The sequence below is a fragment of the Cupriavidus sp. 8B genome (assembly GCF_054589115.1).
Window position 1 is genome coordinate 1 of sequence record NZ_BAAILO010000005.1, and the last position, 52,653, is coordinate 52,653.

General features: G+C 63.5%; 54 protein-coding genes, 1 tRNA gene and 2 pseudogenes. 37 read left to right on the top strand and 20 right to left on the bottom strand.

Annotated features, from left to right (window positions below; genetic code table 11):
* Window positions 1-563 precede the first annotated feature (563 nt).
* The 6 genes from ACYP5B_RS00245 to ACYP5B_RS00270 all read left to right on the top strand — a co-directional run bounded on the left by ACYP5B_RS00245 (window position 564) and on the right by ACYP5B_RS00270 (window position 5,206).
* A complete protein-coding gene (locus ACYP5B_RS00245; protein ID WP_459568104.1) occupies window positions 564-1,115 on the top strand; it encodes a methylated-DNA--[protein]-cysteine S-methyltransferase in 552 nt (183 codons plus the stop codon).
* 2 nt (window positions 1,116-1,117) lie between these two features.
* Window positions 1,118-1,765, top strand: coding sequence for a DNA-3-methyladenine glycosylase family protein (locus ACYP5B_RS00250; RefSeq protein WP_400100102.1), 648 nt, complete (start codon window positions 1,118-1,120; stop codon window positions 1,763-1,765).
* An 84-nt stretch (window positions 1,766-1,849) separates the two neighbouring features.
* Complete coding sequence (gene ada, locus ACYP5B_RS00255) at window positions 1,850-2,926, top strand: bifunctional DNA-binding transcriptional regulator/O6-methylguanine-DNA methyltransferase Ada (RefSeq protein WP_459568105.1); 1,077 nt, start codon at window positions 1,850-1,852, stop codon at window positions 2,924-2,926.
* A gap of 14 nt (window positions 2,927-2,940) precedes the next feature.
* Complete coding sequence (locus ACYP5B_RS00260) at window positions 2,941-3,648, top strand: 2OG-Fe(II) oxygenase (RefSeq protein WP_459568106.1); 708 nt, start codon at window positions 2,941-2,943, stop codon at window positions 3,646-3,648.
* Between the two features lie 322 nt (window positions 3,649-3,970).
* Window positions 3,971-4,744 carry a 2OG-Fe(II) oxygenase gene (locus tag ACYP5B_RS00265; protein WP_400100145.1) on the top strand — a complete coding sequence of 258 codons (774 nt, stop codon included), beginning with the start codon at window positions 3,971-3,973 and terminating at the stop codon, window positions 4,742-4,744.
* Window positions 4,745-4,975: 231 nt separating this feature from the next.
* Window positions 4,976-5,206 (top strand): hypothetical protein, encoded by a 231-nt coding sequence (locus ACYP5B_RS00270; protein ID WP_318237753.1) that lies wholly within the window; start codon window positions 4,976-4,978, stop codon window positions 5,204-5,206.
* A 107-nt stretch (window positions 5,207-5,313) separates the two neighbouring features.
* Here ACYP5B_RS00270 and ACYP5B_RS00275 read toward each other — a convergent pair whose 3' ends face one another.
* From ACYP5B_RS00275 to ACYP5B_RS00285, 3 genes are all read right to left on the bottom strand, one after another.
* Window positions 5,314-5,775: a hypothetical protein gene (locus ACYP5B_RS00275; RefSeq protein ID WP_459568107.1), complete on the bottom strand. Its 462-nt coding sequence runs from the start codon at window positions 5,773-5,775 to the stop codon at window positions 5,314-5,316.
* Between the two features lie 211 nt (window positions 5,776-5,986).
* Window positions 5,987-6,673, bottom strand: a complete 687-nt coding sequence (locus tag ACYP5B_RS00280; protein ID WP_459568108.1) for a Vgb family protein — start codon at window positions 6,671-6,673, stop codon at window positions 5,987-5,989.
* Window positions 6,674-6,708: 35 nt separating this feature from the next.
* A complete protein-coding gene (locus tag ACYP5B_RS00285) occupies window positions 6,709-7,929 on the bottom strand; it encodes a helix-turn-helix domain-containing protein (RefSeq protein ID WP_459568109.1) in 1,221 nt (406 codons plus the stop codon).
* Window positions 7,930-8,062: 133 nt separating this feature from the next.
* Between ACYP5B_RS00285 and ACYP5B_RS00290 the strand changes: the two genes are divergently transcribed.
* The 16 genes from ACYP5B_RS00290 to ACYP5B_RS00365 all read left to right on the top strand — a co-directional run bounded on the left by ACYP5B_RS00290 (window position 8,063) and on the right by ACYP5B_RS00365 (window position 23,371).
* Window positions 8,063-8,836: a DUF899 domain-containing protein gene (locus tag ACYP5B_RS00290; RefSeq protein WP_459568110.1), complete on the top strand. Its 774-nt coding sequence runs from the start codon at window positions 8,063-8,065 to the stop codon at window positions 8,834-8,836.
* A 53-nt stretch (window positions 8,837-8,889) separates the two neighbouring features.
* The gene (locus ACYP5B_RS00295) at window positions 8,890-9,681 is read left to right on the top strand and encodes a DUF2182 domain-containing protein (RefSeq protein WP_400100116.1); all 792 of its coding nucleotides are present in this window, start codon (window positions 8,890-8,892) and stop codon (window positions 9,679-9,681) included.
* Between the two features lie 449 nt (window positions 9,682-10,130).
* Window positions 10,131-10,916: a hypothetical protein gene (locus ACYP5B_RS00300; protein WP_400100118.1), complete on the top strand. Its 786-nt coding sequence runs from the start codon at window positions 10,131-10,133 to the stop codon at window positions 10,914-10,916.
* Between the two features lie 115 nt (window positions 10,917-11,031).
* A complete protein-coding gene (locus tag ACYP5B_RS00305) occupies window positions 11,032-11,811 on the top strand; it encodes a COG4705 family protein (RefSeq protein WP_459568111.1) in 780 nt (259 codons plus the stop codon).
* Window positions 11,812-11,923: 112 nt separating this feature from the next.
* The gene (locus ACYP5B_RS00310) at window positions 11,924-12,598 is read left to right on the top strand and encodes a response regulator transcription factor (RefSeq protein WP_318237445.1); all 675 of its coding nucleotides are present in this window, start codon (window positions 11,924-11,926) and stop codon (window positions 12,596-12,598) included.
* Window positions 12,565-13,932 (top strand): ATP-binding protein, encoded by a 1,368-nt coding sequence (locus ACYP5B_RS00315; RefSeq protein WP_459568112.1) that lies wholly within the window; start codon window positions 12,565-12,567, stop codon window positions 13,930-13,932. The genes ACYP5B_RS00310 and ACYP5B_RS00315 overlap by 34 nt, the downstream gene beginning before the upstream one ends.
* A 34-nt stretch (window positions 13,933-13,966) precedes the next feature.
* A complete protein-coding gene (locus tag ACYP5B_RS00320) occupies window positions 13,967-14,641 on the top strand; it encodes a response regulator transcription factor (protein WP_459568113.1) in 675 nt (224 codons plus the stop codon).
* Window positions 14,622-16,073 carry a sensor histidine kinase gene (locus ACYP5B_RS00325; RefSeq protein ID WP_459568114.1) on the top strand — a complete coding sequence of 484 codons (1,452 nt, stop codon included), beginning with the start codon at window positions 14,622-14,624 and terminating at the stop codon, window positions 16,071-16,073. The genes ACYP5B_RS00320 and ACYP5B_RS00325 overlap by 20 nt, the downstream gene beginning before the upstream one ends.
* Before the next feature lie 89 nt (window positions 16,074-16,162).
* Window positions 16,163-16,558 (top strand): PepSY domain-containing protein, encoded by a 396-nt coding sequence (locus ACYP5B_RS00330; RefSeq protein ID WP_459568115.1) that lies wholly within the window; start codon window positions 16,163-16,165, stop codon window positions 16,556-16,558.
* A 19-nt stretch (window positions 16,559-16,577) separates the two neighbouring features.
* Window positions 16,578-17,144 (top strand): DedA family protein, encoded by a 567-nt coding sequence (locus ACYP5B_RS00335; RefSeq protein WP_459568116.1) that lies wholly within the window; start codon window positions 16,578-16,580, stop codon window positions 17,142-17,144.
* Between the two features lie 178 nt (window positions 17,145-17,322).
* Complete coding sequence (locus ACYP5B_RS00340) at window positions 17,323-17,868, top strand: hypothetical protein (protein WP_459568117.1); 546 nt, start codon at window positions 17,323-17,325, stop codon at window positions 17,866-17,868.
* Window positions 17,822-18,532, top strand: coding sequence for an ABC transporter ATP-binding protein (locus ACYP5B_RS00345; protein WP_267604193.1), 711 nt, complete (start codon window positions 17,822-17,824; stop codon window positions 18,530-18,532). Before ACYP5B_RS00340 ends, ACYP5B_RS00345 begins: the two co-directional genes overlap by 47 nt.
* Complete coding sequence (locus ACYP5B_RS00350; protein ID WP_459568118.1) at window positions 18,525-19,211, top strand: ABC transporter ATP-binding protein; 687 nt, start codon at window positions 18,525-18,527, stop codon at window positions 19,209-19,211. The genes ACYP5B_RS00345 and ACYP5B_RS00350 overlap by 8 nt, the downstream gene beginning before the upstream one ends.
* Window positions 19,208-21,859 carry an FtsX-like permease family protein gene (locus ACYP5B_RS00355; protein ID WP_400100134.1) on the top strand — a complete coding sequence of 884 codons (2,652 nt, stop codon included), beginning with the start codon at window positions 19,208-19,210 and terminating at the stop codon, window positions 21,857-21,859. The genes ACYP5B_RS00350 and ACYP5B_RS00355 overlap by 4 nt, the downstream gene beginning before the upstream one ends.
* Before the next feature lie 149 nt (window positions 21,860-22,008).
* On the top strand, window positions 22,009-22,539 hold the full coding sequence (locus tag ACYP5B_RS00360) for a hypothetical protein (RefSeq protein ID WP_459568119.1): 531 nt from the start codon (window positions 22,009-22,011) through the stop codon (window positions 22,537-22,539).
* 187 nt (window positions 22,540-22,726) lie between these two features.
* Window positions 22,727-23,371, top strand: a complete 645-nt coding sequence (locus ACYP5B_RS00365; RefSeq protein WP_459568120.1) for a glycine zipper 2TM domain-containing protein — start codon at window positions 22,727-22,729, stop codon at window positions 23,369-23,371.
* Between the two features lie 125 nt (window positions 23,372-23,496).
* On the opposite strand, the gene ACYP5B_RS00370 is transcribed toward ACYP5B_RS00365, so the two are convergent.
* The 6 genes from ACYP5B_RS00370 to ACYP5B_RS00395 form a co-directional block, all read right to left on the bottom strand.
* On the bottom strand, window positions 23,497-24,678 hold the full coding sequence (locus tag ACYP5B_RS00370) for a glycosyltransferase family 4 protein (protein WP_459568121.1): 1,182 nt from the start codon (window positions 24,676-24,678) through the stop codon (window positions 23,497-23,499).
* Complete coding sequence (locus ACYP5B_RS00375; protein ID WP_459568122.1) at window positions 24,665-25,417, bottom strand: polysaccharide deacetylase family protein; 753 nt, start codon at window positions 25,415-25,417, stop codon at window positions 24,665-24,667. Before ACYP5B_RS00375 ends, ACYP5B_RS00370 begins: the two co-directional genes overlap by 14 nt.
* Window positions 25,418-25,955: 538 nt before the next feature.
* Entirely contained in the window at window positions 25,956-26,333 is a 378-nt protein-coding gene (locus ACYP5B_RS00380; RefSeq protein ID WP_318237432.1) for a hypothetical protein, read from the bottom strand.
* Between the two features lie 118 nt (window positions 26,334-26,451).
* Complete coding sequence (locus ACYP5B_RS00385; protein ID WP_459568123.1) at window positions 26,452-27,384, bottom strand: hypothetical protein; 933 nt, start codon at window positions 27,382-27,384, stop codon at window positions 26,452-26,454.
* A gap of 1,415 nt (window positions 27,385-28,799) precedes the next feature.
* Complete coding sequence (locus ACYP5B_RS00390; RefSeq protein WP_459568124.1) at window positions 28,800-32,621, bottom strand: chemotaxis protein CheB; 3,822 nt, start codon at window positions 32,619-32,621, stop codon at window positions 28,800-28,802.
* 110 nt (window positions 32,622-32,731) lie between these two features.
* Window positions 32,732-33,001, bottom strand: coding sequence for a hypothetical protein (locus tag ACYP5B_RS00395; protein WP_400103899.1), 270 nt, complete (start codon window positions 32,999-33,001; stop codon window positions 32,732-32,734).
* Window positions 33,002-33,256: 255 nt separating this feature from the next.
* Between ACYP5B_RS00395 and ACYP5B_RS00400 the strand changes: the two genes are divergently transcribed.
* The 4 genes from ACYP5B_RS00400 (at window position 33,257) to ACYP5B_RS00415 (ending at window position 37,507) form a co-directional block, all read left to right on the top strand.
* Entirely contained in the window at window positions 33,257-35,020 is a 1,764-nt protein-coding gene (locus ACYP5B_RS00400; protein ID WP_459568125.1) for a hybrid sensor histidine kinase/response regulator, read from the top strand.
* A gap of 279 nt (window positions 35,021-35,299) precedes the next feature.
* Window positions 35,300-35,761 (top strand): hemerythrin domain-containing protein, encoded by a 462-nt coding sequence (locus tag ACYP5B_RS00405; RefSeq protein WP_400102493.1) that lies wholly within the window; start codon window positions 35,300-35,302, stop codon window positions 35,759-35,761.
* A 474-nt stretch (window positions 35,762-36,235) separates the two neighbouring features.
* Window positions 36,236-36,433, top strand: coding sequence for a hypothetical protein (locus tag ACYP5B_RS00410; protein ID WP_267604207.1), 198 nt, complete (start codon window positions 36,236-36,238; stop codon window positions 36,431-36,433).
* Between the two features lie 99 nt (window positions 36,434-36,532).
* Entirely contained in the window at window positions 36,533-37,507 is a 975-nt protein-coding gene (locus ACYP5B_RS00415) for a GlxA family transcriptional regulator (RefSeq protein WP_459568126.1), read from the top strand.
* A 93-nt stretch (window positions 37,508-37,600) separates the two neighbouring features.
* Here ACYP5B_RS00415 and ACYP5B_RS00420 read toward each other — a convergent pair.
* The 5 genes and pseudogenes from ACYP5B_RS00420 to ACYP5B_RS00440 all read right to left on the bottom strand — a co-directional run.
* Window positions 37,601-37,915, bottom strand: a pseudogene (locus tag ACYP5B_RS00420) (MFS transporter); the annotation flags it as partial.
* A gap of 154 nt (window positions 37,916-38,069) precedes the next feature.
* Complete coding sequence (locus tag ACYP5B_RS00425; RefSeq protein ID WP_459568127.1) at window positions 38,070-39,053, bottom strand: aldo/keto reductase; 984 nt, start codon at window positions 39,051-39,053, stop codon at window positions 38,070-38,072.
* Window positions 39,054-39,080: 27 nt separating this feature from the next.
* Complete coding sequence (locus tag ACYP5B_RS00430) at window positions 39,081-40,085, bottom strand: aldo/keto reductase (protein ID WP_459568128.1); 1,005 nt, start codon at window positions 40,083-40,085, stop codon at window positions 39,081-39,083.
* A 49-nt stretch (window positions 40,086-40,134) separates the two neighbouring features.
* On the bottom strand, window positions 40,135-40,896 hold the full coding sequence (locus ACYP5B_RS00435) for a glucose 1-dehydrogenase (RefSeq protein WP_318236867.1): 762 nt from the start codon (window positions 40,894-40,896) through the stop codon (window positions 40,135-40,137).
* A 141-nt stretch (window positions 40,897-41,037) separates the two neighbouring features.
* Window positions 41,038-41,931 carry a LysR family transcriptional regulator gene (locus tag ACYP5B_RS00440; RefSeq protein ID WP_459568129.1) on the bottom strand — a complete coding sequence of 298 codons (894 nt, stop codon included), beginning with the start codon at window positions 41,929-41,931 and terminating at the stop codon, window positions 41,038-41,040.
* A 215-nt stretch (window positions 41,932-42,146) separates the two neighbouring features.
* Here ACYP5B_RS00440 and ACYP5B_RS00445 point away from each other — a divergent pair, with 215 nt between their 5' ends.
* Together ACYP5B_RS00445 and ACYP5B_RS00450 are read left to right on the top strand one after the other, a co-directional pair.
* Window positions 42,147-42,632: a (R)-mandelonitrile lyase gene (locus ACYP5B_RS00445; protein ID WP_400102495.1), complete on the top strand. Its 486-nt coding sequence runs from the start codon at window positions 42,147-42,149 to the stop codon at window positions 42,630-42,632.
* 173 nt (window positions 42,633-42,805) lie between these two features.
* Window positions 42,806-43,474, top strand: coding sequence for a carboxymuconolactone decarboxylase family protein (locus ACYP5B_RS00450; protein ID WP_459568130.1), 669 nt, complete (start codon window positions 42,806-42,808; stop codon window positions 43,472-43,474).
* 110 nt (window positions 43,475-43,584) lie between these two features.
* On the opposite strand, the gene ACYP5B_RS00455 is transcribed toward ACYP5B_RS00450, so the two are convergent.
* Complete coding sequence (locus ACYP5B_RS00455; protein ID WP_459568131.1) at window positions 43,585-44,256, bottom strand: NAD-dependent epimerase/dehydratase family protein; 672 nt, start codon at window positions 44,254-44,256, stop codon at window positions 43,585-43,587.
* A gap of 188 nt (window positions 44,257-44,444) precedes the next feature.
* On the opposite strand from ACYP5B_RS00455, the gene ACYP5B_RS00460 reads away from it, so the two are divergent.
* Entirely contained in the window at window positions 44,445-44,813 is a 369-nt protein-coding gene (locus tag ACYP5B_RS00460) for a c-type cytochrome (RefSeq protein ID WP_459568132.1), read from the top strand.
* A 91-nt stretch (window positions 44,814-44,904) separates the two neighbouring features.
* Complete coding sequence (locus ACYP5B_RS00465; protein WP_459568133.1) at window positions 44,905-45,279, top strand: hypothetical protein; 375 nt, start codon at window positions 44,905-44,907, stop codon at window positions 45,277-45,279.
* A gap of 30 nt (window positions 45,280-45,309) precedes the next feature.
* Here ACYP5B_RS00465 and ACYP5B_RS00470 read toward each other — a convergent pair whose 3' ends face one another.
* A complete protein-coding gene (locus tag ACYP5B_RS00470; RefSeq protein WP_459568134.1) occupies window positions 45,310-45,702 on the bottom strand; it encodes a hypothetical protein in 393 nt (130 codons plus the stop codon).
* A 152-nt stretch (window positions 45,703-45,854) separates the two neighbouring features.
* A tRNA-Leu gene (locus ACYP5B_RS00475) sits at window positions 45,855-45,941 on the bottom strand.
* Window positions 45,942-46,276: 335 nt separating this feature from the next.
* On the opposite strand from ACYP5B_RS00475, the gene ACYP5B_RS00480 reads away from it, so the two are divergent.
* From ACYP5B_RS00480 to ACYP5B_RS00495, 4 genes and pseudogenes are all read left to right on the top strand, one after another.
* On the top strand, window positions 46,277-46,627 hold the full coding sequence (locus tag ACYP5B_RS00480) for a DUF1428 domain-containing protein (protein ID WP_267604217.1): 351 nt from the start codon (window positions 46,277-46,279) through the stop codon (window positions 46,625-46,627).
* Between the two features lie 191 nt (window positions 46,628-46,818).
* Window positions 46,819-47,394: a TetR/AcrR family transcriptional regulator gene (locus ACYP5B_RS00485; RefSeq protein ID WP_459568135.1), complete on the top strand. Its 576-nt coding sequence runs from the start codon at window positions 46,819-46,821 to the stop codon at window positions 47,392-47,394.
* Between the two features lie 76 nt (window positions 47,395-47,470).
* Window positions 47,471-48,166 carry a pentapeptide repeat-containing protein gene (locus ACYP5B_RS00490; protein WP_459568136.1) on the top strand — a complete coding sequence of 232 codons (696 nt, stop codon included), beginning with the start codon at window positions 47,471-47,473 and terminating at the stop codon, window positions 48,164-48,166.
* Window positions 48,167-48,211: 45 nt separating this feature from the next.
* A pseudogene (locus ACYP5B_RS00495) lies at window positions 48,212-48,295 on the top strand (LysR family transcriptional regulator); the annotation flags it as partial.
* A gap of 1 nt (window position 48,296) precedes the next feature.
* Here ACYP5B_RS00495 and ACYP5B_RS00500 read toward each other — a convergent pair.
* A complete protein-coding gene (locus ACYP5B_RS00500; protein ID WP_400102480.1) occupies window positions 48,297-48,638 on the bottom strand; it encodes a hypothetical protein in 342 nt (113 codons plus the stop codon).
* A 100-nt stretch (window positions 48,639-48,738) separates the two neighbouring features.
* Window positions 48,739-49,179, bottom strand: a complete 441-nt coding sequence (locus ACYP5B_RS00505; protein ID WP_459568137.1) for a YciI family protein — start codon at window positions 49,177-49,179, stop codon at window positions 48,739-48,741.
* Window positions 49,180-49,436: 257 nt separating this feature from the next.
* Here ACYP5B_RS00505 and ACYP5B_RS00510 point away from each other — a divergent pair, with 257 nt between their 5' ends.
* The 3 genes from ACYP5B_RS00510 (at window position 49,437) to ACYP5B_RS00520 (ending at window position 51,792) form a co-directional block, all read left to right on the top strand.
* Entirely contained in the window at window positions 49,437-50,135 is a 699-nt protein-coding gene (locus tag ACYP5B_RS00510; protein WP_400103602.1) for a DUF2076 domain-containing protein, read from the top strand.
* Window positions 50,136-50,276: 141 nt separating this feature from the next.
* On the top strand, window positions 50,277-51,233 hold the full coding sequence (pip, locus tag ACYP5B_RS00515) for a prolyl aminopeptidase (RefSeq protein ID WP_459568138.1): 957 nt from the start codon (window positions 50,277-50,279) through the stop codon (window positions 51,231-51,233).
* A 178-nt stretch (window positions 51,234-51,411) separates the two neighbouring features.
* Window positions 51,412-51,792, top strand: coding sequence for a RidA family protein (locus ACYP5B_RS00520; protein WP_318236883.1), 381 nt, complete (start codon window positions 51,412-51,414; stop codon window positions 51,790-51,792).
* Between the two features lie 75 nt (window positions 51,793-51,867).
* Here ACYP5B_RS00520 and ACYP5B_RS00525 read toward each other — a convergent pair whose 3' ends face one another.
* The gene (locus ACYP5B_RS00525) at window positions 51,868-52,236 is read right to left on the bottom strand and encodes a DUF1484 family protein (RefSeq protein ID WP_459568139.1); all 369 of its coding nucleotides are present in this window, start codon (window positions 52,234-52,236) and stop codon (window positions 51,868-51,870) included.
* Window positions 52,237-52,653 lie beyond the last annotated feature (417 nt).

Below are 52,653 nucleotides of genomic sequence, written 5' to 3' on the forward strand. Positions count from 1 at the left end.
TAGTCAAAGGGGTCGACTGAAGTTAACACCGTCAGATTGTGTTTACAAGTAGCACTGCCTTATCGAGGACGCCGATTTGTGGGCAAACCTCAGCCCCTCAGGGGGAGAGGGCTGGGGAGAGGGGTGGCTTAGCGAGGAACCACAGGAAGCGAAGCCAATGGCTTTTCCCAGCACGACGGCATAACGAGCGCCCGCCCTCTCCCCCAGCCCCTCTCCCGCGCGCGGGAGAGGGGAGCACGACAACGCAGATCCGGCTTTGCCAGCGAGCTGAAGGGCCCTCGCAAGCGAGGGCCCATTTGCGCTATGAAGAGACTATCCCGCGAAGCACGATGCCCTGGTCCGGATCACGCCTTAAGCAGTAGCCGCATCGGCTTCGTACTTCTCGGCATAGCTTGCGTTGGGCTTGGCCAGGAGGTCAAGCTGCTGCAGCGCCAGCGTCCCTTGGCAAACGTCCCGGAATTCGATCGCAAGAGTCGGAGTTTTTTCTTCGCCCTCCCCTCGTACATTGGAGGCTTACCTGCTGAGCGAGACCGGCCCGATCCGGCTCGCCTGAGGAGATTTTCATGCAATTGCATTTGAGCCACCTCGATTCCCCGTTGGGTGAAATGCTGCTCGTCACCGACGCGCAGCAGACGATTCGTGCCCTGGACTTCGCCGACCATCGGGCCCATCTCCTGCGCGGCCTGCGTGCACATTACGGCACCTTCGAACTGGGCGAGACCCCCGCACCGGCTACCATTGCCGACGCGCTGGCCCGATATTTTTCGGGCAAACTGGATGCGTTGGACGAGTTGGCGACCCAGACCGCCGGCACGGACCTGCAGCGCCAGGTCTGGGCTGCCCTTCGCCTCATCCCGGCCGGCTCTACCACCAGCTACGGCAAACTGGCCAAGGCAATGGGATTGGCCGACCCACGTGCGGCCATCGATATCGGTGCCGCCAGCGGTGCCAACCCAATTGCTATCGTGGTGCCATGCCACCGCGTGATTGCCGGCAACGGCGAGCTCAAGGGTTACGCCTGGGGCCTGCACCGCAAGCGCTGGTTGCTCGAACACGAGAAGGCGATCGGGCCGTATCCCGTCGCCCCCCAAACCGCCACCCTGCCAGGATTCTGATCTTGCCGACCACAGTGATCGCCACCGACCTGTCGCCCGAGGCGTACAGCCAGGCCGCAGAATTCCTGTCTGGACTGGACACCGACTGGGCGCGCCACGTCGCCGCCACCGGCCCCTGCCGCCACGCCGCGAAACCCGCGCGTGAGCCCTTTGAGGCGCTGGTGCGCGCTATCGCCTACCAGCAACTGCACGCCAAGGCGGGCGACGCCATCCTGGCGCGCCTGCTGGCGCTGTATCCGGATGTGGCCTTCCCCGCTGCGCAACAGTTGCTGGCCACCGATCCCGAACTACAGCGCGCCTGCGGTTTCTCGGCAACCAAGCTCGCCACCCTGCGCGGCATTGCCCAGGCCACCGTGGATGGCATCGTGCCCACCCGGACCGAGGCGTTGCATTTGCCCGATGACGCGCTGATCGAACGCCTGGTCTCGCTGCGCGGCGTGGGCCGCTGGACAGTGGAGATGCTCCTGATCTACACCCTGGAGCGCTCGGACATCCTGCCGGTGGACGATTTCGGCGTGCGGGAGGGCTACCGGCGGCTCAAGGGCCTGGAGAAGGCGCCTACGCCGCGCCACATGCGCGAGATTGGCGAGGCCTGGCGTCCTTATCGGACCGTCGCGGCCTGGTATCTGTGGCGCATCCCCACACGATGACAATTCAATCGCAAGAATCGGAGTTCTTGCGATTGAATTCAGCCTTACCCTGACTTCGTCATCAAGCATGCAAAGGAATTCGCCATGAATTCGACACATCAGACGCGCCGGGCCTACGCAACCGACGACTTGCGATGGCAGGCGGTCCAGGCCCGCGACCCCAACGCCGACGGGCATTTTGTGTATGCCGTGCGCACCACCGGCGTGTATTGCCGGCCCAGTTCGTCAGCCCGTCTGCCCAAGCGCGAGAACGTTGCGTTCTTCGACACCGCCGAAGCCGCCGAGGCGGCGGGCTATCGCGCCAGCCGCCGCGCCAAGGGCGACCAGACCCGTGCGGCCGCCGAGCGCGCCGACCTGGTGGCCCGGGCCTGCCGCCTGATTGAAGCCGCCGAGACGCCGCCCAACCTGGACGAACTGGCCACACAGGCCGGCATGAGCCCGTTCCACTTCCATCGCGTGTTCAAGGCCGAAACCGGACTCACCCCGAAAGCCTATGCCTCGGCCAATCGCGCCAGGAAGCTGCGCGAAGAACTCAACGTGCCCAACGCGTCGGTCACGGATGCGATCTATGGCGCGGGCTTCAACTCCAACAGCCGTTTCTATGAAGCGTCCGAGCACTTGCTCGGCATGCACGCCCGCGACTACCGCGCCGGCGGCGTAGGCGCGGTGATCCGCTTTGCGGTCGGCCAGTGCTCGCTGGGGGCGATTCTGGTCGCACAGAGCCAGCGCGGCATCTGCGCCATCCTGCTCGGTGACGATCCCGACCTGCTGGTGCGCGACCTCCAGAACCAGTTTCCCAAGGCACAATTGGTCGGCTGCGACGCTGGCTTCGAACAGTTGGTGGCACAGGTGGTGGGCTTCATCGAGGCGCCCTCCATTGGCCTGAACCTGCCGCTGGATGTACGCGGCACCGCCTTCCAGGAACGCGTCTGGCAGGCGCTGCGCGAGATCCCGCCAGGGATCACCGTGAGCTATGCCCAGGTCGCCGAGCGCATCGGCGCGCCAAAGGCCGTGCGGGCCGTGGCGCAGGCCTGCGGCGCCAACCACATCGCCGTCGCCATACCCTGCCACCGCGTGGTCCGGCGCGACGGCGACATTTCGGGCTACCGCTGGGGCGTGGAGCGCAAGCGCGAGCTGCTGCAGCGCGAAGCCAAGACCTGAAGGCTGGTTCTCGAATGCACACCGCAACCCACATCATCGACCGCCTGGACTGGTCCGGCATCGCTGCGCAACTGGACATGGAAGGCTACGCCGTGCTGCCCGGGCTGCTTACGCCGGAACAGGCGCGCGCCTTAGGCCCGCGTGCCGGCCATTCCGAAGGTGTCCGCCGAGTGTCCTTGGCCTCTGGCGACCTGGGCCGCGGCGACTTCTTCTATTTCGCGGAGCGCTTGCCTTCGCCGCTTGCGACATGGCGAGAGGCGTTCTATCGCCATCTCACCCCGATCGCCAACAGATGGAACGAGGCACTGGATGCCGCCTATCGCTATCCGGCAGAACTGGATGATTTTCTCGAACGCAACCGCCAGGCGGGGCAGACGCGGACGCAATCCAACCTGAGCCGGCTGCGCGAGGATGACTACCTGGCTTTGCACCAGCGCGACGAAGGCGAGCACGTGTTTCCGCTGCAACTGGTTGCCTTGCTCGGCGAACCCGGCCGCGACTTCACCGGCGGCGAGTTTGTCATGACCGAGCAGCGCCCGCGCATGCAATCGCGGCCCATGGTGCTACCGCTGAAGCTCGGCGATGCGGCGATCATCACCACCGCCCAACGCCCATTCAAAGGCAGCAAGGGCTACTACCGCGTCAACTTGAAGCACGCCATCAGCCGTGTACGCGGCGGTGAGCGCCTCGGCCTGGAACTGTCGCTCCACGATGCGCCATGATGCGGTCTTGAAGCGCTTCGCCATGACCAATACGACCTGGACCTTGATTGGCCGCGATGGCCAGCCATACCAGAGCGCGGTACCCGGCACGCTCGGCGGTCACCGCGGGGGCAAGCTCTACGGCCGCTTTGACTGCAGGGCCGCGCTGCAGGCCATCGCCCGCGGCGGCTACGCCAGGCGCCGTGTGTTCTTCCTCGACGAAGACACCGCCATCGCCGCAGGCTACCGGCCCTGCGCCGTGTGCCTGCCCGAGGCATATGCCGCCTGGAAGGCGAACCGGCCCGCCGGCGCCGCCAGGAAACGATCGACAAAGACCAAGACCATGACCGCTCAAGCCGCGCTCTTGCAGGATCCTGACCAACACGCTGCTAACAAGCAGGCATCACCCGGCGCTCCTGATGCGCGCATCGCCGCACTGGATTGGCGCCGCATCGAGGAGACCCTGACGCGCGACGGCTACGCAATACTGCCCACGCTCCTGACGCCCGATCAATGTCGGGAGGTGGCGGGCTATTTCACACAGGAGGAGCGATTCCGCAGCCGTATCGTGATGGAGCGCTACGCGTTCGGGCGCGGCGAGTACAAGTACTTTTCCTATCCGTTGCCCGACCTGGTGGCGGCGCTTCGCACAGCGCTATACCCGCACCTGGCGCCGGTCGCCAACCGCTGGCACGCGGCCATGCGCATGGATGAGCGATTCCCCGCCACGCACGCCGAGTTTCGCGGCGTCTGCCATCGCGCCGGGCAGCAGCGCCCAACGCCACTGCTGCTGCGTTACCGCGAGACGGACTATTGTTGCCTGCACCAGGACCTGTACGGTGAGCACGTCTTCCCGTTCCAGGCGGTCTTCCTGCTCGACCAGCCAGGCCGCGACTTCGACGGCGGCGAGTTGCTGCTAACGGAAAGCGACCCGAAGAAGCCGGGTCGCGCTGAAGTCGTGCCGCTGCGCCAGGGACAGGCCGTGGTGTTCGCGGTCAACAGCCGGCCGGTGCGGTCGACCCGGGGCTTCTACCGGGTCAACTTGCGCCACGGCGTCAGTCAATTGCAAAGGGGACAGCGCCATACCTTGGGCATCATCTTCCACGATGCCGGGTAGGCGCCAGTTACCACGCACTCAAAGCCTGCACTGAGCCACCTGCGAATATGGTCATTGGACCACATTTGACCAATAGGAACTTCCCGGGCTATGTTCTATTGTTGGCGGAGAAGAGAGCCACGGAAGGAGTCATGGAGGCACTTCGACGAAGACAAGGGTCACGCAGGCGTCACGACGCTTGAACCCTGCTAATTGCAGCTAATTGCAACTACATGGAGGACCGAGGAACCTATGTCAAAGACAACCAAGAAGCAGTACCTGAAGGCACTCAACCGGCACCTGAAGAAGGAATCGGCAGGCAGGTTCGATACGGTGTTTGTGTGCTATCCGGTCGGCTCAAAGCCGAAGAACGCGACTGGCGTGACAGCAAGTGCGCCCGCCGACGCACAGATCCTCGCGGTCATGGATGCTGTCCAGGCTCGGGTATTTGCCAAGTTCGAGGATTCGGCAAAGCACGGATAGGCAGATGGTTCGGCGACGGCAGGCCGCGCAGGCGCACTGCAAGCGCCTGGCGTGGCCCTAGCCGGCGTCCTGGTCGAGACCGGAACCCGCCGCCCCAGGCATGACGCCTAGGCCTTCGCCGGACGCCCGGTCTTGATGGCTTCGACTTTTGAGACCGCGGTCAGAAATTGCTTTGGCGATGTCGCGGCAAGAAGCAGCAATCCCGCTCGCAGGATCTCGCTCTTCTTGATGTGCACACCCGCGTCGAGGCATCGCTGCTTGAGCTCGGCGATTTTCGCGTAGTCGGACTTTGGCATCGTGAAGCTGTCGCGCAGCACCTTTTCCTTCTTGGCGCCCTGCGCTTTTTTCGGCACTGCCTTTTTCGGCACGGCCTTGTTCGGCACGGCGGCCTCGGCATGAGCCTCCAGCTTCGTTGGCTTGCTCTTTGCAGCCTTCGTCACTGCCTTCTTGCTATCCGAGCCCCGCGGCGCTTTCTTCTTAGGGGTGGATGCGTTGCTATCGGCTACATACCCGCTCGTCGGAAAATGAAATGCCTCTTTCGTTGGCGGCTTGATGATCGGTGAATTCACGGCAAATCTCAAATCAAAAAACAGGATAAACAGTATATACCGTTTAGCGCCGTTTTCCTGCTCCGCGTGAGTTCGGGTTCGCAAGTGCGGTGCTGCCAGATCGCGTGGACCCACTTACCGCCCTGGCCACGGCCAGGGCTCGCCAATGCTGCGGCGACGGGTATCAGGTGGCGCTTCAAGCCACCGCCCTCGCGCATGAGGATCGCCTCGATTACTTGCTAGTGGCGTCGACGGGGGTCCCGGATTCGCTGCCGGCCGCGGTGCCCCGCCCGGGTCGGCGCACGGCTCTCAGCCTACCGCTGCTTCCGCCTCCGCAGAAGAACCGATCGCCGCCATCGGCCTCCAGCCCCGACACGCCGACGCCAGGCGGCATCTCGAGGCTCTCCAGGACCTTTCCCGTTCGCGGGTCGACGTGCCTCAACTCGCTCTGGTCACCTTCCCAGGTGCCGTGCCAGAGCTCTCCTTCGATCCAGGTGACCCCGGTGACGAAGCGGTTGGACTCGATGGTGCGAAGAATCGCCCCGGTTTGGGGATCGACCTGATGGATCTTGCGCTTCCGATATTGCCCCACCCAGAGGGTGCCTTCGGCCCACGCGAGTCCCGAGTCGTTGCCGCCGCCGGGCGCCGGAATCGTGGCGACCACGAGGCCGGTCTTCGGATCGATCTTCTGGATGCGATCCTCGGCGATCTGAAACAGGTGCTGGCCGTCGAAGGCCGTTCCTGCGTGCGCGGCGACATCCATCGAGCGCAGCGTCTTCCCGCTCGCCGGATCCAGGGCAATCAGCTTGTCGCCGGCAGCAAACCAGACTTGCTGACCGTCATACGTGACCCCATGCACGCTGTCGACACCCGGAAAGGGTCCATACTCACGGATGATTTCGGCCGCTGATCGTTTCATGTCTCCATCCTCGTCGCTCGGTAGTGAAGTGCATTCTAGTCACTCGGCAATGGCGCGGGGAGTAACAAGGTCGTCGCGAATCCCGGCACGGGCGGGGTCATCCAGCGACGCGCCCGCCCGCGACCGAACGACTGCACCTTGCCTGCTGCCGCAAGCGCGTCGAGTGCCCGCTGCACGGTGCGCTGGCTGGCGCCAAGCGCCACCGCCAGGGCCGAGCTAGACCACGACTCACCGTCGGCGACGAAAGCGAGCACCGCCGCATGCGCTTCTTCGACGGGCCGCGCCAGCACCACGACCTCGCGGGCGCCGTGCGGCACCAGCGCAAACCCTAGCTTCGTCGCGCTGACGCCGGCCAGCGTCCCAAGCACCGTGCGCAGCCGCCCGACTTCGACCCGCAACCGCGCGCGATGCGATTCATCGGCGTGTTTCGCGCGAAATGCCCGCGCGACGAGCGTGTCCCTCGGCACGTCTGCGGGCCACGCTTCGCCAAGCGCGCGTGCGAGCGCGAACAACACCGGACGCCTTGCCAGCGAGACCACGGTGCGCGCGTCACGCACGACGTGACGGCACGCGTCCACGACGAGCGCCTTCGACGCCAGTAACGCTTCCACTTCATCGAGCAGGAGGAGCCGCTCCTCGCCACGCGCAATCAGGCGCGCCGCGGGCGTGGCGAGGACAAGGGCTGCGCTTTCGACCTCCGCCGTCAGCGCAGGGATACCTGCGTGGCGCGCGGCGCGCTCGGCCCGGGCGAGCGCAGCGCGTGCCGTCTTCGTGCGCAGGCGCCGCATCTCGATCCCCGCAACGACCAGTTCGTGGGCGGCCCTCGACGCGGGCGGAAAAGGCGTGGGGTCGAGCTCGGCGAGCGTCAGCTCGGCCTCGTCGAGATGTCCGATCAGGAGGAGGCGCCGGGCCTCGAGAAACCGCGCATGCGCGGCGTTCACCCGGTCGCCGTGCTCCTCCAGCGTCGCCCGCGCTGCGTCGAGCGCCTTCGCCGGCCAGCCCAGGTCGCGCGAGACGAGCGCGATCTCGGCCTCGGCGACGACACACCGCGCGCGGGCAACGGCTTCTTTGTGGCCGAAGGCTCGCGCCGCACTTCGCACGAGCGCCCTTGCTCTCACGAGATCGCCGAGCTGGGCCATCGCGATGCCGCGCAGGGCGAGCGCAGGCGCGTCGTCGCGCAAGGCGACGCGGTTCAGTGCCCCGAGGGGGTCACCCGCCGCGAGCGCGCGCGCCGCGGCCGTGATCAGCGAATCCATCTGAATCCCAATCCCGCCACACTTGTCACTCCCACCGTCCGGATGCCCGGCACTAATCTATCACGACGACCAACCCGTACGTCGTATCGAGAACGGAGCGAACGACGAAGGACACCCAACGGAGGAAAGCATCATGACGAAACACCTGAGCGCGACACGTGAAGAGTGGCTGGCAGCCCGGCTCGCGCTGCTCGAGGCGGAGAAAGACCTGACGCGGCGCAGCGACGAGCTGGCACGGCGACGTCAGGCGCTGCCATGGGTCCGGGTCGACAAAGCGTACCGGTTCGAGACCGACGAGGGCAGCGCCTCGCTGGCGGATCTCTTCGGAGGGCGCTCGCAGCTCCTCGTCTACCACTTCATGTTCGGGCCCGACTACACGGCGGGCTGCCCCTCCTGCTCGGCGATCGCGGACGGGTTCGACGGCTTCGTCGTCCACCTGGCGAACCACGACGTCACGCTAGCGGCGGTGTCGCGCGCGCCGCTCGCGAAGCTGCAGGCGTACAAGCGGCGCATGGGGTGGACGTTTCCCTGGGCATCCTCGTTCGGCAGCGACTTCAACTTCGATGCCAACGTCTCCTTCACCGAGGCGCAACAGCGCGAAGGGAGCGTCGAATATAACTACAAGCGCGGCGGCCACGCAATGGACGCGACACCGGCGCCGGAGCCCGTCGCCCAGTTCGCGGCCACATGCGGGACCGACGCGCCCACGTACTCGCGCGACCGGCCGGGCCTGAGCGCGTTCGTGCTCGAGGACGGCGTCGTCTACCACACCTATTCCACCTATGCGCGCGGCGTGGACGGCCTTTGGGGCATGTACCAGCGGCTCGACCGCGCCCCCAAGGGGCGCAACGAGACGGGCATCTGGTGGCGCCGCCACGACGAGTACGGCGAGTACGGCGTGCGCTGAGCCAGGTCGTGGGCAACGCTGGCGCAACCGGGGGACGGGAGGTCCCGCGACGCATGGTTTCCGGGCGAGCTACCCAGCGCGCCTTCTTCGGCGTCTCGGCGCTGCTCTTCGCCGCCAGCGCGGCGGTGACGATCGCCTGGCGCGCGTCCATGCCGGCGATGGGCGAGATGCCGATGCCCGGCGGCTGGACGATGTCGATGGCGTGGACGCGGATGTGCGGACAGACGTGGCCCGGCGTTGCGGCGTCGTTCCTCGGCATGTGGGTCGTGATGATGGTGGCGATGATGCTGCCATCCCTGGTGCCCATGTTGGGGCGCTACCGCCAGGCCGTCGGCACGACAGGCGGGACGCGCCTGGGCCGGCTGACCGCGCTGGTTGGCGTGGGGTACTTCTTCGTGTGGACCGCGTTCGGCATGGCCGCCTTTGTGCTGGGCGTCGCGCTGGCGGCGCTCGAGATGCAGTTGCCCGCGCTGGCGCGCGCCGTGCCGATCGCAGCCGGTGTGGTCGTGCTGATCGCCGGCACGCTCCAGTTCACCGCCTGGAAGGCACACCACCTTGCCTGTTGCCGGGAGGCGCCTGGGCGCGGGTGTACCTTGCCGGCTGACGCCGGCACGGCCTGGCGACACGGCCTGCGCCTCGGCCTGCACTGCAGCTACGCCTGTGCAGGGCTGACGGCGATCCTCCTCGTCATCGGGGTCATGGACCTGCGCGCGATGGCTGTCGTGACGGCAGCCATCGCCGTCGAACGTCTCGCACCGGCCGGCGAGCGCGCCGCGCGCGCCATCGGCGCCGTCGTCGTCGGGGCAGGGTTGATCCTGATCGCGCGAGCAGCCGGGCTCGGATGAAATGGGCGCGCGTTTGTCAAGGAATCGCCCATGCCATTGCACATTGCGCTGGCGCTGGCGAGCTTCTGGCCAAGCTGGAACATGCTGGCCATGTTGCCGATGATGCTGTTGCGCTGGCCCCGGCACCGCTGAGGCCAGCGCGTGGCGCGCGCCCGCCCCATGGACGCGCGTACACCAGGGCCTGCCTTCTCCGTTGATATGGCTGGCACCCCGCGGCTCGCCTTACCCAGCACCTGCTGTGCGCTGCATACCGCACACCACTTATCGCGCCTTTCACGCCCCGTCTTTCACGTCCCTTTACCAGGCGCCAACCGGCCTCTCCCGCCGCTTATTCCCCCGCTGGCTCGCCCTCGATCGGGTATGGCAGTGACCTGCTATGGCTGGCCTAAGTCTTGGGCGTCAGACTTGGCACTGCCCCTGTGGTAGAGCAACCATCCCGGGAGAATGCCGTGAACACATTGGCCAGCCGATCCTTGCCTGCCGGCCCCAGCAAAGTGCCCGAGGTGACGGCGTTTTTCTGGATCATCAAGATGATGTCCACTACCGTAGGCGAGACCGGCGCCCATTATCTGAACGTCAACTTCGGGCTAGGCCTCGTGAACACCTCGGCCTTGACGGGCCTGTTGCTTGCCATCGCCTTGTTCTTCCAGGTACGGGCAAAAAGCTATGCGCCTTCGCTCTACTGGATCGCCGTCCTGTTCATCAGTGTATTTGGCACGTTGATCGGCACGTTGATCACCGACAACCTGGGCGACCAACTGGGCGTACCGCTACCGGCCTCGACCGCGGTGTTTTGCGTGGCCCTGATCGCCACCTTCATCGTCTGGTACGGACGAGAGAAGACCCTCTCCATCCGCGCCATCGATACGGTCGGGCGCGAACTGTTCTACTGGACTGCCATCCTGTTCACCTTTGCTCTGGGTACGGCAGCCGGCGACTGGGTGACCCAGGGGCTGGGCCTGGGTTACGGCAATTGCGCACTGCTGTTTGGCGGGCTGATTGCCGTCACTGCCGTGGCTCGCTACGCGTTCCGGATAAATGCGGTTGCCTGCTTTTGGGTGGCCTATGTCCTTACCCGCCCGTTTGGCGCGTCATGCGGCGATCTCCTGTCTCAATCGGGCAGCCATGGCGGCCTGGGCCTCGGGACTGCAGGCATGAGTGCGATTTTCCTTGTGGTCATTGTCGGCCTTGTCCTCTACCTGTCGCTTGCGCAGAAGCGGCTTATGAACTTTTGAACTTTTGAACTTTTGAACTTTTGAACTTTTGAAGTTCTGAAGCTTTTTTTTAGTTTTGAAGTTTTGAACGCCTGATTCCAACCATAGATCGAACTGTCGAACAGGAGCAAGAACCATGAATGGAAGTCCCACGAACCCAACTATCGTAGAGCGGAGCCTGAGCAAGGTTCCCGAAATCACGCTGATGTTCTGGCTTGTCAAGATCGCGGCAACCACGCTCGGGGAAACAGGCGGCGATGCCTTGTCGATGTCGATGAACCTGGGCTACCTCGTCAGTACCGCCATCTTTGCCGTGATCTTCCTGATCGCGGTATCGGCCCAGATTTCCGCCAAGCGCTTTCAGCCCGTGTTGTACTGGGTGACGATCGTCGCCACCACGACCGTGGGCACGACCCTGGCCGATTTTGCCGACCGGTCCCTTGGCATTGGCTATGCCGGCGGCACCGCGGTGCTATCTGCACTGCTGATGCTCTCATTGGCGATCTGGTACAGGACGCTCGGCACGGTATCGGTCGACACCGTGAAAGCGCCGAAGGCGGAGATGTTCTATTGGGTGACGATCATGTTCTCCCAGACTCTGGGCACCGCGCTCGGAGACTGGACGGCGGACACGGCCGGGTTGGGCTACGTGGGCGGGATGATGGTCTTCGGGGCGCTGCTGGCAACGCTGGTTGCGGCCTATTACTGGACGAAGATCTCCCGCACCTTGCTCTTCTGGGCGGCCTTTATCCTCACGCGCCCGCTCGGCGCCGTAGTGGGCGATTTCCTCGACAAGCCGCTGCATTCCGGCGGCTTGGCGATGAGCCGCTTTTCCGCCTCGGCCGCGCTGATGACGCTCATGGTGGCGTGCATCCTGTTCTCCCCGCAACGGGCGGCGGCTCGCGCAAACCACTGACCCTGCACGCGCCGCCCGGCGCTATGATGTGAAAGGCTGGGGATGCCGGTGAGCTTGCTGCCTGCCGGTATGGTTCCCGCCAAGACGCGGCGCCTTGTCCATGGGAGGGTAAATGCGGGTACTGCTGGTCGAAGACGACCCGATGATCGGGCAAGCGATCCAGGATGCACTGAAAGACGCATCCTACGCCGCCGACTGGGTCAGGAACGGACAAAGCGCCCTGGATGCGCTCGCCTGCCAGGACTACGACACCGTGTTGCTCGATCTCGGTCTGCCAGGCAAAAGCGGCCTGGCGGTGCTCGCTTCGGTCCGCGCCCGGGACAACCCCGTGCCAGTGCTGATCATCACGGCGCAAGACGGCCTGGAGGACCGCATTCGCGGCCTGGACGCGGGCGCCGACGACTACGTGCTCAAGCCATTCGAGATGGCCGAATTGCTCGCCCGCATGCGCGCCGTCTCGCGGCGCAAGGGCGGCGTGGCAACACCGGTGCTGAGCAACGGCATCGTCTCCCTGGATCCAGCCACCAAGCTGGCAACGGCGCATGGCGGCGAAGCGGTGCAACTCACCAATCGGGAGTTCGCCCTGTTGCAAGCCTTGCTGGTCCGGCCCGGGGCCATTCTCTCCCGTACCGAACTTGAGGAGCGCATCTACGGTTGGGGGGAGGAAGTGGAGAGCAACGCCGTTGAATTCCTGATTCATGCCTTGCGCAAGAAACTGGGAAGCGCCGCGATCAAGAATGTCAGGGGAATAGGATGGATGGTCACCAAAGAGGATGGAAGGGGCTAAAGGATTCCATCCGGATCCGCCTCTCGCTCTGGCTATCGCTCGCCATCCTGGTGGTGGCGCTCGTGGCCGGGGTGTTTTCCTTCATCGCTGCATTCCAGGAGGCCAACGAACTGCAAGACGATATGTTGCGCCAGGTCTCGGTGCTGTTCGACCGCCAGCATCTGCCGGTGCCGCACCTCGGAGATAGTGGCAGGCTGCCGAACAGCGACGAAGAGGCGCGGGTCGTCGTGCAGTACCTTGCGCCGGGCACCGGCAAGAGCGGTGGCGCAGATGGCGGGCTGCCGCTGGCGTTGCCAGCCACGGCGGCAGACGGGATCCAGACCCTCGACATCAACGTTGAGCCTTATCGTGTCGTGGTGAGAACGCTCGCCACCGGCGAGCGCATCGTCGTCGCGCAGGAAACTGGATTTCGTGACGAGATCGCCCGGGATGGCGCGCTGCGCACCGTTCTTCCCTTCCTGATTCTGGTGCCCATCCTGCTTCTGATCGTCGCCGACCTGGTGCGCAAGATGTTCATGCCGATCGCCGCCTTGTCGGAGGAGATCGATCAGCGCGGCGAGCAGGAGTTGCATCCGCTACCGCAGGAGCACCTGCCCGCGGAAATTCGCCCTTTCGTGGTGGCCATCAACCGTCTGCTTGGCCGCGTTTCCGAGTCGATGGACGCGCAGCGCCGCTTTGTAGCCGACGCGGCGCATGAACTGCGCTCGCCGCTGACCGCGCTCTCCCTGCAGGCGGAACGGCTTGCAGGCACTGACATGTCGGAGACTGCCAGGATGCGGCTCGTGGCGCTGCGCCGTGGCATCGAGCGAGGCCGCGGCTTGCTGGAGCAGATGCTGAGCCTGGCCCGGGTGCAATCCTCGACACCCGTCCCCATGGCGCTGGTGTCCGTGCGGGCAGTGTATCGGCGCGTGCTGGAAGACCTCATGCCGCTGGCGCAGGCCAAGGACATCGATATTGGCGTGGATGGCGAATCCGACGCGCAGGTTCTGGCCAACGAGATGGACCTGTTCACCATCGTGAAGAACCTGGTCGACAACGCGATTCGCTATACGCCAGAGGGGGGACAGGTCGACCTGTCCGTGCAAACCCAGGAGGGCAAGGCGATCTTGCAGATCAAGGACACCGGATCCGGTGTTGCACCGGAAGAACGAAGCCGGGTATTTGATCCGTTCTACCGCGTGCTTGGCAATGAGGCGATGGGGTCCGGTCTTGGCCTGACCATCGTGCGGACCATCACGGACCGCATCGGCGCGCAGATCTGTATCGGCTACGCCAACGAGCAAGCACGAAAAGGGCTAAGCGTAACCGTGCTGATTCCGGGGGCTAGCGCGTGAGCTGGCCGAGGCCGGCGGACAAGGGGCGGATGACATGCGCATTCTGGTCATTGAAGACGACAGAAAGATCGGCTCGTTTGTCGGCAAGGCGCTGCAGCAAGCTGGCTTCGCGGTCAACTACGCCGAGGATGGCGCGAGCGGGCTGAATCTGGCGCTCACCGTACCGTATGACGCCGCCATTGTTGACATCATGCTTCCCGGCTTGGATGGTCTGTCGCTCATCGAGACAATGCGCCGGCAAAAGGTGACCACTCCGGTCATCATCCTTAGTGCCAAGCGCTCCGTCGACGACCGCGTCAAGGGCCTCCAGGCGGGAGGCGACGACTACCTGACGAAACCGTTTGCGCTGGCCGAACTGCTCGCACGCGTCCACGCGTTGATCCGTCGCGCCGCCGGGGCCACCGAGCCGGCCCGGCTGATCGTGGCTGAACTGGTTCTTGACCTGTCGAGCCGCGAAGTGACCCGAAACGGGCAAAAGATCGATCTGCAACCGCGTGAGCTGTCCCTGCTCGAGTACCTGATGCGCAGTGTCAACCGTCCGGTGTCCAAGATGATGATCCTCCAGCACGTCTGGGACTATAGCTTTGATCCCCAGACCAACGTCGTCGACGTCCTGGTCTGCCGCCTGCGCAATAAGCTCGATCGCGGCTTTCCCGTGAAGATGATTCACACCATCCGGGGAGTGGGATATGTTCTCAAGGGCCCTTGACTTCTTCCGCAGGGGGCTTGGCGCTCGCATTGCGCTTTGGTACTCGGCATTCTTCATCCTCAGCACCGTTTCGCTTTTTGCGCTTGCCTATTTCCTGCTGGCTTCCTCCCTGCGCCAGCGGGACCTGGACAGCATTGAGCAAAGGCTTCACCAACTGGCTGCCGAGTATCAGGCAGAGGATCTCGCCGGGCTCAGGAAGGAACTCGCGCTTGAAACGCGGCTGCGCAAGACAAAGCCCTTTTTCATTCGCATCGCCGGTCCCGCCAATGCCACGGTCTTCCTGGAGATCCCCGATCAGTGGGCGCAGTACGACCTGACCCGCCTCGAACACGTTCCCCAAGCTGCCCCGGGCGACCTGATCCGGCTGCCCGCAAAAGACGACGAGGCCATGCTGGAGATCGCCAGCATGCGCCTGCCCGACGGGGGGCAACTGCAAGTCGGCAAGAGCACGGAAGAGCGCGACAGCGTACTCGAGCGCTTTGGATGGATCGTCGCGGGCGTCATGATCCCGATGGTGATCGTCGGCGTGCTCGGTGGGGCTATCCTCGCGCGGCGTGCCTTGCGGCCGATTCGCCAGCTCATCCAGACGGTGCATGCGATTGAGTCAGGGGCAATGCAAGCGCGGGTGTCGCCGCGCAAGAGCGGCGACGAACTGGACGAACTCGGGGCGCTGTTCAACGGCATGCTGGACAAGATCGCAACCCTGATCCAGGGCATGCGCGACGCGCTCGACAACGTCGCCCATGATTTGCGTACGCCGCTGGCGCGCCTGCGCGGCATCGCGGAAATCGCCCTTCGCTCGGAGCGCGAGCCGGCCATTTGCCGGGACGCGCTGGCGGACTGCGTGGAGGAATCGGACCAATTGCTGCAGATGCTCAACACCCTGATGGACATTGCCGAGGCGGAAACCGGGATGCTCAAATTGCACCTGGAGCCCGTGAGCATCCCGACCCTGCTGGCCGATGCGGTTGACCTCTATCAGCAGGTGGCCGAAGAAAAGGCGATCACGGTGTCGGTCATTGCGCCGCAGCCGATCTGGATGACGGCTGACCGCAGCCGCCTTCGCCAGGTCCTGGCGAACCTGCTGGATAACGCGATCAAGTACACCCCGGCAGGTGGGCGAATCGAGATGGAAGCCCGCGCGCTACAGCATGCGATGGTGATCCGCGTCACGGACAGCGGCATCGGCATGGCGCCCGACGAACTGCCGCACATCTGGGACCGTCTCTACCGCGGGGACCATAGCCGCACGCAGCGCGGCCTGGGGCTGGGACTGAGCCTGGTGAAGGCTGTGGTCGCCGCGCACCAAGGCCGGGTGGAGGCTTCGAGCGAGCCAGGGATGGGTTCCGTCTTCACGCTCACGTTTCCTCTCGGCGGCAGTGATGCCAGCCCGTTTCCTTCCGGCGATCCGGCGAGCCTTGCCAAGCTGTAATGTTGCGGCAAGGCACCAGCAAGATTCGGCGACCACTATGGCCTCTGTGGGGTAACGCAAACGATTCACCCAAGAGGTATGAGGTATCGATGAACGGGAAGCCAACTATAAGTCTGGTACTCGGCACGCTCACATTGGGGGGTGTGCTGCTTGCCACCGCCGGCGCGGCTGATCACGGGAAAACGCCCTCCCCCGCCTATCAGTCCAGCATCCAGGTGCCGGACCGGGAAAAGGGAGAGCGGGGAGAAGCGGCCAGGCTCGTCGGCCTGGCCAGGATCGACGCGACCCGGGCCACCTCGGCCGCCTTGGCCAAGGTATCCGGGTCGGTGCTCAAGGTTGCCCTTGACAACGAGAACGGCAACCTCGTGTACAGCGTGGAGATCAAGACGGCCAGCAATGAGGTCAAGGATGTGAAGGTGGACGCCGGCAACGGCGCAGTCTTGCATGTGGCTGCGCCCGGCAATAAAGGGGAAGACGAGGATTAGCGGAACGAGCTCCCTTGCCATGGATATCGCACGTTTGATTCAAGACTACGGCTACCTCGCGGTCGCCGCGGGGACCTTTCTGGAAGGGGAAACCATTCTCATCATGGCAGGCGTTGCCGCGAATCGGGGCCATCTTGCGTTGCCGACCGTGATCGTGATCGGCACGCTGGCAAGCTTCTTGGGCGATCAGCTTTACTTCTATGTTGGTCGACGATATGGGACAGCACTGCTGGCGCGATTTCCGTCCATGCAATCACGCGCGGCACGCGCCAGCGCGTTGCTGCACAGGCATCACCTTCCACTGATCCTGTCCATCCGATTCCTGTATGGCCTGCGCATCGCCGGACCGATCGCGATCGGGATGAGCGCCGTTCCGTGGTTCCGGTTCCTGGTTCTCAACTTGACGGGCGCCGTCGTCTGGGCGGTAGCCATCGCCGGGGCGGGCTATGGCTTCGGACAGGGCCTGGGGTATCTGCTGGGGAATTTCGATAGTGACGAGGCCTGGGGGCTAGCCGCGATATTGCTCTGCGGAGCGCTGTGGTGGCTATTCGCGCGGTACCGATCTCCTGCGAAGCAAGGGAAGTAGCAACGGAAGTAACAACGGCCGTGACTCCCCGAGGATAACGGATAGGCCGCGGAATCGGCGGCAATCCGCGGCAATCCGCGGCAACCGTTTGCGCGCGCATTGAGCACGTGCGTCGGCGTTGATCAGGAAAGGAACCACCATGCGGCACAGAGTCAGCCACTACCCGCGCTCAGCTGCCATGGCCGCCGTGATGTGGGCAACCTTGATCGGCAACACGCCAACGGTATGCGCCCCAGCCATGGCCACGGAACGACCGGCCGTACCCGAGAAGAATCCACCAGGCGACATCCCCGACAACCAGGTCTTCGTGACCTATACGTCGCCGTTGGGCTTCTCGCTCAGGGTGCCGGAGGGTTGGGCGCGCACGGATCGCCGCGATGGAACAGCCTTTGCGGACAAATACAACGCAGTTTCCATCGCCGTGGCCACCGCTACCGCGGCGCCAGCCGCCGATCACGAGGCCGCGAACCTGCTCAAGGCCGGGCGCGCGGTCAAGATCGAGGCCATCAGGAACGTGGCGCTTCGATCCGGTCCGGCGCTCTTGATCGTGTACAGCTCGAACTCCGAGCCGAGCCCGGTCACGAACAAGTCGTTGCGCCTGGAGAGCCGTCGCTACCTGATCTACCGCAGCGGCAAGTTAGCCACCCTCGACCTCGCTGCGCCGCTCGGAGCCGACAATGCCGACCAATGGAATCTCATGTCAAATTCATTCCAGTGGCGCTGAACCGCGGCCGTTGGAGGCGTTTGAACTCTATCGTTTCTACCATGGCGGCGACGCCGAGACGGCGGCATTGCGCGGCGTCTCGCTGCGACTCCACGCGGGGGAACTGGTCGCCCTGATGGGGCCGTCGGGCAGCGGAAAGTCCACGCTTCTGGCCTGCCTCGCCGGGCTCGACGAACCGGATGGCGGGCATGTGGAGGTCATGGGGTGCCGTATGTCGCGGCGGCCCGAAGCCGTGCGCGCCGCGTTGCGGGCGCGGCACATCGGCATCCTGATGCAAGCGGGAAACCTGTTTGAACACCTGACGGTGGAGGCCAACATGCGGCTCGCGATGTCACTGTCGAAACAGTCGGATCCGCGCAGGGTCGATCTCCTGCTGGAGACGATGGACCTTACCGGGCAACGCCGGGCGCACCCCTCGCAACTGTCGGGCGGTGAAGCGGCGCGCGCGGGGCTGGCGGTTGCCTTGTCGTCGCACCCCAGGGTACTGCTGGCGGACGAGCCTACCGCGGAAGTGGACGCGACCACCGAGGCCGTGGTCCTGACCCACTTGCTGGAGCGATGCCGCGCAGGGGTCGCGGTCTTGATCGCAACGCATAGCACGGCGCTGGCGGCACACGCCGATCGTCTACTCGGCATGCGGGATGGGCGTATCGCCGATGCCTGACACCCTGATCGAGGCCCAATCGGTTTGCCGGCGCTACCAGCAAGGCGGAGCATCCATCGCCGCGGTCGTCTCGGCGACGTTCCGCCTGTGCGGGAAAGACCGGGTCGCGCTTGTGGGCAGGTCCGGAAGCGGCAAGTCCACCTTGATCCACCTCATGGCCGGACTCGACGTGCCAACGAGCGGCATGCTCCGATGGCCCGCGCTAGGCGCTGCCGGAACCCTCCTGCCGGGGAAGATCTCGCTGGTATTCCAGACGCCGAGCTTGCTGGAGCCGTTGACGGTCAGTGAGAACGTCGCCCTGCCGCTGCTGATGGCCAAAGTGCAAGGCGACATCGGCAGCGCGGTGGCGGATGCGCTCGCCACCTTTGGCCTTGCGGATCTGGCCAGCAAACTGCCCGAGGCGCTTTCCGGCGGGCAGATGCAATGTGTCGCCATGGCGCGGGCGATAGCCGGCAAGCCAAGCGTGATCCTGGCCGACGAACCGACCGGCCAGCTTGATCAGCCGACCGGCCGTGCCTTGCTCGATGCCTTGCTTGCCCATCTGAGCGGTACTGCAACGGCGCTCGTCGTTGCCACCCATGATCCGGCGGTCGCCGCGCGCATGGATACGATCTGGCACATGCAGCACGGCACGCTGAGTAGCACGGGCAGCACGGGCAGCACGGCAGGGTGCGTATGATCGCGCTCTGGCTTTTTGGGCTGATTGAGGAGCGCAAGGGCCGCCTGGCGGGCGCTGCAGCGGGCGTTGCGCTCACCGTGGCGTTGTTGGCCTCGCTTGGCGCATTCCTGGCGCAGAGCACCGCTTCCATGACCCGGCGTGCGATCGCAGGCGTGCCGGTTGACTGGCAGGTGCAACTGGTCCCTGGGACGACCGTCCAGGAGCTTGCCGCAGCCATCGGCGAGACAACGCCGGTTTCGCTGTTGCAACCGGTCGGCTATGCCGATGTAGACGGCTTCGACGCCCATACCGGCGCTACCGTGCAGACCACCGGCAAGGGCAACGTGCTTGGCCTGCCTGCGGCCTATTTCCGCGATGCGCCGGCGCAGTTCCGCATGTTGCTCGGCAGCCCGGATGGCGTCCTGGTTGCACAGCAAACGGCGGCCAACTTGCACGTGACGGTCGGCGACACGGTGACCATCCATCGGGCCGGCCTGGCGCCGGCCGACATCAGGGTCGCCGGGATTGTCGACCTGCCGCATGCCGATTCGATGTTGCAGCCTGTCGGCGTTCCGGCTGGGGTGGCACCGCAAGCACCGCCGGATAACGTCCTGCTGATGCCCATCAACGAGTGGCACCGCGTCTTTGACCCGCAGGCGGCGATCAGGCCGGATTCGGTCCGTACTCAATTGCATGTCAGGCTCTTGCATGACCGGCTTCCTGGCGATCCGCAGGCAGCCTTTGCAGCGGTGCACGGCGCGGCACGGAATCTCGAGGCGCGCATCGCGGGCAATGGGATCATGGCCGACAATCTGGCGGCGCGCCTTGACGCGGTCCGCAGTGACGCGCTTTACGCCAGCGTTCTGTTTCTGTTCCTCGGCGCGCCGGGGGCGATCCTGGCGGCCTTTCTGACCGTGGCGGTGGTGGCATCGGGCGCAGGCCGGCGCAGGCGCGATCAGGCGCTGTTGCGGATTCGTGGAGCCTCGCGCGCGCAAATCCTCAAGCTGGCGGCAGTCGAAGCGGCGTGCGTCGGCGTTGGCGGCACCACCGCCGGACTGTTCCTTGCCACACTCCTGTCCGAGGCTCAGCTCGATGCCGGGATCTTCGCCACTGCGGCCATCGGCTGGATCGCGGCTGCCGCCGGGGTGGGACTTCTCCTTGCCCCAGCCGCCATGCTCGCGATGGCATGGATCGATGCCAGCCAGACCACCGTCGCGGCCGCGCGCATGGCGATCGGCCTTGAGCGCCGCCGGCTGTGGCAGCGTGGCGGCTTCGATTTCATACTCCTTGCCCTGTCCGCCATCATCTTCTGGAGCACCTGGCGCACCGGCTATCAAGTTGTGCTGGCCCCCGAGGGCACCCCTTCCTCCTCGGTCGATTACACGGCCTTTCTCGCACCGGTTCTGCTGTGGCTGGGCCTTGGACTGCTGACGGTCAGGTTGAGCCTCGCCGGCCTGGATCGGGGCCGTGAACGCTTGGCCAAGTGGCTGGCTCCCCTGGCCGGGTCGCTGGCAGGCGTCGTTGCCGCTGCTCTGTGCCGTCAACGCAGGCGAATGACGCAGGGCATCGCCTTGGTGGCACTGGCTTTCGCTTTCGCGACGTCGACCGCCGTCTTCAACACCACCTACAACGCGCAGGCGCGCATTGACGCAGAACTCACGAACGGTGCCGACGTGACGGTCACCGGTACCTCGCAGACGCCCGCATCAACCAGGCTGCAGGAGCTCGCTGCCCTGCCCGGCGTGAGCGCTGCGCAGGCGATGCAGCACCGGTTTGCCTACGTCGGCACGGACCTGCAGGACCTATACGGGATAGACGCCGCGCGCATTGGCGAAGCGACGAGAATGTCCAATGCGTTCTTCGAGGGTGGGAATGCGAAAGGCACGCTCGATCTCCTCGCGCGAACCCCCGACGGTATCCTAGTGTCGGAAGAAACCGTCAAGGATTTCCAGCTGCATCTCGGCGATCAGATCAACTTGCGGATGCAGAGCGCAAAGGATCATCAATATCACGTCGTGCCCTTCCACTTCATTGGCGTCGCCCGGGAGTTTCCAACCGCGCCTCGCGATTCCTTCCTGGTGGCCAATGCGCGTTACGTCGCCCAGAAAACCCACGCCGATGCGGCCGAGCTGGTGTTATTGAAGACGCCCACTCCCGCGCAAGTTGCGATGGCTGCACGGGCCGTCGTCGCCGCGTTACCGGGGGTCAAGGTGACCGACGTTGACCAGGCTCGACGCGTCATCGGATCCAGCCTCACGGCGGTGGACCTCGCCGGGCTGACGCGGCTGGAACTCGGTTTCGCCGTTCTCATGGTGGCCGGCGCAACCGGCCTTGTTCTCGCCCTGGGCCTGGCCGACCGGCGGCGCACCTTCGCGATTCTGTCTGCCCTTGGTGCGACACCTGCGCAGCTTGGCGCATTTCTCTGGAGCGAGGCGCTCCTGCTCTTTGTAGCGGGGACCAGCATCGGAACACTGACCGGCTTTGCGCTTGCCTGGATGCTGGTCAAGCTGTTGACGGGCGTGTTCGATCCCCCTCCCGAGTTTCTGAGTGCGCCGTGGCTCTACCTGGGTGCGCTGGTCGCCGTGGCCTTGGCCTCGGTGGTGTTAGCCGTGACGGCCGCGCTCAGGCAGACGCATATCCCCGCGGTGCAACGGATGCGCGAGCTATGACAAGAAGCGGCCTATGCCGCATTGGCGGAAGCCAGAATCGTCAATGCTCGCATCCCGGTTGCAGAACTTACGGATTGTCACGACTTGAGGGTCAACGGCAGCTCCGAGGATACCGTTCTTGCTCATAAGCGCGGCGTATCGCCGAGCCGTTGATTCATTCTCAAGGAGTTCTAGCCATGAAAAAACTTTTCGCTGCTCTCGCGTCCGCCGCGCTCGTCACCACCGTCTTCGCACAGACTGGTGTTCCTGCTTCCGCGGCCCATCCGCAATCCGAGCCGACCAAGAGCCAGGCAAAGGCCGACAAGGAAAAGAACGTCGCACAGGCAAAGGCCGACAAGAAGAAGGTGGAGGCGCAGAGCGATGCGGCCAAGGCGCAGGCCAGCGCCAACAAGGAGAAGGTGGGAGCCCAGGCCGATGCTAACAAGGCAGCCGCTGAGGCTCAGGTGGACAACGCGAAGGCCGTGTCGACCAAGGGCGCCCCCGACAAGGCGACCAAGGCGCAAATGAAGGCAAGCAAGGACAAGAACGTCGCGCAAGCAAAGGCCCACAAGACGAAGGTCGAGGCAAGCAATGATGCAGACAAGGCGCAGGCCAAGGCAGACAAGGCGAAGGTCGATGCACAAGCCGACGCCGACAAGGCCGCAGCCAGTGCCAAAGTGGATAAGACCAAGAAGCAATAAATAGCTCCTGCCCGATGGACGGGAGGGTACGTTGCCCGGCCGAAAGGCCATGGTGACAACGGCTCGGGTGCGGGAGCTTTGCGAAGAGGCAGGCTAGCCGAAAGGCAAGCTTGGTCTCTTCGTCTTTTTGCAGGGCTGCATTGCTGCCTCGCAAGCCGAACAGCGCAGTAACTTCACTGAGGTCGAAATGGAAAACACGAGCCAACAACCCAATCGCCTGCATCCGCTGATCGCCACCGCAGCGGGCGCCGTCATCGTCGCAAGCCTGATCGGTGTGGCCGCGATGACGGGGCTCCTGCCTACGGTTCACGGCAACGACGTGACGCCTTTGGCACCGCAGGCCCTCCCGGCTGCGATGGCATCCGGCATGGCGCCCGCTTACGGCACGATGCAACCGGCAGCCCCGGCCGTCGCCCGCCCGCGCATCCGTACGGTTTCCCATGCCGCCCATGCCGAGCGTGCCGCCTCGCCTGGCTGGCAACAGCATGTAGCCATCAACAGTAACGTGGGCACGGTCGAATCCATCACGCCCATCACACAGCAGGGCCAGGCCAGCGGGCTGGGCGCGGTGGGTGGCGCGGTGGCTGGCGGCCTGCTCGGGCACCAGATCGGTGGGGGCAACGGCCGAACGGTGGCAACTGTCCTGGGCGCCCTTGGCGGCGGGGTCGCCGGCAACATGGTCGAGCAGCGTGTGCGCAGTGACACCGAATACCAGGTACGCGTGCGCATGGAAGACGGCTCAAGCCGTGTCGTCACCTACCATCAGCAGCCCGATGTGGGGGTGGGCCAACGGGTGCGCGTTGAAAATGGCGGAATCACCGGTACCGTGTGAGGTTCCGTGTGAGGTCTTGGCCGATGCTCTCTGTCAAGGCGCCATCGCCGGGCTCTGATCCCCCGTCGCCGAGCGCCTTGTACGGGGCAACCTGGCTGCTCGGGCCTCGCCCGTCACGAGCCGCCTCAGGTTCCTCGCCCACGCCCCGCCGCCCTTAGGCACTCACGATATAACTCAACCGTTTCGCGCCCAAGGTTTGTCAGCGAGAAATTCGCCTTCACCCAGCGACGCCCGCGGCGTCCCATCTGCGCCGCGCCGACCGGGTCCACGGCAAGCCGGGCCATCGCCTCGGCCAAAGCACCGGCATCGCGCGGTGGCACCAGAATGCCGTGTTCACCATCGACGAAGGTCTCCGGGATACCGTCCACGGCTGTGGCAATCACCGGTTTGCCGCAGCTCATTGCCTCGAGGATGACCAGGCCCAGCGCTTCGGTGCCAACGGGCGGATGCACCAGCACATCGATTCCCTGCATCAGCGTAGAGATGTCGTACTCGAACGGGCGGAAGTGCATGCGTCCGGACAGGCCCAAGGCATCCGCCTGCTGGCGCAATTGCGGGATCAGTTCGCCATCGCCGACGCACAAGAAATGGGACTTCGGACATCGCGCAAGAACCTGTGCTGCGGCTTGGATGAAGTAGAACTGTCCTTTGCCGTCAGGTCGTCCCGCTCCTCCGAAGAGTGCGTATATCCATGCATCCTGCGGCAGTCCCAGGGCAACCCGAATCCGATAACGCTGCATGGCAACGGCGCGAAAGTGCTCGGTGTCGATCCCGCAATAGATACGCCTGAGCTTCAGCGTGCGGTCAGGATCTACAAGCAGCAGGGATGCCCGCACCGCGTCGGATACCGCGATCACGCTGGAGTACGCGGCAAGATATCGACGCGTTCTTTCCTTGATCCGAGTCATCAGATGGCGCGTCACAACGACCACCGCGGTGCGGCCCGATAGCATCCATGCCATGATTGCCACCCAATAATCACGCCCGTGGTGCGCGTGGATGACATGCACCCGCTCTTCCCGGATATATTGCGCCAGGATAGCGGGCCAAAGGATGCGGTTGGCGGCCAGGATCCGGACCTTGATGCCCGGCATGCCTTTGGCCGCGGCCCTCCACCGGGCAGCAGCAGGAATTGCCAGCGTTACCTCGCAACCTTGTAGTTCCAGGGCCTTGCAGAGGGAAAGCGTATGCGAATCTATCCCGCCCCCGTCGAAACGGGAGTTAAGGACAAGCACGCATAGCCGCGAGCTGGACGAGGCCGCGTAGGGGTCAGCGTGGAGTTCAACGCTTGCTTCAGCATGAATCATGGTCCTTTGACTCCATGCCTCGGCGGTCTTCATAGGCGGTGACAAGTTTCTGCAAGAATTGGCCTGGATGCGTGGAACGCGAGACCGGCACCCTTGGAAGCTCGAACAGGTTACGGCCGGCAACGGCGCGGCCGCGGTTCGTGGTCACAGCGGTGTGGAAACCAGCCTCGCGCACGAGATCCGCAGTGACGTTGTCGAACCGCCCGAAGGGATAGCAGAAGTGTCGAACCTGCACGCCCAGCGCCGCCTCCAGGTCGTGCCTGGAACCTTCGATCTGGTCGCGAGCGACCACGCTGTTCACCGATGTCAGGTCGACGTGGGTACGCGTATGGGCGCCCACCTCCATCCCTGCGCGGCTCCACTCGCGCAGTTCAGCGACCGTCATCAGTGGCTTTTCTGGCACGCCGATCTCGGCGTCCCAGCGGTTGGTGTGTCCGGCCAAGCTGCTGACCGCATAGCAAGTTGCGGTGAAGTTGCAACGCAGCAATACCGGTAGCGCGTGCTGCAGATTGTTGCGATAGCCGTCATCCAGCGTAATGCCAACGACCCTGCCGGCCCGTTCGCCCCGCAGGTAAGGCAACAGATCCCTTAAGGCGAGCCCTTGGAAGCCCAGCAATCTGAGCATTCGCATCTGCCACGCAAAGGCGCGTGGCGCGACAACGAGGCCACGCATTGGTGTGCCTCGCGGCGGCGGCGCCTCGATCTGGTGATACATCAGTATGGGGATACGCGACGTCATGCCTGGTCTCGCTTTTTCCGGTTAGTGACACCGTCAGGCTTGCGTTTGGAGCGTGGAGCCGGGAAGATCCTCAGCACCCGGCCTTTGTTTATCATACTCTGGAGAACTTAGCGCAGCCTTAGATGAGGATGAAAGGCCACAATATCACGGATACAGGCGCTCCGCAGGGGTGGCCCCGCAGTCCCATACGCGGCGTCCGTATCACGTCCGTATCACGTCCGTATGGCGTCCGTATGGCGTCCGTATGTCGTCCGGCCGGACGCTGGCACAAAGCCTGGTGGAACTGCACGGCGGCACCGTGCAAGCCTGCAGGGGCGGCACTGGTCAGGGCAGCGAGTTCATTGTGCGCCTGCCGATCATGGTCTCAGCGCCGCCGAAGCGGCCGACGATGCCAGCCAGCGGCGAGCTGGCAAGTTTGGAGACGGGAAGAAGCCGGGACGGAAGGCGATCTAGTGCTCGGCATCAGCCGTGATGCCGCCGCCCGGCAAGGAACTATAGGTCGTGGCACTCGGACCGAATAAATAGGGAAACGCCCCATTCAAATTATCTTGCACGGAATGACCGCCTCCTCGTCAACTTCATAGACGGCACACATACGGTGGTAGCCATCCGCGATCACGACCTTGCCATGCATCTCATCTCTCAGAAGAAGAATCGGGGAGAGGCTTTCGCCCTTAGAGATCTTTTTTCTCTCAGTCTTGACCTGTGCATTGCTGGCGCTCTTCAATGGAAGTTCGCAGGCTCTGAAAATGTCCACGGTCTTGAATTTCACGACCGGGGCGGCTCTGAACTTAGCCATCATCTTGCTCACCTTATCCCGGCTGTGGAGGATGGTCAGGTAGGACTCAGCGGCAGGATAGTCCTGCTCCTCCACGTCGGAGAGCCACTTGATATCCGGTAACGCGTCTTTGCTCATCTTGATTGCCCTGGTTGTCGGCTGTCAAAGAAAACTAGTGCACAAATAGCGCGATCAGGATGATGATCGGAATTGGCACCCCAAGCATGAGAAGAAGAAGCGAGCGCATCGTGTACTCCTAAACAGGTCTGACTGCAGGTTCGCGCATTGCGCGTTGCGAGACGGCGATATGGTCACGCCGGGCGCCGCCAAAGGTTGCGCAGAGACTGGCAAAGAATGCACCGCAAAGCAGTGCTACGAAGAACCACAGACTTGCATGAGCGGCGGCCTTGCGCGCCATGTCTGCCCGCTGCGCAGCAGCGGCTTCTTCGGTCTTGATGGCTTTGTCGAGCCGGCTATACGTGTCTGTTACGCGTTTCTCAGCGTCTGTCTCGCTCAAACCGGTCCATCGCGCCACCTGCCTGGTCGCGTACGCCTTGTCCTCCGGGGTTAGCCCTCCCGATCGAACATCGTGCAGGAACATGGCAGTCATTTCGGCACGTGGTGCCGCTTCGGCATTGGTTGTTGAGGGCTGGTCGGAGCGCCACAGCATATCCCCGAAGTAGCCGGTGGAAGCGGCGCGCTGCTGCGACGAGTCGGGCAAGGCGACCGCTGGTGATCGCGCGCTCGCCTGGATGCCCGCCGCCACGGGCGCGGTCGACCCAACCAGGATGGAGCCGATCGCTGTAGTGAGGAACGCCGCCGTAGCCAGGGAAGCGACTGCCCATGCCAGGAAACCATGCGCCGTATCCCGAAAATAGACTTCGTCCGTATGCACAGAGGCCCATTTCACGCGCAGACTGCCTGCCAGATAGCCGCCGATGCCGGAGGCGGCAAGTTGAGTAAATGCGAGCCACGCTATGGTTGAGGCACCCAGTGTGTTCGCGCTGGCACCAAAGCCAGCCCAGGGGGAGGCAGCCGAAAGCCCGAGACCGACTCCCAGAACGAGGAGTATCAGCGAGAGTGCTGCCGCAGCGCTTGCGCCGGCTAGAACAGCGCCCCACGCGACGCCCGAAGCGGTCGAATCGGCGTCCGTCAGTTGCTCCGGGCCGTCGAGGAGATGTGATGTCATGGTGGACTCCGGTTCAGGAAACGACGTGGGCAGACACGTAACTCTGCGACTCACTTCCGCACGATTCATGCCAAGCATGATTCTCGTGATTGAACCGGCCGAGAGCAACGTGGCCGAGGTTTCGGAGAACGCTCACCGCCCCGCGCAGGCAGGTCATTCCTGCAAGTTCGGTAGAAATATCCACATTGAGTATCCACATTGCCTACGGTTAACCCCTCCTGAACAGCAGAGTGTCGGGCCGCCCGCTTTTCCGGGCGCAGCGAGTACCGTACGGGACGCGCGCAAGCTTCATGTGGTGACACAGGAGCCCACGCCAGGAGCGTTGACGAACGGGAGATGCCAACATGCCAATGGGACGACCGAAGCTGGATCTGGTGTTGAGCGAAGACGATCGGTCTCAACTTGCCTCGATGGCGCGTTCGCGGAGTATCCCGGCGTCGCTGGTTGCGCGGGCACGCATCGTTTTGGGAACAGGACAGCCCGCTGACGCGGGGGTGTCTCTTTAGGGCGGGGTTTTGATGCTTCTGGCTGCTTGCGCGGCTGGGCGGCTGGGCGGCTTTGATGGTTGATGGACTGGACGTGTTTTGGCGCTTCTAGCTGCTGTCGCGGCTGTACGGTGTTGCCGTTTTAGAACGTGTGAGATGTCACTTTTCTTTACTCGTAAAGAAAAGAAAGCGATCCTTGCAGGAGGCTGGCTTATTGGGGTTACGTAGCCCGGTGGTTTCGTCGTCGGGCCCCGGGTTTTAATGGACTCGTGCCGTTACCGGTTTGAATGACCACGATACTGCGGATGACGCTGGTTTCGTGGTAAGACTGCTCGGTAGCGGCATCCCTGCTCATTCATCCATCTGCCGGTACCAGTGCGAAGCACCACGATATATCACGCCGTGATGGTTTCGTGGTGGGGTGGGCGCGGTGGTAATCTCCGCGGAATTATTTTTTTCGGTGCCACCGCGCCCACGACGGAAACGGGACGCTTGCCACTTCGTGGCCGCCCGCGCCGCGAGCGACAGACGGCTTGAAATTCGTGGTGGTGGCTACCGGTGGGGGCCACCACGAAACCCTGGGCACTGGCAGCGTCGTGATGATCTAAACTGGTAACGGCACGAGGTCATTAGAACCCGGGGCCGTACGACGAAACCATTGGGGTCCCCAATGACGCCACGCCAGCCTCCTGCAAGGATCGCTTTCTTTTGGTTACTTTTCTTTACGAGTAAAGAAAAGTGACATCTCACACGTTCTAAAACGGCCAACACCGTACAGCCGCGACAGCAGCTAGAAGCATCAAAACACCGCCCACCAGAGACACCCCCGCGTCAGCGGGCCACAAGCAATCCACATCGCACACTTCCCCCAACCTACAATTCCTGCTCCAAGCTCAACAGACTTTACGAACGAATCAGCGGAACGGGACACTAGGAGGCCGGCGGAGAACTCCGCGAGGGAGCGCTTCCCTCTTCGCGGCTGTGGCGCCACGAAGCGATAAACGTGTTCAATTCGCGGAGATCCGCGGGCTTGACAAGATAGTGGTCGAAACCCGCGTCGCGTGACCGATGCCGGTGCTCCGCCTGTCCATATCCGCTGAGGGCGACCAATAGCACATGCCGGTGTTCCGGCATCGAGCGGATCCGATGCGCAACCTCGTAGCCATCCATACCAGGCAACCCGATATCGAGCAGTACCACGTCGGGCCGAAAACTTCGCAAGTAGCTTAGTGCCGTCTCTCCGTCTTCCGCGACTTGTACCTCGTGCCCATAAAGGCTGAGCAGCGCCGCGCTGCTTTGCGCCCCGTCTGCGTTGTCGTCGACCACCAGGATGCGTTGGGATGGCACCTCGACCGTATCGCCTCGATCGCCTTCCGATGGTGGATCTGCCGGCGTTCCCTGGGGCAGCACCGGAAGCCGCACAACGAACTTGCTGCCCCGGCCCCGGCCTTCGCTCGAAGCCCGCACGGAGCCCTGGTGCAACTCGACCAGGCGCTTGACCAGCGCCAGGCCAAGCCCGAGACCAGCGGAGCGCCGGTCAAGCGATGGCTCCGCCTGCACGAAGATCCGGAAAATGTTGGGAATGAACGCGGCCTCCATACCGATGCCGCTATCGATGACGGTCAGCACAGCCTCTTCGCCTTGCCGCTCCAGAACAAGTTGAACCTCGCCCTGCGCAGGTGTGTACTTGATCGCATTGCCCAGCAGGTTATTCACGATCTGCTCAAGCCGCATGACGTCGCCGTTCACGACCAGCGGTTCGTCCGGTATCGAGAGCGTCAGCCGATGCTGGCGCGCCGCGGCATTTGCGCGCAGCGACTCAGCGGCGTGCCGCACGGCGACCCCGAGATCGACAAGCCGGGACCTGAGTGAAATGATGCCGCGAGTGATTCGCGAAACATCCAGCAGATCGTCCACGAGCCCGATTTCGTGCTCAAGTTGCCGGTGGACTGCCGCTTGTGCCGATTTGATGGTCGCCTCATCGGCGACGCCGCTTTTCCAGATCTGGAAACCATTGCGAATCGCCGCCAGGGGATTGCGCAGTTCGTGGGCCAGCATGGCGAGAAATTCATCCTTCTGCCGATCGGCATCCTCAAGCCGTGCCATATCGTCGCGCTGTTGCGTGACGTCCTGAATGGTGAGCAGAATGAGCGCCTGCGCCGGCCAGGCAATGCGCAGCGCGTTCACGCGCATCGTGCGCACCCCGACGCGCGGAAACAAATGCGTGATCTGATAGTCGCGAACGACGCGCCGCTGCGGAAGAATGTCCTCGAGCAATTCGCGCAAGGCGGGGATATCCCATTGCCCATCGCCAATCGCGTAGAACCGCATGCCGACCGTCGTCTCGGCCGTGGTTGAAAAGGTCTGGTACAAGGCGGAGTTCGCCCGCACGATGCGCAGTTCGGCGTCCAGCACCACAACCGGATCTGCAATGGTCTCGATGATGGCCTCGGCATAGTCCCGCGCCCGGGTCATCTCTTCATGCAGTGCCTTGAGTTCGCGCACGCGGTAGCGCAATTCGTCGTTGGTGGTGGAAAGCTCTTCGTTGATGGACTGGAGCTCCTCCTTCGCAGTCTCCAGCTCTTCGTTCGTGCTGCGAAACTCCTCATTGCTGGATAGCAGTTCCTCCTCGCTCGACTTCAGTTCCTCCCGCGCGCTTTCATGCTCCTCGAGTGTCGCCCGAAGCCGCTCCCGAGTGGCATTGAGCTCTGCGGTGAGCCGCGCGATCTGCCCGTCTTTGTCACCAGGGGAATGCACAGCCTTCTGGCCAATGCCCTTTTGCAAGGCCTCTAGCATCCAGGCCTTGAACGGTCCGGGCGCGGCAGCAGGCATGAGGGCAGATCGCGACTGCACATCTCCGAAGAAAACCAGAAACCATTTTCCGTCAGTACCGGCGATTTGCACGGGATGCACTTCCAGGCTGGTCTCCGATGCCGTGCCCCCGGCTGCGTCCAAACCCGACTTTCGAACTGCTACGCCTTCCTGAAGGACCTGCTTGACCGCTTCAGTCACCGCCAGGAACACTTCAGGCTTGGCGAGCCGCTGGAGATTGCTGCTCGGCGGCCCGTCGGGATTGACGAGCCACGCGCTCGTGTCCCCGCGATACTCGACGATATTCAGGTCCTCGTCGCACAGGACGGACGGGGGCGCGTAGCGCGCCAGCGCCTTGCGGTCTGCCTCCTGGCGCAGCCGCGCCCCGCTTGTGGGTTCCCGCTTGTCGGCTGTCATCTGCGCCACGCCCTCGGACGACTCCGGCGTGGCGACCCCGCTAGATACGCCGCTGCGCAGGCGATCCGGGCGCGGCTTCCTGATATACAGCCTGGCGCGCTTGTTCTCCAGGACACCAAAATACTCGGAGAACGCGCCTACCGTCTCCGATGGGCCTAGCATCAGCACGCCTTCGGCGCGCAGCGCATAGTGAAATACCGGAATCACATTGCGCTGCAGGACCGGGTCAAGGTAAATCAGCAGGTTGCGGCAACTCACCAGATCCATGCGGGAGAACGGCGGATCGGCGGCAATGTTATGGCGCGCGAAGGTGCAGAGATCGCGCAGTGACTTGTCGATCCGGTAGTGATCGCCGTCGCGCACAAAAAAGCGCTTCAGGCGCTCGGCGCTGACGTTGCGAGCGATGTTCTCGATATAGCGTCCCGCCCGCGCGGTCTCCAGGGCGTCCAGGCTCACGTCGGTCCCGAAGATCTGAATGGGGGTGCTGGCGACGCGCTCTCCCAGATACTCAACAAGACACATGGCGACGGAATACACCTCCTCGCCGCTTGCGCAGCCCGGGACCCATATCCGTATGGGTACGTTTGCGTTTCGCTCACCCAGGATACGCGGGAACACGGTCTGGACCAGTGCCTCGAATGCGTCAGGATCGCGGAAGAACTCGGTCACGCGGATCAGGAGATCCCGTCCGAGTGCTAGTGACTCGGACGGATCGGATTCCAGTACCTGACTGTAGTCCGCCAGCGAGGAAATCTGCCGCAGCGCCATTCGTCGCGACAGCCTGCGCTCCACCGTGCCGCGCTTGTAGTGGGTGAAGTCGATGCCGCAAGCGTTGTAAAGCAGCCGGAACACGTGTCGCAACCCACGGCCGGCAGGATGCTCCGGCCGGCTGTCGTCAAGATCGCTCCCCGACGAGACGTGCGGCTTATCCGCGATTCGCTTGATCTCTTCCGCGATCTGCCGTGGGGACATGACGAAATCGACACAACCGGTGCCAATGGCCGCATTCGGCATGCTTGCGAATCTTGCGGATTGCTCATCCTGCGCGAATGTGATGCCACCCTCGCGCTGGATCGCACGCAGGCCAAGTGCTCCATCCGATCCGCTGCCTGACAGGACTACGCCGATGGCGTGCGCCCCCTGGTCTGTGGCCAGCGAATCAAACAAGTCATCTACGGGCATAGGCGGACCCAGCGCGGCTTCTCGCGGCAGGAGGCGAATGCGTCGTTGGTCCACCAGCATGCGGGCGTTCGGCGGAATGACGTACACGTGGCCCGCGTCGATCGACATCCCCTCGCTCCCCTCCAGGACCACCATATCCGTGTGCGAGGAGAGGATCTCGGGCAAAAGACTATGCCGGGAGGGATCGAGATGCTGCACCACCAGAAACGCCGCGCCGCCCGCAGCGGACATCGCCACGAGGAGTTCGGAAATCGCCTCAAGGCCCCCTGCGGATGCGCCAATGCCAACTATTGGAAAGGAGGGGGATGAGGTGTCCGGAATTGCTAGGGATGTATCACTCACAGAGTGGGTACCGGATAAACAGGCGGAGGTTGTGATTTTCGGTTTAGAACCGGGTGCGTTTGTGCGATTCTTAAGTCATACCACAAAGATCATCTCGATTTCACGAAACGTCAGTCCGGTGCTGGGCCGAATATATCGCTCGACAGATCATGCTCGAACTCCGCGGGCCAAAAATTACCTGCATCCCCCGCATACTGCATGCTCATCCTCGTGGTTTTCAATTCAACAGTCACTATCCGCGGCGTTCGCTCGGCACCTGCGCCAACGCCTTCGATCGCGCTCACGTCAAAGTCGTCCGCAATAAAGCCGTACCGCCGGCACACGACGCTGAAGACCGTGCGCTCGTGCGAAGGGAATCCGCGATAGAACACTTGGGTCATAGACCTCTCCCGACGCCATTGACCACCTGCGGGGCATGGTGGTAGTACAGAATCTCCGGTCCCAGGCCAGGCTCCCGCCCCTTTGGTGCCCTGCTCCAGAAGGCACGGTGTGTGATGGACTAGACTATTTATGATAGTGCCAAGCGACGTCCGCAGTGTTGGAAAGGGTTGGCCTTGCCTTGACACCAGCGCTGGCACGCACGACTGCATGGTGGCCCTGCCGAGGATCAAGAAGCGCATTGCGAGGTGATACCCGTGGACATCTATAGTGCGATTCAAGCCCCAGTACCGCTGGAGTCGGTGTTGTGTACCGAGGAACTAGGGAGGCGGCCGTCGCGGGCGCCCGAATACCAGGCCGAAAACCAGGCGCTCCTCGCCCTGGTGCAGGAGTTGACCCACTCGCCGGGTAGTGTTCTGCAAAGGCTGGTGGATATCGCGCTGGACTTGTGCAGGGCACACTCCGCGGGCATCAGCCTCTTGGAAGAAGCTGGGCCCCCTGGCGGACTGAACCCGAAAGGAAATCATTTCCGCTGGTACGCTGTCGCCGGACAATGGGCGCCGCTCGTCTGGAACACGACCACGCCGCGTGACTTTGGCCCCTGCGGCACTGTGCTCGATCTAGACGCCGCGTTGCTATTCGCCCATCCCCATCGCTATTACACCCAGTTCGCAGACGTTCGTCCCTTGCTGGTTGAAGGACTATTGGTTCCCTTTCATGTCGATGGTCAAGCTGTCGGCACTGTCTGGGCTGTCGCGCATGATGAGACGCGCAAGTTCGATCGTGAAGACAAGCGACTGCTCGAGAGCCTGGCAACATTCGCCTCGGCGGCATATCAGGTTCGGCTGGCCAACCAGCGCCTGGAGGCGGAAATTGCCGAGCGCAGGCACGCCGAACAGGCATTGATGGACGCCGACCGCCGCAGGAGCGAGTTTCTGGCGCAACTGGCCCACGAACTACGCAACCCTCTCGCGCCGATCCGTAACGCGGTGGAGATTCTGCGACGAGCAGGGGGCGATGAGCAAAAGGTGAGACCAGTCACCGAGATGCTGCAGCGTCAAATCTCGCAGATAGTGCGCCTCGTTGACGACTTGCTGGATGTGAGCCGCATCAGCCGCGGCAAGTTCGAGCTCCGCACCGAAGCCGTCGAACTGGCATCGGTTGTCAATCATGCGGTGGAGGCCTGCCGCCCCGCCATCGAACATGCGAAGCACAAACTGATCGTCGCGCTGCCGGCGCTGCCCCTGTACCTTGATGCGGATGCCGCCAGACTAGTGGAAGTCGTGGCCAATCTTCTAAGCAATGCCTGCAAGTTCACTTCCAACGGCGGCCAGATCTGGCTCACGGTCGAGCAAGATGGCGAGGAGGCCGTTGTCCGGGTACGCGACAACGGCATCGGCATCGCCAGCGACACGCTGCTCACCATCTTTGACATGTTCATGCAAGCCGATACGTCACTGGAGCGCCGGCAGAGCGGTCTTGGCCTCGGCCTGACGCTGGTAAAGAGCCTGGTGGAACTGCACAGGGGCACGGTGCAAGCCTGCAGTGGCGGCATTGGGCAAGGCAGCGAATTCATCGTGCGCCTGCCAATCAGGGTCGGAGCGCCGCCGAAGCAGGCGACGGTACCGGCCATCGGCGAACAGGCAACTACCGCGCCGCGCCGCATCCTGGTTGTCGATGACAACAAGGATTCGGCGGAATCTCTCGCCATATTGCTGAGGCTGACCGGCCACGAGGCGCACACAGCCTTTGATGGCGATGAGGCAGTGGAGAGAGCGGCGGCGCTACGGCCGGACGTGGTGCTGCTCGATATCGGCCTACCGGTCATCAGCGGTTATGACGCGGCTCGCCAGATTCGCGCGCAGCCGTGGGGCAAGCACATGGTGTTGGTAGCCATGACCGGTTGGGGTCATGACGAAGATCGGCAGAAGTCCCGTGAAGCCGGCTTCAACGCGCACCTCGTCAAGCCGGTGGAGCATGCCGTCCTTGCTCAACTATTGGCCGAGTCGCCTGCTGCCTGAGTCACTCGGACGATTTTGGTCAACCGATCCGACAAGCTTGCGCAGTGCGGCATTTCTTACAAGACGATGGCCATCTTGACCGCCCTGCCTTACCAGCGGTTATGCGCCTGCGAATCGTTTACCTGCTCGTGTCGCCGGGCGACCGGATGGAGCCCGCCTGGGAATTGACCGGAGGTATCTTGCTGATGGAAGCGGTGCGAAGTGGCATGGAACGTGCACCTCTTTGCCGGCGCTTACCCGCATCCTGCAGTTCGGCGCTTTCAAGACCGAGGCAACAACATGGACAAGTCGAAGATTCCGGCAGGCCAGCGCCAAGCGCTGGGCGCACTGATGGATGACCACCGCGCCGTCAAGAAGCTCTTCAAGTCGTTTGAGCAGAGCAAATCCAATAAGGAATCGATTGCCGGTGAAACCTGCAATCAGCTCGCAATGCACGCCCGGATCGAGGAGGAGATTTTCTATCCAGCGCTCCGGGGCGTTTCCGACGACCTCGATGACCTCCTCAACGAGGCGAAAGTGGAACATGGCGTGGCCAAGGACCTCATCGCGGCAATAAGAAGAGCCGCAGATAGCGACCGCCTGGAAGCGACTTACAAGGTCCTCACGGAGTACGTGGGACATCATGTAGAGGAGGAAGAGGGGGAGATGTTCGAGGCCGTCATCAAGCAAAATGTTGACCTCCGCGAGGTGGCCACGAGAATGGCAACGCTAAAGGAAGAACTCCTGGCGCTTGCAGCGTAATTCCCTGCTTTTTCCGAGGCCTTTTTCCGAGGCCTTTTTCCGAGGCTTCAGGGGCCGCAGCTTTCTGGTAGTTGCTGGCTCCTTTTTTTCTGGCTGCCGAAGCCAGCGCTCATCCTGCACTGGCGTGGAGCGCGGTCTTTGTCTTTGTGCCTGACCCAACGTCACATCAGCGCAGTTTCACAACCGAAGGCGCAGCGATGAAAAATCCCTGGACCAAGAAGAATCCCTTCATGAGCATCTGGCTGAGCAGCGCCAATTCCGTAGCAGGCGCAGCTCGCGGCCGTGTTGCTGCCGAGGGCCGGCGTCAGTCAACCGCAGTCAGGAAGGAAGCGACCAAGCAAGTCTATGGCTTTTGGAGCGACCTGCTATCGGGCCCCAAACGTCGGCCTGTCAGAGGCGCGAAGAAACGCCGATAGCCGTGTGCGCCCCCGGCGCGTCCCTCACACAAACTCAGCCCCTTGGCAGGAGACGAAGATGTTGAGTCCTCATGAAATCGCCGCATTGATGCACGTCGATAGCACTCAGGACTGCCTTGAACTGAACCCCACCGACTTAGATGTCTTGGTCAACCGGAAATTCGTCCGGTTGGAGCTGCTATCAGAAGGCCGGGTGCGCCTATCCCTGACCAGCCGCGGCCGCGAAGTTCTCAACGCTATCAGCAAGAGTCGCTGACCAGCGATCTGCTTCGGCTATGTCCTCATCATCTTCCCGTTCCGCGCTGCGCAATCGTGCCGCGCACTTCGATCGCACAACAGCAACGTTGGAGGGTGCATGCCCTATGTCCGCCTAGAAGACGAAAACACAGATTTCCTGCAAGCATCCGACCACCTTGGCAGGCGCAGTGCGCGGCGAATCGGCATTCTGGTGTTCGATGGGTTCTCGCTGCTCGGCGCAGGACTTGTCGCGGAAATCTTCCACGCTGCCAACAAGATATCCCGATCAGGCGCAGGCGATGATTGCTTCTACGACGTTCGCTTCCTGTCCTCACACGGCGGCAACATCGCCTGTTCTTCGTCCGTCCTGGTTTGGACCGATGAACTGGATGCCCGCCACGACATCGGCTTCGATGTCCTCTTCATCGCCGGCGGGGTGAAGGCGCACAACGCCGCTGGCGACGAGCGTCTGCATTGCTGGCTCGGCGCCGTCTACCCCAAGACCGCCGCCCTCATGGAGAGCGCCGACGGCCACGCCTTGCTGGCCGCCGCGGGCATTCTCCAGAATCATGAAGAGCCGCAGCGCGCCCGTGCTCGCGCAATGTCTTCACCCGGCGAGCCCGCTAGCCACGGCAAGTCGTTGAAGAGCGCGCTGGCGATCATCAAGAATGATCTGGGGCATGACGTCGCGCGCGTCGTAGCTGAACGCCTGGCTCCGACCTGGAGCGCCGAACTGCTCCCGGGGCGAAACGAGTCCCTCAGCGTAGGCGACAAGATGCGCAAGGCGGCGCGCTGGCTGCACGAGAACTGCGAACGCTCGATCTCTGTTGCCGATGCTGCCCGGATTGCCGCCATGAGCGAGCGCCACTTCCTGCGCTGCTTTAAGCTAGCGATGGGCATTCTCCCCTCCGATTACCTGCTGCGCATACGGCTCGATATGGCGAGCCGCCTGCTCGCCGAAACCGAATTACCGGTCGACAAGATCGCGCGCCGCAGTGGCTTGAGCAACGGCGACCGATTGGCCAAGATATTTCGAAAACGGATGTCGATCTCGCCGATCGAGTTCCGACTGCACAGTCGCAGCGCACTGTAAGGGCGGTAGTGGCGGGCCGGCAGGCCACGCAGTGCGCGTGCGTCGCGCCGTCTCGACTGTGCGGAATTTGCCAACCAGGAAGCCGGTGCCTCAACTCGACAGCGCGCAGCCGGCTGAACCGATGATGAACAGGACCAGCCCGATGGAGATCGGCAAGCGGCGACCGTGCCGGTCACCGACAGGCCCCCACAGAAGCTGGCCCAGGCTGAAGCCGATCAGATACCCGGAAATCATCAGCTCGACAGTACCGGCATCCGCGCGCAGCGCCACGGCCATCGTGGGCAACGCAGGCAGGTACAGGTCCGTCGAGATCAAGGCAAAGGCCATCAAGGTGCTCAGGATTGCCAGGATCCGCAGGCTGTGCACGTTCGCGGCCTGCCGTACGGCAGCGCTGGTGCCGGGCGACATTGCGCCTTGGGTTGCATCGCCGGGCAACGCTCCCGGCCCGGCAGAGGGTTGATCGTTCATCGAAATGGCTCAAGACGTTTTCCAGGCGAACGGCAACCTGCCGGTGCCCGAGCGTCGGGGACCGGCAGGCTGGTGCCACAGGAAAGCAGGTAGGTTAGCGGTCGACGCGCTGCTGCAGGTGGGCAGGGTAGCGATCGCCCACAACCGTGATTTGCCGAAGTGCGGCTTCGATGGCCAACAGGTCGTCAGCCGACAGGTCGAGCGCGGCCGCGCCGACGTTCTCTTCCAGCCGATGCAGCTTGGTGGTGCCCGGAATCGGCACGATCCACGGCTTCTGCGCAAGCAGCCAGGCGAGCGCAACCTGCGCCCGGGTGGCGCCCTTGCCGTCGGCGATCTTGCCGAGCACCTCGACCAGGGCTGCATTGGCCTTGCGGTTCTCCTCGGAGAAGCGCGGCACGACATTACGGAAATCGGTCTTGTCGAACGAGGTGTTCGCGTCGATCGCGCCGGTCAGGAAGCCCTTGCCCAGCGGACTGAACGGCACGAAGCCGATGCCCAGTTCCTCGAGGGTCGGCAGCACCGTCTCCTCTGGCTCGCGCCACCACAGCGAATACTCGCTCTGCAGCGCTGCCACCGGCTGCACGGCGTGGGCACGGCGGATCGACTGCGCTCCCGCTTCGGACATCCCGAAGTGCTTGACCTTGCCTTCCCGGATCAGATCCTTGACGGTGCCAGCCACGTCCTCTACCGGCACGGCCGGATCGATGCGATGCTGGTAGAACAGGTCAATGCGATCGGTCTTCAGGCGCTTGAGCGAAGCCTCGGCAACCGCGCGGATGCGCTCTGGCCTGCTGTCCAGGCCGTTGGCCGAGTTACCGTCCTTGAAGCCAAACTTGGTAGCGATCACCACTTGGTCGCGAAACGGCGCAAGCGCCTCGCCGAGGAGCGCCTCGTTGACAAACGGGCCATAGGCCTCGGCGCTGTCGAAGAACGTGACATCTCGCTCGAATGCAGCCCGAATCAGCTTGATGCCTTCGGATGTCTCGGTGGCCGGGCCGTAACCAAAGCTCAAGCCCATGCAGCCCAGGCCGATCGCCGACACTTCGAGGCCACTGTTTCCAAGCTTGCGTTTTTGCATGATCAATCTCCTTAAGCAACGTCGGCCTCAAACGGCGCGACGACCTTCGATCGGATATCCGGGATCCGTGTAGCCCGGCGTTGACGCGTGGCCGGGAGCAACCAGGTTGTCGACGAACTTCTCGTCGTCCGGGCCGAGCTGCAGCTTCAGGGCTTCGATGTAGCTATCCCAATGCGCCTCGGTCCGAGGCCCTGCGATGGTGGCGCTGACGAGCCGGTTCCTGAGCACCCAGGCCAAGGCGAAGGCGATCGAGGTCGTGCCACGCGCCGCGGCGTGGGCAGCGAGCTTTTGCGCGATCGCCAGGGACTCCGGCCGCCATTCCGTTTGCTGGATGCGCTTGTCGCCGCGGCCTGCGCGCGAGTCGGCCGGCGGCGCGGCATCCGCGGCATATTTCCCGGTCAGCACGCCCCGGGCCAGCGGGCTATACGAAACGACGCCGACACCGTAGTGTGCGGCCGCGGGCAATTGCTCGACCTCCGCGGTGCGGTCGACCAGGTTGTAGAGCGGCTCACTTGCGACCGGCCTGTCGATGCCCAGTTGATCAGCGAGACGCACGATCTCGGCGATGTGCCACCCGCGGAAGTTCGATATGCCGAAGTATCGGATCTTGCCCTGGCGGATCAGATCGCCAATGGCACGCACGCCTTCTTCCAGCGGCGCATCGACCAAGGCGCGGTGGAAGTACAGGATGTCGATATAGTCGGTGCCAAGACGCTTGAGACTGGCTTCCACCGACTGGACAATCCACTTGCGCGATTGCCCCTGCTCGTTCGGCCCCTGCGACGTCGGATACCCGAACTTGGTCGCCACCACCCAGTTGTCGCGGCGCTCGGCGATGGCACGCCCGACAATCTCTTCCGAACGGCCGCCGTGGTAGACGTCGGCGGTATCGATGAAATTGATGCCCTGGTCGAACGCTTTGTCGATGGTGCGCTTCGAGGTGACCTCATCGGTCTCCCCGCCGAACATCATTGCGCCCAGGCACAAGGGCGAAACCTTCAGGGCGCTGCGCCCCAGATATCGGTAATCCATCCTACTTCTCCGCGCAGGCAGTGCCTGCGGTTTATCAGGCTACAAACTCTTATCGCACCGTGTAGCCGCCATCGACCGCGAGCGCGTGTCCGATGACGAAACTGGCGCCGGGGCTGCAAAGCCAGAGCACCGCGCAGGCGATCTCCTCCGGCCGGCCCAGCCGCCCGATCGGCTGCTCCTTCATCAGTTCCTTCATGGCTTCGGGTTCGCTGGCCAGCATGCCCGCGACCATCGGCGTGTCGATGATCCCCGGGCACACCGCGTTGATGCGGATGCCCCTGGCGGCATACTCGAGCGCCGCGCTCTTGGTCATTCCAAGCACGCCATGCTTGGATGCGTGATAGACCGCGCGGCCGGCAATGCCCACCAGCCCGCCGAGCGACGAGCAGTTGACGATCGCACCGCTTGCCTGCTCCCGCATGTGGCGCAACTCGTACTTCATGCAGTTCCAGACGCCGCGCAGATTGATCGCGTTCACGCGATCGAATTCTTCGCCGCTTGCATCGGCGGTTTCCGCGACAGGGCTATTTACGCCCGCGTTGTTGAACGCCGCATCCAGGCGGCCGAAGGTGGACACGGTCAGATCGACCATTGCCTTGACTTGCGCCTCATCGGCCACGTCGCATTGCACGGCAATGGCTTCGTGGCCTGCTGCGACGAGTTGGGCGGCTGCCAGCCGGGCCGACGCTTCGTTCACATCGGCCAGGACGACAGCCGCGCCAGCTTGCGCGAATGCCTGCGCAGTGGCCCGGCCCATGCCAGAGCCGGCGCCGGTGACAAGCGCGACCTTGCCTTCGAAAGAGTGGTCCATCCCTGCCTCGCCTTGAGCGTTTAGTCAGGTGAGATGATAGGGACGTACCGTCTATCGAAAAAGCCCGGAAAGCCGCAAGCCTTTATGAAGTGGACTCATGAATGCCGGCGCCGCCCACGTACATTACGTACGCCAGGTACGCTACGTACGGTAGCGAAGCGCATCGATGACGAGTGCCATCGCTCGCGAGGATTGCCGCCGGCTGGCGTAGTAAGCGTGCAGGCCCGGAAACGTGGGACACCAGTCTTCAAGTATCCAGACGAGACGTCCTGCCGCGACGTGTGCCTGCGCCAGATCCGCGGGGACGTACGCAAGACCATACCCGGATAACGCGGCATCCAGCATCTGATACGTACCGTTGAAGGCAAGCTGGCCCTCTACCCGCACCTGCACTTCACGCTTGCCTTTCTTCAACTCCCATGCGTAGAAGCCACCAAGCGTCGGCAGACGCAGGTTAATGCAGTTGTGCGTGGTCAGGTCCTGTGGCGTCTTTGGCGCCGGCCGCTCTTCCAGATAGGCAGGCGAGCCAACGATGGCCATGCGCATATCGGGCGCGATGCGCACCGCGATCATGTCCTTTGCCACCTGATCGCCGTTGCGCACACCGATGTCATAGCGATCCGCAACGATATCGGAGAGCCCGTAATCCGTGATGATTTCCACCTTGATCTCAGGATACTTCCGAAGCACCTTGGACAGCCTGGGCCACAGGATGGTCTTGGTGGCGTAGTCGGTGGCCGTGATGCGAATGGTGCCCGTGGGTTTATCCCCAAGCTCGGTCACCGCTGTCAGCTCGGCTTCGATCTCCTCGAAGCGGGGGGCCACCGTCTGCAGAAGGCGCTCCCCGGCCTCGGTCGGGGAAACGCTGCGCGTGGTGCGGGTCAGGAGCCGCAGGCCAAGCCTGGTCTCGAGCGCGCGGACCGTGTGGCTCAACGCGGATTGCGACACCCCCAGCTGCGCAGCCGCGCGGGTGAAGCTGCGCTCGCGCGCGACGGCAATGAAGGCAAGCAGGTCGTTAAAGTTTTCGCGCGGCATTGATGAACCCATCTCATAGGTGTTTGCGGATTCTAGCGTCTAGTCACACGCCGGCGCGATGGTTAGATTTGCAGGGTGCACGTTGGCTTGCGTGACAAGCATCGATGCCCCGCACTGCGGCAGCAGGCTTCGGTAACGGGCTTCTTCCCCCAATGCCACATCCACGCGGAGAGACTCGGATGATGCGGCTCCTCACCCTGGCAGCTTCGCTTGCCATGCCGGCCTCGGCTTGCGCCTGTGCAAACGAGGTAGCACCCGCTGCATCGGCCACGCGCTCGCAGCCCCCGGGCCACGATGCACGGTCGATCGCCATCACGCGTAACGGTGCACAACCTTCCACCAAGGTGCCATCTCAGTATTTCACGGGCTCCGCGCGCCTGGACCCGCTGTTCCAGCCTAAGGGGGCTTCGCGGGCATCCGCCGGACTGGTTACGTTCGAGCCGGGAGCGCGCTCCGCCTGGCACACCCACCCGCTGGGCCAAACCTTGATCGTCGCCAGCGGCGTGGGCTGGGTGCAGCAAACGGGCGGCGAGAAGCAGGAGATCAGGCCGGGCGACATCGTATGGATTCCGCCGGGCGTCAAGCACTGGCATGGTGCTACGGCAACCACGGGGATGTCGCATATTGCGATTCAGGAATGGCTTGACGGCAGCAACGTTGACTGGCTGGAGAAGGTCAGCGACGAACAATACGGCAGCTAGGGGCGCTGAGGCGCGCACTGGATCCACAAGCGTTGCAAAGGGAAATATCGATGAAACATGTTGCTGTGTCAGCGGTGATCTTGTCCTCGATGGCTTCTGCCTGCGCGCAGTCGGACCGGCGCATGCCGGACTCGGGAACGCTGCAGCCAGCCTTTTCGCTGGAGGATGTGCGCATGGTGGCGCCGGCGCTGGAACGGTACACACAAGGCACCCTGCTTGGGGATCTGTGGAAGCGCCCCGAGTTGTCGCCGCGCGACCGCAGCATGGTCACGCTCGCGGCCTTGATTGCCCGCAACCAGACGATCGAGATGCCGTACCACGTCAACTTCGCTCTCGACCATGGCGTGAAGCCCGGCGAGATTTCCGAGATCATCACGCATCTCGCCTTCTATTGCGGGTGGGCGAATGCGATGTCCGCGGTGGCGGTGGCAAAAGATGTCTTTGGCAAGCGAGGGATCGGGATCGACCAGTTGCCTGCGGCCTCGGCTGGGCTGCTGCCGATTGACGAAGCGGCGGAGAAGCTGCGTGCCGCGCGTGTCGAGCAGGATGTGGCCCCCGTGGCGCCCGGGCTTGCGGCGTACACCGGCGATGTGCTGTTTCACGATCTGTGGCTACGCCCGGCACTGGCGCCCAGGGACCGGAGCCTGGTCACCGTCAGCGCGCTCATTGCGGCCGGGCAGGTTGCACAGATCCCCTATCACCTCAATCGGGCAATGGATAACGGCCTGACGAAGGCGCAGGCCTCCGAGGTGCTCACGCACCTCGCCTTTTATGCCGGGTGGCCAAACGTGTTTTCCGCCATACCGGTTGCCAGGGGCGTCTTTGAGCAGCGCCCCGGATAGGGGGCACGTCGCATTCAGTCTGGCTCCAGGCCCTTTGCCTTCAACATCGCCCTCGCCGCGTCGGATCCGGGCGGTGAACGTGCGTGCAAAGCACAGCTAAGCCGCACCGATTACCCTCCCCTCGCCAGCGCATTGATGTCGGCGACTTCCAGCACCGGCTGCGGCGCACCCCGCCGTGCGGCATTCAGCATGGCCAGCCCGATGATTTCGGTGGTCAGCACGCTGCGCGGGAACAGCGCCCGCAACAGCGGCAGCAGCGGCGCGGCCACGGTATAGAAAACGCGGTAGGCAGCCGTCTTCGAACGCACACCATGGAGCGGCTGGATGATGCCGGGCCGGAACAGGTAAACCGCCTTGAAGGGCAGCCGCAGCAGCGCATTCTCGGTGCGGCCCTTGACCCGCGCCCACATGCTGCGCCCGCCCTCGGTGCTGTCCGTGCTGGCGCCCGAGACGTAGATGAAGGTCATGCCGGGGTGCAGGCGGACAAGCGTTTCGGCAGCGGCCAGCGTGAAGCTGTAGGTGATGTGGGTGTAGTCCGCCTCGTTCATGCCGGCGGACGATACGCCGAGGCAAAAGAAGCACGCGTCAAAGCCGCGCAAGCGGGATTCGGCCGCGCTGAAGTTCGTCATGTCGGTGTGGACCAGATCAAGGAGCTTTGGATGGTGCTGTTCCAGGGCGCTGCGTCCCACGGTCTGCACCAGTTTCACATCGTCGGCGCGCAGGCACTCGCGCAGCACGCCCTGGCCAACCATGCCGGTGGCGCCAAACAGAAGGACTTTCATGCGGTGGTGCCCTCCTTGGGCAGGGAGTCACGCGTTGCCTCCGGCGCGACCGGAGCGGGGCCGCGCGCGCATGGCGCCGGCCCAGCCAGCATAGCGCACGGCGCCGCTGCCCGGCGGACAGTGAGCCGGCCGCGCGCGCAGTGAGACGAATATAATGCCCGGCTCCTCCCTTGCTCAGCATCCGCCCCATGAAAAAAGCCGCTTTGTTCACCGTGGCGCTGGCCTTGCACGCGGCCGCTCAGGCTGCTGGCGACGCGCATGCCGGCAAGGGCGTGTTCGCCTCGAAGTGTGCCTCGTGCCATAGCGTGGGGCCCTCGGCACGCGCCGCGTTTGGCCCGCAGCTCAATGGGATCTTTGGCAGGGTCGCCGGCGGCACGACCGACTACAAGTACTCCCCTGAGATGAAGAAATCGGGCGTCGTGTGGTCCGAGAAAACGTTGAGCGCGTTTATCCGGTCACCCAGCAAGGTGGTGCCCGGCACCAGGATGCGCTTCTGGGGGATCAGCGACGAGCGGCAGATCGCGGACCTGCTGGCCTACCTGCATGCGCACCAGTAGCTATGGCGACAGAAAGATTCAAACGCTCCGTAACCGATAGAATAGGTGCCAGCGCCACATGGCGTCCCCACAGATCTGATCCGGAGTTGGCATGGAACCCCTCTCATTCGAGTTTGTTACCGTCGAGGAAGCGAGGCTGATCCTGGATGGCGCCGTACCCACGGAGGGCGAGCCCGACTGGGCTGGCATGCGGCTACCGGAATCCGCGGAAGTGAAAACCCTCTCGCCCACCGCGCTCAAATGGCTGGCTGTGCTGCCGCCAGAGGCACGCCCGCTGGAGCTGTGCCGCACCTATCCGCGCATCGGCAACCAGCTGGCAGCGCTCTGCGCTAACCCAACCGCGCTTTCGGACTTCCTGGCCGACCTGCTGATCGACAAGCGCGGCGGGCGCCAGGGGTTTCCCGGCGGCATCGCGCTTGAAATATCGAAACTGCAGGAACACCTTCTGCGCACGATGGAGCCGTAACGGGGTAACGGCAGGGATTCAGCTTTCGGCTTAGCGGGCTTTTCCCGGCGTGCAGTCTTCCACCATGCCGGAGATGCGGCTGGCGCTCATCATGGGGTGCCATTCCCCGGAGCTGCGGATCTCGACATCGGTGCCTTCGGTAGCGCGGCGCAAGCTGATCAGGTGGAAGAACCTGTATTCATCCGCGTCGGCACGCCCGACCCGGATATCGACCTTGCCTGGTTCCGGATACGCGATCACGGTGGCATCGTCGCCCAGCCGCTGCTTCAGGCACAGCACCAGGTCGCCTGTGCTGACCTTGGAGTGCACGCGCTTCGGATCCATCGCCTGAATGGAGTTCGCGGTAACGCCGCCCGAACACGCCGACAGCCATTGCGCAGCCATCGCGACAACCAGCAATACCCGTACCCGACCTTTTGACATTCCCGTTCCTTGGCTAGATGAGTCGGGTGATGTTACATCAAGTGAATTCGGATGCTGTTGCGCGCGCCGGGGTCGAAACGCCGGGTCGAAGCGCTGGGTCGAAACCCAAAAGCAAAAGGCCTGCACGGATGCAGGCCTTTTGCGTTCAATCTTGGTGCCCAGGAGAGGACTCGAACCTCCACAGTGTTGCCACCGCTAGGACCTGAACCTAGTGCGTCTACCAATTTCGCCACCTGGGCTAGGTGAGGTTGCGAATTCTACCCAACGTAATGAAATTTGCAAGTGCTGGCCGCACTGAATCAGAAGAAAAGTACAATTTTCCCCGAGCCCCGCCTGTTGCCGGCCTCGCGGGGGGTCCGTCGGTTCAGGGAAATGGTTCAGCGACCGCAAAGATTCTCATTATTCACACGGCGCCCGGCAAACGACCCGCCGGATTGCCCACCCCTCCCAGCCCCGCGAAATTTTTTCTAGCATGCCTCCATACCCTGTCGATTTCGCCCCCTCCCGTTCGTCGTCCCCATGACGGCGCGCGTCAGGCTCGCCGCTTCGCAGGTAATCCCAAAGGAGATCGGACATGCATTACATCGATGGATTTGTTGTCGCCGTGCCAACGGCCAAGCGCGACATCTACCGCCAGTACGCCGAGGCCGCCGCCGTGGTGTTCAAGGATCATGGCGCGCTGGGGCTGGTCGAATGCTGGGGCGACGATGTGCCCGAGGGCAAGCTCACCTCGTTCCCGATGGCCGTCAAGCTGGAGAAGGACGAGACCGTGGTCTTCTCCTGGATTACCTGGCCATCGCGCAAGGTCCGGGACGAGGGCATGAAGGCCACGATGGAGGACCCCAGGCTGCAGAGCCAGGGGCCGATGCCGTTCGACGGCAAGCGGATGATCTTTGGCGGTTTTGAGATGATCGTCAACGCTTAGCGGCTTGATGGCCGTGCGTAGTTGACCTGGCCCGGGGCTTCCGGGCTGGGTGCGTTCTGGCTGGAGGGGCATTTTCTCGGGGTGACGGGCGACGCCGCCAGCCGCCAGTCCTTTGGATCCGCCTCAGGCAGCGTTTCTTGTCGATCGCCGCGACAGTGCTAGAATAATCAATCCATCCGGCTGGATTGATTATGTCCGAAGCAAGCAGGCGCCCCAAGAACCCCGAACTGATCCGAATCCAATGCCTGTCCGTGGTGCGGGACCTGCTGGTCTCCCAAGGCCCCGAGTCGGTGACGCTCGACCTGGTGGCGCAACGTGCCGGCGTGACCAAAGGCGGGTTGCAGTATCACTACCGCAGCAAGAATGCCCTGCTCGAAGCGCTGAGAGACCAGCTCTTCGAGGAATTCGAAAAGGCCTATCAGCGCGCGCTGTCTGCCGAGGCCGATCGCCCTGGCAAACATGCCCGCGCCTACATCAAGACGTGTTTCGACGATACGGCCGCCAACAACGCGATCGGGACTCAGCGTGCCATCGCCATGCTGGCCTTGACGCTCCCCTCGTGCCGCCAGAAATGGAGCGAGCGCATGACGGACGCCCTCAAGCATGACCTCGCTGGCACCGCTGCTGAAGACCAGCTCCTCATCTGCCGGCTGGTGGGAGATGGCATGTGGTTTGCGGAGATGTTCGAGGTCTATGACGTCGATGGGCCACGCAAGGCGCGCCTGCTCGCCCTGTTGCTGGACATGTGCGACAGGGCCACCTCCTGATCAGGCTTGACAGACGAAACACACAAAACAGACCACATTGACTTGGCGCGTTTGCCACGCTCCTACGGCGAAATCCATGCCCCCATCCTCTCCCTGCACCATCAGCAACACCCAGCTCTCTCGCAGCGCCATCCTCGAGATTCTTGCCCAACGTCCGGCGCAACTCCGTTTCGAGCAATGCGGCTTCGACGATGAAGACTTGAGTGGGCTGGACTTTTCGTCCGCGGAATTCCTGATGTGCACCTTTGCCGGTGCGCAGCTGAAAAGGGCGAAGCTCGTCGAGTCGAAGTGGATGCGCTGCAAGGCCGCCGGCGCCGACTTCACCCTGGTGGACGCAGGGGAAGCGCGATTCTGCAACAGCGACCTGAACAACACGCAATGGGACCGCGCGCGGCTGGCCAGCGCAATCTTCACGGAAACAAAGCTGACCGGCGCCCGGTTCCGCGAATCCGCCACCCTGGGCCTGGTGTTCCACAACACCCTGCTCGTCGGCTGCGACCTGCGCGGCTTGTCGTTCCGCAAGCAACGCCTCGAGCAGCTCGACTTGTCCGATGCCGACCTCGCCGGCTGCGACTTCCGGGATGCCCTGTTCGAGGGCGGCAGCCTGCGCGGCGCCAACCTCAAGCAGGCCCGCTTCGATGGCGCGGACCTGCGCCTGGCCGAGCTCGGCGGACTGAACCTCATGACCGCCGCGGCTTCATTCAAGGGCGCCATAATCTCTGTGGGACAAGCCGCGGAAATTGTCGGGCAAGCAGGTATCCGCGTCAGCTGAGCAACCTCTACGCGATGTGCGCGGCAAACCCGGACTGCCCCGGAGAGCACCGACCTGGTGGCGATGCTACCTTCGCGGCTGGTTAGCGGCATCACCGCGCTGCAGGTTGCCGAGCCACCGGTTGATGTGATCACCCTCGGCGTACTGCGGTCACCTTGCCGTCCTTGACGTCCAGCGTGCGGCGCTGCGGATTGTAGTCCATGGTGCCTGGCATATGCTGGCCTTCCCGGTCACCAAAGCGCCAGGCGCAGCCATTGAGCAGCGCCGCGGCATTGGCCTCGCTTTTGCCGATCAGGGCTTCATCGCCAAGCTTGTCGGCCTGGCAACCCTCCGGCGTGCCGCGCCCGCCCTGCGGGCCCGGGTTGGGCACGGCACTGGCGGGGGGCTGGGCGGCGCATCCAGCCATGAGCGTTGCGAACACGATCGCGCCCGCCGAGACATGCCGGGTCCATGCGCTTTGCTGTTTTGGCATTCGATTCCCTGATAGAGAGATGGAAAAAGACAAGTCTAGAACAGAAAGGCGCCGCCAGAGCGCCTTGGTGCGCATGCCGCAACCCTGCCTTGGCTCGTCCTCAGCTTGTCTTCTTCGCGGCGGCGCTTTGCGCCTCTGCCCACAGGCGCTCTTCCTGCGCCCGCAGCTCGGGCGTGAGTTCGGCACCGAAATCGTCGAGCTCGAACAGCGGGCGAATCTCGATCTCGGAGTCGCCTTCCATGGGGTTGGGGCAGCGCTTGACCCATTCGACAGCCTCTTCCATGGACTTGACTTGCCACAGCCAGTACCCGGCGACGAGCTCCTTGGTCTCCGCGAACGGTCCATCGATCACGGACCGCTGGCTGCCGGAGAATCGCACCCGCTTGCCCTTGGCGCTTGGGCGCAAGCCCTCGCCCGCGAGCATCACGCCGGCCTTGACTAGTTCTTCATTGAAGTTGCCCATTGCGGTGAGCAGCTCCGTGCTGGGCATCCTGCCGGCTTCCGACTGGGTCGTAGCCTTAACCATCACCATGACACGCATCGTCGTTTCTCCTTGAGTGGGTTGTGGGAACCGCACGCCCTGAAACCAGATCAGGCTCGACGGGCGGCTCTGATACTACGACGAATCGGGATACCGGAAATCGACACGACCCTTAAAATATCTGGCGCGAGGCACGCCTGCCTGGCTTGAGTCGGCCGCGAGACCTGGTAATCACATCCGAGCGCGCTTCTTTAAGTCTCGCTTAAGACTCGGCTCGTAGACTGCCATCACACAAGACAACCCGGATAGGAGCTGCCATGACCCCCCAAGAGATGCAAGCACTGGAAGGCTTCCTGACCCAACTCACGCAGGCCAGGGCCGGCGCCAAGGACCCCCAGGCGGAAGCCCTCATCGCCGACGCCGTCGCCAGGCAGCCGGATGCCGCCTACCTGCTGGTCCAGCGCGCCATGCTGCTTGACCACGCGCTGGCGACAGCCAAGGCGCAGATCTCCACGCTGCAGAGCCAGTTGCAGGCGGCGCAGGCCAACGGCGCCAATCACTTCCTCGACCCGGAAAACGCCTGGGGCAACAGCGCCAACCGCGTGGCACCCAGCCCCGTCATGCCGGCGCCGATGAACGCACCGGTCGCCGTACCGCAAGCAGTGCAGGCACCCCAGCCTGCCCCCGCGCAGCCGTCCCGGCCTGGATTCTTGAGTGGCGGCCTGGGAAGCACCCTGGGCGGCATTGCCACGACAGCAGCCGGCGTAGCCGGCGGCGCGCTCCTGTTCCAGGGCATCGAGAACATGTTCCATCGCAATGGCAGTGGCAATGGCGCAAGCGGCTTCCTGGGACAACCAGGCGCAGGGGCGCAGCCAACGGAGACGGTCGTCAACAACTACTACGGCAATGACGACCGCTCGCCGCTCGGCTCACCGGATGCGGCATTGGACAACGGGCTTCTGGATGACGGATCGGGCAATGACGACTTCCTGAACGACGATACCTGGAACGCCTAGCGCGTTCGGGGGCTTGCCAGGCATGCATGGCAGCGGCCTGGCAGCCCCATCGATCTGATTGTGCTTCGGCACCCAGGTGGAGATAACGCCGGCAACGGCGATACACTCTTGCACTACGCACGCATCCTGGGAACCCGATCCATGCCACAACTTCGCTTGCTCTATCCCGCCATCGAACCCTATGAAACCGGCACGCTCGATGTCGGCGACGGCCACGTGGTCTACTACGAACGCGTTGGCACGCCCGGCGCCAAGCCGGCGGTCTTCCTGCATGGCGGTCCCGGTGGCGGCATATCGGCCGATCACCGTCGCCTGTTCGATCCGGCGCGCTACGACGTCATGCTGTTCGACCAGCGCGGCTGCGGCCGCTCCACGCCCCACGCGGGGCTGGATGCCAACACCACGTGGCACCTGGTGGACGACATCGAGCGCCTGCGCAAGCTGGCCAACGTAGAGCGCTGGCTGGTCTTTGGCGGCTCCTGGGGCTCCACGCTTGCGCTGGCCTATGCGCAGAAACACCCGGAGCGCACCAGCGAACTGGTGCTGCGCGGGGTCTATACCGTGTCGCAGGCGGAGCTCAATTGGTACTACCAGTACGGCGTATCCGAGATGTTCCCCGAGAAATGGGCCCGCTTCCAGGCACCCATCCCGCAGGCCGAACGCGGCGACATGATGGCCGCCTACCGCAAGGTGCTGACCGGCGGCGATACCGAAAAGCAGCTGGAAGCCGCCCGCGCATGGAGCGTGTGGGAAGGTGAGACCATCACCCTGCTGCCCGACCCGTCCAACACCGCCAAGCATGACGACGGACATTTCGCGCTAGCGTTTGCGCGGCTGGAGAACCACTACTTCACGCATCTCGCCTGGCTGGAAGACGGCCAGTTGCTGCGCGACGCGCATCGCCTTGCCGGCATACCCGGCGTGATCGTGCACGGCCGCTACGATATGCCCTGCCCGGCGCGGTATGCCTATGCGCTGCACCAGGCGTGGCCGGACTCCGACCTGCACCTGATAGAAGGCGCCGGGCACGCGTGGACCGAGCCCGGCATCATGGATCAGTTGATTGCCGCCACCGACCGGTTTGCGGCGGCGCAATGATCGTCTTGGTGCCGCCAGCCTTGGGGGGGCGCAGCGCCGAAACGGACTTTTGATGGCCGGCGGTTGGGATCTTGAACACCCGTGTCCTAGACTTGAAGACCGCATTGCCACCACCCGGCTGCGCATTGGCCGGCGGATGGCAAAGCGGCATTCAAGGCTCTCACCGACAGGGTGCACCATGGAATTCCTGAACTCCGGCAAAGTTCTCCCCGCAGGGCTGCCATTCTCCGAAGCCGTGCGCGTTGGCGATATGTTCTACCTCTCTGGACAGATGGGCATCGTCCACGGCAGCACCCGCCTGGTGCCCGGCGGCATCCGCGAAGAAGCCAAGCAGGCGCTGATGAACATCCGCATCACGCTGGAAGCGCATGGCCTGTCGCTCAAGCACGTCGCCAAATGCACCATCTTTCTGGCCGACATCAGCGAATGGCAGGCGTTCAACGAGGTCTACAAGGAGTTCTTCCAGGCGCCCTATCCGGCGCGCAGTGCGCTTGGAGCGAATGGGTTGGCGCTTGGGGCCAGGGTGGAGGTGGAGTGTATTGCGGTGTTTAGTGGCTGAGCTGGTGGCATGTGGCCGCGAGCGGCCACGCCCCGCCTGCGGGACAGTGGCGCCGCTCGCCTCTATCGATCTGCCTTAGAGCATGCCCTGCACGCGATTCAAAGCTTCGTCCAACTGCTGCTTCAACGGCGTCAGCAGACAGTGCAGCCCGTGGCTGTCCTCCACGTCGTCGCTATCAAAATCAAGCAGCCTTAGAACAGCACCGAGCCCAGCGCTGACGCGCAGCAGGTCGGCGCAGCTTTCTTGCGCGATGCTTTGCGCACGGCTACGAAGTTCCTCGAGTTGGTAGGCTAGTTCCTGGACGCCGAGCTTGGTGGGCGTGTCGGCAGGGAAGGTCAGGCGCATTAATTCGGCAAGGAGGGGGGATTGCCGGGAGATGGCGAGCGAGCGCTCGATTTGCTGCGGGAGGTTCTCTGAAACGTTGTGAGCAATGGAAGTAGGCATAGCGATCTCAAACGAAAATTGAGCCGCAAAGGGCGGCGATCCGTCTGTGACTTTTTTGCGAGTTCCCACGCTCGGCCACCCTTGTTTGGGGTGACGTGGTAGATTCTCGGCCAGTCAACGGTGGAAGTCAATCGACCCGGCGGAGCAAGGAGTCGCCAGTGCGTCGCAGCTTTCGCGTTCACCCCCCTCGATACTTGTTCGCTTCTAGCCCCGCTGACGCGGGGAGTGTCTCTTGTGGGCGGGGTTTTGATGCTTTTAGCTGCTGTCGCGGCTGTACGGTGTTGCCGTTTTAGAACGTGTGAGATGTCACTTTTCTTTACTCGCGGCGTGTGTCAAGGTAGTTGTCGCCTCAGCCGTTACGCTGCTTGCTTGTAATTCTCTGCGTTTTGCTGCGCTCGCTCCGGGTTCAGGTACACC

Bases quoted from the DNA above. Each gene is read 5' to 3' on its own strand.
- ACYP5B_RS00480 (WP_267604217.1), top strand. From the start codon at position 46,277: ATGCATTACATCGATGGATTTGTTGTCGCCGTGCCAACGGCCAAGCGC.
- ACYP5B_RS00415 (WP_459568126.1), top strand. From the start codon at position 36,533: ATGCCCTATGTCCGCCTAGAAGACGAAAACACAGATTTCCTGCAAGCA.
- ACYP5B_RS00385 (WP_459568123.1), bottom strand. From the start codon at position 27,384: ATGACATCACATCTCCTCGACGGCCCGGAGCAACTGACGGACGCCGAT.
- ACYP5B_RS00315 (WP_459568112.1), top strand. From the start codon at position 12,565: ATGGATGGTCACCAAAGAGGATGGAAGGGGCTAAAGGATTCCATCCGG.
- ACYP5B_RS00445 (WP_400102495.1), top strand. From the start codon at position 42,147: ATGCCGGCCTCGGCTTGCGCCTGTGCAAACGAGGTAGCACCCGCTGCA.
- ada (WP_459568105.1), top strand. From the start codon at position 1,850: ATGAATTCGACACATCAGACGCGCCGGGCCTACGCAACCGACGACTTG.
- ACYP5B_RS00365 (WP_459568120.1), top strand. From the start codon at position 22,727: ATGGAAAACACGAGCCAACAACCCAATCGCCTGCATCCGCTGATCGCC.
- ACYP5B_RS00505 (WP_459568137.1), bottom strand. From the start codon at position 49,179: ATGCGTGTCATGGTGATGGTTAAGGCTACGACCCAGTCGGAAGCCGGC.
- ACYP5B_RS00355 (WP_400100134.1), top strand. From the start codon at position 19,208: ATGATCGCGCTCTGGCTTTTTGGGCTGATTGAGGAGCGCAAGGGCCGC.
- ACYP5B_RS00490 (WP_459568136.1), top strand. From the start codon at position 47,471: ATGCCCCCATCCTCTCCCTGCACCATCAGCAACACCCAGCTCTCTCGC.
- ACYP5B_RS00380 (WP_318237432.1), bottom strand. From the start codon at position 26,333: ATGAGCAAAGACGCGTTACCGGATATCAAGTGGCTCTCCGACGTGGAG.
- ACYP5B_RS00350 (WP_459568118.1), top strand. From the start codon at position 18,525: ATGCCTGACACCCTGATCGAGGCCCAATCGGTTTGCCGGCGCTACCAG.
- ACYP5B_RS00370 (WP_459568121.1), bottom strand. From the start codon at position 24,678: ATGATTCATGCTGAAGCAAGCGTTGAACTCCACGCTGACCCCTACGCG.
- ACYP5B_RS00485 (WP_459568135.1), top strand. From the start codon at position 46,819: ATGTCCGAAGCAAGCAGGCGCCCCAAGAACCCCGAACTGATCCGAATC.
- ACYP5B_RS00500 (WP_400102480.1), bottom strand. From the start codon at position 48,638: ATGCCAAAACAGCAAAGCGCATGGACCCGGCATGTCTCGGCGGGCGCG.
- ACYP5B_RS00435 (WP_318236867.1), bottom strand. From the start codon at position 40,896: ATGGACCACTCTTTCGAAGGCAAGGTCGCGCTTGTCACCGGCGCCGGC.
- ACYP5B_RS00425 (WP_459568127.1), bottom strand. From the start codon at position 39,053: ATGCAAAAACGCAAGCTTGGAAACAGTGGCCTCGAAGTGTCGGCGATC.
- ACYP5B_RS00330 (WP_459568115.1), top strand. From the start codon at position 16,163: ATGAACGGGAAGCCAACTATAAGTCTGGTACTCGGCACGCTCACATTG.
- ACYP5B_RS00470 (WP_459568134.1), bottom strand. From the start codon at position 45,702: ATGTCAAAAGGTCGGGTACGGGTATTGCTGGTTGTCGCGATGGCTGCG.
- ACYP5B_RS00450 (WP_459568130.1), top strand. From the start codon at position 42,806: ATGGTGGCGCCGGCGCTGGAACGGTACACACAAGGCACCCTGCTTGGG.
- ACYP5B_RS00510 (WP_400103602.1), top strand. From the start codon at position 49,437: ATGACCCCCCAAGAGATGCAAGCACTGGAAGGCTTCCTGACCCAACTC.
- ACYP5B_RS00265 (WP_400100145.1), top strand. From the start codon at position 3,971: ATGACCGCTCAAGCCGCGCTCTTGCAGGATCCTGACCAACACGCTGCT.
- ACYP5B_RS00325 (WP_459568114.1), top strand. From the start codon at position 14,622: ATGTTCTCAAGGGCCCTTGACTTCTTCCGCAGGGGGCTTGGCGCTCGC.
- ACYP5B_RS00280 (WP_459568108.1), bottom strand. From the start codon at position 6,673: ATGAAACGATCAGCGGCCGAAATCATCCGTGAGTATGGACCCTTTCCG.
- ACYP5B_RS00295 (WP_400100116.1), top strand. From the start codon at position 8,890: ATGGTTTCCGGGCGAGCTACCCAGCGCGCCTTCTTCGGCGTCTCGGCG.
- ACYP5B_RS00520 (WP_318236883.1), top strand. From the start codon at position 51,412: ATGGAATTCCTGAACTCCGGCAAAGTTCTCCCCGCAGGGCTGCCATTC.
- ACYP5B_RS00320 (WP_459568113.1), top strand. From the start codon at position 13,967: ATGCGCATTCTGGTCATTGAAGACGACAGAAAGATCGGCTCGTTTGTC.
- ACYP5B_RS00430 (WP_459568128.1), bottom strand. From the start codon at position 40,085: ATGGATTACCGATATCTGGGGCGCAGCGCCCTGAAGGTTTCGCCCTTG.
- ACYP5B_RS00245 (WP_459568104.1), top strand. From the start codon at position 564: ATGCAATTGCATTTGAGCCACCTCGATTCCCCGTTGGGTGAAATGCTG.
- ACYP5B_RS00405 (WP_400102493.1), top strand. From the start codon at position 35,300: ATGGACAAGTCGAAGATTCCGGCAGGCCAGCGCCAAGCGCTGGGCGCA.
- ACYP5B_RS00270 (WP_318237753.1), top strand. From the start codon at position 4,976: ATGTCAAAGACAACCAAGAAGCAGTACCTGAAGGCACTCAACCGGCAC.
- ACYP5B_RS00375 (WP_459568122.1), bottom strand. From the start codon at position 25,417: ATGACGTCGCGTATCCCCATACTGATGTATCACCAGATCGAGGCGCCG.
- ACYP5B_RS00395 (WP_400103899.1), bottom strand. From the start codon at position 33,001: ATGACCCAAGTGTTCTATCGCGGATTCCCTTCGCACGAGCGCACGGTC.
- ACYP5B_RS00465 (WP_459568133.1), top strand. From the start codon at position 44,905: ATGGAACCCCTCTCATTCGAGTTTGTTACCGTCGAGGAAGCGAGGCTG.
- pip (WP_459568138.1), top strand. From the start codon at position 50,277: ATGCCACAACTTCGCTTGCTCTATCCCGCCATCGAACCCTATGAAACC.
- ACYP5B_RS00285 (WP_459568109.1), bottom strand. From the start codon at position 7,929: ATGGATTCGCTGATCACGGCCGCGGCGCGCGCGCTCGCGGCGGGTGAC.
- ACYP5B_RS00340 (WP_459568117.1), top strand. From the start codon at position 17,323: ATGGCCGCCGTGATGTGGGCAACCTTGATCGGCAACACGCCAACGGTA.
- ACYP5B_RS00460 (WP_459568132.1), top strand. From the start codon at position 44,445: ATGAAAAAAGCCGCTTTGTTCACCGTGGCGCTGGCCTTGCACGCGGCC.
- ACYP5B_RS00335 (WP_459568116.1), top strand. From the start codon at position 16,578: ATGGATATCGCACGTTTGATTCAAGACTACGGCTACCTCGCGGTCGCC.
- ACYP5B_RS00345 (WP_267604193.1), top strand. From the start codon at position 17,822: ATGCCGACCAATGGAATCTCATGTCAAATTCATTCCAGTGGCGCTGAA.
- ACYP5B_RS00440 (WP_459568129.1), bottom strand. From the start codon at position 41,931: ATGCCGCGCGAAAACTTTAACGACCTGCTTGCCTTCATTGCCGTCGCG.
- ACYP5B_RS00290 (WP_459568110.1), top strand. From the start codon at position 8,063: ATGACGAAACACCTGAGCGCGACACGTGAAGAGTGGCTGGCAGCCCGG.
- ACYP5B_RS00310 (WP_318237445.1), top strand. From the start codon at position 11,924: ATGCGGGTACTGCTGGTCGAAGACGACCCGATGATCGGGCAAGCGATC.
- ACYP5B_RS00525 (WP_459568139.1), bottom strand. From the start codon at position 52,236: ATGCCTACTTCCATTGCTCACAACGTTTCAGAGAACCTCCCGCAGCAA.
- ACYP5B_RS00260 (WP_459568106.1), top strand. From the start codon at position 2,941: ATGCACACCGCAACCCACATCATCGACCGCCTGGACTGGTCCGGCATC.
- ACYP5B_RS00305 (WP_459568111.1), top strand. From the start codon at position 11,032: ATGAATGGAAGTCCCACGAACCCAACTATCGTAGAGCGGAGCCTGAGC.
- ACYP5B_RS00455 (WP_459568131.1), bottom strand. From the start codon at position 44,256: ATGAAAGTCCTTCTGTTTGGCGCCACCGGCATGGTTGGCCAGGGCGTG.
- ACYP5B_RS00410 (WP_267604207.1), top strand. From the start codon at position 36,236: ATGTTGAGTCCTCATGAAATCGCCGCATTGATGCACGTCGATAGCACT.